A 57,671-nucleotide genomic window follows, 5' to 3' on the forward strand; every position below is an offset into this window, starting at 1 on the left:
GCCCACTATCGCTACGACCCATTTGGGCGGCGCATCAGCAAAACCGTGGATGACACGACCACGGAGTTTTTCTGGCAAGGCGACAAGCTGATTGCCGAACATCATGCGGAGCGCCATCGCAGCTACCTATACGAACCCGACAGCTTCCGCCCATTGGTTTTACTGGAAGGCTTTGGGCCGAAAGAAACAAAACCCTACCACTACCAACTCGACCACCTCGGTACGCCGCAGGAACTGACCGATAATGAAGGCGAAATCGTCTGGTCCGCGCACTACCGCGCCTACGGCGAAATCGCCCGCCTTGATGCCTGCAAAATCGACAATCCGTTGCGTTTTCAAGGCCAGTACTGTGACGCGGAAAGCGGGCTGCACTACAACCGTCATCGCTACTACAATCCGGATATTGGTCGGTACCTGACGCCGGATCCGGTGAAGCTGGCGGGTGGGATCAATGCGTACCAGTATGTGCCGAATCCTACGGGGTGGGTGGATCCGCTCGGGTTGAGCACGTGTCCTGGTGGGGATGGGTGCAAATCGGCCACCAAAGCTAAAGACCCAAGCACAAAGACAAAGATCAGTGATGAGCCATCCAGTCCTTCGATTTCAAACACTCCGCCTGCAATGGGGTATCACAAGGAAACTTATGCCCATGAATCAATTAAACCGGAGGAGGCAACCCGGAAGTGGGAGGAGTTTTTAGGGCCAGAGCCTCATACGAACACAAATCCACGCACCGGTAAGCCTGATCGAGACAGGATAGTTTCCAATGACGCTAAGAGAAGTATTCGTTATGGATCTCATGAGATGAACAGCAAATCAAGCAAACACCACTATCATGAAGAGACATGGACGTTGGAGCTTAAGTCCAACACTATGAATGTGGATAACACTGTTGTAAGAGTTCCACTACCGAAGAAGTGAAATGAAGATACGAGTCAGCGAAGTAATTTCTGATGCGAACACTATACGTGTGTCCTTCCACTCGCCTGTAGGAAGTGGCACCGCTTTATGGATGGGTATCTCACCAGCTATCGGCGAGGAGCAGGATGTCGAACTCGATTTGGATGAGGTTTTTACTTGGGGGAAAAACATCATCCCCTCCTCACGTAAGACCCCAAAAATCAATATTATAAACGGCCTTACCCAAATAACGGCTCAAATCATCCAGAACCCAGATGGCGAATGGACAGCACTAAAGCTCGGAGACTCAATAGTCCTTATTGAGCTTGATGAGTTACCCACTCAGAAGTCCGGGTTTGTCGAGCTAAAAGCGACCAAAATCCACCTATATCCAACAAGCATTTAATTACTTCCTCGTCACAAAACTAGAAATAGGCGAATTTATTTAGGCTCACCAAAATGAGAACCTACATAGGTTCGAAGTTAAGCAAAACAAACCTGTGCGGAGCAACCTCCCCCGTCACAGGCTTGCGCAGTCCCCTTAGATCCCCGCCAACGCCAGGTCCATCGCAAAATACGTAAAAATCAAATCCGCCCCGGCACGCTTGATCGACCCCAGCGTCTCCCGCACCACTCGCGCCTCATCGATCGCTCCGGCTTGTGCGCCGAACTTGATCATCGCGTACTCGCCACTTACCTGGTAAGCCGCCACCGGCAGGCGTGAGGCTTCGCGGATGTCGCGGATGATGTCGAGGTAAGCGCCGGCTGGCTTGACCATCAGGGCGTCCGCGCCTTCCTGTTCGTCCAGCAGGGATTCGCGTACCGCTTCGCGGCGGTTCATCGGGTTCATCTGGTAGCTTTTACGATCGCCCTTGAGCGCGCTGCCGCCCGCTTCGCGGAACGGGCCGTAAAGGGCCGAGGCGAATTTGGTGGAGTAGGCCATGATCGGGATGTGAGTGAAGCCTGCGTCATCCAGGGCACGGCGGATGGCCTGGACCTGGCCGTCCATCGCCGCCGACGGTGCGATGACGTCGGCACCGGCACGGGCGGCGGCCACGGCTTGCTTGCCGAGGTTGGCCAGGGTGGCGTCGTTGTCGACGTGGGCACCGTGCATCACGCCGCAGTGGCCGTGGTCGGTGTATTCACAGAAGCAGGTGTCGGACATCACGATCATTTCCGGTACGGCGTCCTTGATGATCGAGGACATGCGCGAAACCAGGCCACGCTCCTTCCAGGTATCGCTGCCATCGGCATCCAAATGATGAGACACGCCGAAGGTCATCACCGACTTGATCCCGGCACGCGCAAAGCGCTCGATTTCACCGGCCAGTTTCTTCTCGGGGATCCGCATGACACCCGGCATGCTGGTGATCGGCACGAACTCGTCGATTTCTTCTTCGACGAAAATGGGCAATACCAAGTCGTTAAGGGTGAATTCGGTTTCCTGGAACAATCCGCGTAACTGCTCAGAGCGGCGCAGGCGGCGTGGACGGGCTTGTGGGAACTGGCTGGTCATGGTTTTCCTGGCTGAAGGCTAAAAACAGTAGAAGCAAAATCTTTGGGGCCAAAGCTTATGCCCCGAGGCCGCGGCAGCACAAACGCCAAGGGGCCAACAGTGTATTGCGTGGCGCGTAACAATTTATTGATCTAGAGCTGTACGCGTCCGTCGATACAGCCTGTCACCGCGCCACCGATCCAGATTTCAGCGCCTTGGCGCTCAACGTAAATGCGCCCCGCTCGCCCGATAGCCGTGCCTTGGCTGACCACGTAGCGCTCGGGCGCCAGGCCCTCACCCAATAACCACTGAGCCACACCGGCATTCAAACTGCCGGTGGCAGGGTCTTCCGGAGCGCCGTCACCGGCGATGAAAGCGCGCACTTCAAATTGCGTGTCTACCGGATCACGTTCAGGGTCACAGGGAGCAATCACACCCACGGCCAGACCCTGCAGTTGCGCATAGTCCGGTTGCAAGGCCAGTACCTGGTCACGCTCAGCCAGCATCACTGCCATCCATCCCGCCCCATTGTCGACCCACTGACTGCGCACAATCGCCTCCGGGGTCAAACCGAGCCCCAAGCGCACGCGCTCCAACAGAGCGGCTTCAACCAAACCGGAACGCAACAATGGCGGCGCGATAAACGCCAACTCATTGCCTCGACGTCGGATCCGCACCAGGCCGATTTCGCACTCCTGGATGATCTCTTCGCCCTTCGGAAGCCCCCCCGCTTGCAGCCATGCATGGCAGCTCCCCAGTGTGGGATGCCCGGCAAACGGCAGCTCAGTGAGGGTGGTGAAAATTCGCACCCGGTAATCGGCCCGCGCATCACGCGGCTCCAGCAAAAAGGTGGTTTCGCTGAGGTTGGTCCAGTTGGCAAAGTCAGCCATCTGCCGATCGGTAAGGCTGTCGGCGCCCAGCACTACCGCCAGTGGGTTACCTTTGAGCGGCACGCCGCTGAATACATCCAATTGCTTGAAATCGAAAGTCCGCATATTCAACTCTTCAGGGCTCAGCCAGGAATGCTCAGGCCACGGATCACCGCCGGACGCGCCACAAACCCGTCCAGTACACGCAATACGTTGGGGAAATCGGCGATTCCCACCAGATCACCCGCCTCGTAGAACCCAATCAGGTTACGAATCCACGGGAAGGTGGCGATGTCGGCAATGCTGTAGTCATCGCCCATGATCCAGGTGCGGCCCAGCAGGCGTTTTTCCAGTACCTCCAGCAACCGCCGAGACTCCGCGACGTAACGGTCACGCGGGCGCTTGTCTTCATAAGCCTGGCCGGCAAACTTGTTGAAAAAGCCCACCTGGCCGAACATCGGGCCGATACCGGCCATCTGGAACATCAGCCATTGGATCGTTTCATAGCGCGTGGCCGGGTCCTCAGACAGCAGTTGGCTGGTCTTTTCCGCAAGGTAGATCAGGATCGCGCCGGACTCGAACAACGCCAACGGCTGACCGCTCGGACCATTAGGGTCGATGATCGCAGGAATCTTGTTGTTGGGGTTCAAGGACAGGAACTCGGGGGATAGTTGGTCCTGCGTCTCGAAGCTGACCTTGTGCGCTTCATACGGCAAAGCCAGCTCTTCCAGCATGATCGACACTTTGACGCCGTTGGGCGTCGGCAACGAATACAGCTGCAGGCGCTCCGGATGCTGGGCGGGCCATTTGCTGTTGATCGGGAAAGCGGCAAGTGCATTCATCGGAAAATTCCCAGGCTGAAAACCCCCATCATAGTCATCCGGGCCTCGCCCTGCATGGGTCATCATTACGCAACATAGCCAAGCTAGGCTGCCGCGCAGGCGAACCAACGCGCCAAAATGCACTCTTACGTGCGCCAAAACGTTGAAAAGCAGACTCGAACTGACAATGACCATTTCACCTTTGCGCCTTGCGCAACGATTCAAACGCTACACCTACCTACTGCCATCACTGCTGTTACTCGGCGGAGCAATCGGCTTGGTCCTCGAATCCCCGCTCATCAATGCCGGGCCGGTGGATGGCGTGCAAACGTTGGTGTTCCTGCGCCATGGTGAAAAGCCTGCCGGCGGCCTGGGCCAGCTCAACTGCCAGGGCCTCAACCGCGCGATGAACCTGGCCAGCGTGTTGCCGGAAAAATTCGGCAAGGCCAACTATGTGTTTGCCTCCAACCCGACGCGAAATGTCGAGGAAGGTGAGCATGACAATTCCTACAGCTACATTCGTCCATTGATGACCATCGGCCCCAGCGCCATCAAGCTCGGCCTGCCGGTGAATATCAAGTTCTCCGCCAACGACACCAGCGCCCTCGCCGACGAACTGGTGGAAGACAAGTACCACAACTCGATCATCTACACCGCCTGGTCCCATGGCTACCTGCCGGAACTGATCAACAAGGTCGCCAGCGAAGCGGTGGGCTCGAAGTACACCATCGCCCACGACTGGTCCGGCAACGACTACGACACGTTGTATGTGCTGACGCTGACCTGGCACAACGGCAAAGCGTCGTTGCTGAGCCGCAACTACCAACAGGGCTTGAACAACGGCCAGCAGACCTGCCCGGATGCAACCCAGGTGAGCGCTGACATCTGAGGGCGTATGATGCACCGCTATTGACTCAGCTTCGGATCATCAGCATGCCCAACCTCACGTCTACCCAGCCCGCCCGGGGCTGGTCTTTCTGGTGGAAACCCGCCTTGTTTCTCCTGGTTGCCTGCGTCGGCCTGTACTACGTGAAGTGGTCGCCCTACTACTTCAAGGCATTCGTGGCAGCGGATAACCACAGCATTGGTGCGTCAATCCTCAACGATCAACAAACCGCGCCGCTGATGGCCGCGCTGGCGTATGCGCAGGTGTATTTCCTGGCCATCTGGAAAGCGGCGGTGCTGGCGGTCATTCTCGGCTCGCTGCTGCAAGTGTTGATTCCCCGCGACTGGCTGCTGCGCCTGTTTGGCAAGGCCGGGCTGGGTTCGACCGTGCGCGGCGGGCTGTTCGCACTGCCGGGGATGATGTGCAGTTGCTGCGCGGCGCCGGTGGCGGCAGGCATGCGCCGTCAGCAAGTATCGGTGGGGGCGGCGTTGGCGTTCTGGATTGCCAACCCGGTGTTGAACCCGGCCACCCTGGTATTCATGGGCTTTGTGTTGGGCTGGGGTTTTACGGCGTTGCGCCTGGTGGCGGGGATTGTGCTGGTGGTGGGCGTGTCGCTGGTAGCCCAGCGCATTGCGCGACCGGAGCAGGTGCCGGACGCCGCATTGGAGGCAGTTTCAGAGGTCAGCGTCGTCGAATCGCAGCCGTTCCTGAGTCGCTGGCTGCGCACCCTGTGGCAATTGTTCTGGAGCACCATCCCGGTCTATATCCTGGCCGTACTGATCCTGGGCGCAGCGCGAGTGTGGTTGTTTCCCCATGTGGATGGCGCCATGGCCAACAGCCTGCTCTGGCTGGTGCCATTGGCGATTGTCGGCACTTTGTTCGTGATTCCGACCGCCGCCGAGATCCCTATCGTACAAACCATGATGACCCTCGGCATGGGCACCGGCCCGGCAGTGGCCTTGCTGATGACCTTGCCGAGCGTGAGCCTGCCGTCACTGCTGATGCTGCGCAAAGACTTCGATGCACGGGTGCTGGTGACGGTGGCCGGGTTGACCATGTTGGTGGGTGTGGTGTGTGGGTTGATCGGGGCCGTCATTCTCTAGTGACTCTCAGAGGCTGGTGGCACTGCGACAACCGGGGTATCTGTGCCAGGTTGAAACCTGTGGCGAGGGAGCTTGCTCCCGTGGCGGTTTGTCAGCCGACCTGGATGTTAGGTAGATCGCGTACATATCCATTGCTGCGGTAACGGCGGCTTATGGTTCCGCTCTTACAGCGGGTCACTTTTGGAAGGACCCAAAAGTAACCAAAAGGTCCTTGCCCCACCACTCGGCACCTCGCTCAAGCTCGGTGTGCCCGAACACAGGCTTGAATCCGTGGGCCGCCGTCATGGGCCATCCCTGGCCCAGGACGGCTAACCCGGCGTCCTGCCGGGTTATCCACGGATTCAAGCCTGCGTTCGGCCAGCGTGGTTTGACGGGGCGCCTAAGATCAAGATCAAGATCAAGATCAAAAGCAAGATCAGGAGTGCGGCAAGCAGCGAATCTCAGCCGTCATGCGGGCAAGACCGGATAGATTTGATCAGATGCGGATTGTCTGTATCGGCTCAGAAAGATCGACCCAGCCTTTCACGCAGATACTCCACCACTGCGCCCTGCTCTCCCGAAAACTCGATCCGGGCGCCTTTGCTTTGCTTTTGAAAGGCGTACATCGGGTCGTAGTACTCGCGCAGCAACCCTTCGATCCACTCCCGGTGCAGGTCGACTGCACCACTGCGGGCCTGTTCCGCCAAGGCGTCCTGCAGGATCGCCTGTAGCCGTTGGAAGCGTTCACCGCCCAGGCGCTTGTGAATGTTGGCCAGGCTCTGGGTCAGGCGCTCGGCAAAGCGGGCCTGGCCGGTTTCGCCATGCACCTCGATGAATTCTGCGCAGAGTTCGACCACGTAATCACGCAGGATTCGCTCAACACGCCCCTCCACGCTGTCTTCGAGCCAGACCATCGGAAACGTCTGCATGCCTTTATGCAACGGCAGGGGAAGCGCGCAACTGCCGATCATGCGGCTCTCGTCCTCGACCACAAACTGTTCGATACCGACCGCGCGTTTTTTCAGCAGGTCCACCGCCAGGCGATTTTCGAAATCGATGTTGGATGGCTGCGCCGTAGCGCGCTTGCCGAAGCTGGAACCGCGGTGGTTGGCGTGCCCCTCCAGGTCCAGGGCATTGCGCAACTGACCGAGCACTTCGGTTTTGCCGGTGCCCGTCATGCCGCCCAGCAATACAAAATCACATGCGTTCGTTGCCTGTTCCAGGGTGTCCAGCAGGAAGGTGCGCATGGCCTTGTAGCCACCGCCGACGCGTGGATATTCAATACCCGCCTCGGTCTTCAACCACTGCTGCACAATCTGCGAACGCAGCCCACCACGAAAGCAGTACAAGTACCCGTCGGGGTTGGCCTTGGCGAACTGTGCCCACTGCTCGATGCGCTCTGCCTTGATCGCCCCGGACACCAGTTCATGCCCCAGCACAATGGCAGCCTGCTGGCCTTGCTGCTTGTAACAGGTGCCGACCCGTTGACGTTCGTCATCGGTCATCAGCGGCAGGTTGATCACCCCGGGGAACGCGCCCTTAGTGAACTCGATCGGCGCACGGGTATCCATCATTGGCCGGTCATTGAGGAAGATGTCGCGGTAGTCGGTGAAATCGGTCGCCATCAAAACACCTCTACCGCGTGGGTCTGTCGCTCACCCAACGCGCCAATCGGCTCAAGGCTCAAGCCCATTTCAGCGGCCATTGCATGAAATTCGGCGTCACCCTCCGGCGTCACGGCAATCAACAGGCCACCACTGGTCTGCGGGTCACACAACACACGCTTGTGCAATTCTTGAAGACGCCCCAGCTTGCTTGCATAACTGTCGAAGTTGCGCAACGTGCCACCGGGCATGCAGCCTTGATCCAGGTAATGCTCGACGCCCGGCAGCAGCGGCACTTTGGCGTATTCGATGCGCGCCGTCAGGCCACTGCCGTCGGCCATTTCTACCAAGTGGCCGAGCAGGCCGAATCCGGTGACGTCCGTCATGGCCGTCACGCCGGCCAACTTGCCGAAACGGCTGCCCGGCTTGTTCAGGGTGCACATCCAGTCGCGGGCCACACCCACATCGACCTCGCGCAATTTGCTCTTCTTTTCCGCAGTCGTCAGAACGCCGATGCCCAGCGGCTTGGTCAGATACAACTTGCACCCGGCCGTGGCGGTGTCGTTGCGCTTCATATGGCGCTTTTGCACGATCCCGGTCACGGCCAGGCCAAAGATCGGTTCCGGCGCGTCGATGGAGTGGCCACCGGCCAGCGGGATCCCCGCCGCGTCACATACCGAACGGCCACCGCGGATGACCTCCCGGGCAATCTCCGGTGCCAATACGTTCACCGGCCAGCCGAGAATGGCAATGGCCATCAGCGGGTCGCCGCCCATGGCGTAGATGTCGCTGATGGCATTGGTCGCGGCAATGCGGCCGAAGTCGAAGGGGTCATCGACAATCGGCATGAAGAAATCAGTGGTGGAGACCACGCCCCGCTCGTCGTCGATGGCGTAGACCGCCGCGTCATCGCGCGAAGCATTCCCCACCCACAGGTTGGGGTCGAGATTCTGCGCGCCACTGCCGGCCAGGATCACTTCCAGTACCTGGGGCGAAATCTTGCAGCCGCAACCCGCGCCGTGGCTGTATTGGGTGAGGCGAATAGGCTCGTTCATGGAGGACCTCAAGCTATCAAGTGGGTGGAGTCTACCAGACAGCAAAAGGCCAACTGGGCTCACGGAGCGCAGTTGGCCTTTGCCTATCGAGCCTTACTGCTTGGCAGCCAGCAGGCGTTTGTGGCGATTGCGTCGCGCCATGTTCAGCAACTCGATCACCGCCGAGAACGCCATGGCCGCGTATACATAGCCTTTTGGCACATGGGCGCCGAAGCCTTCGGCGATCAAGGTCATGCCGATCATGATGAGGAAGCCCAGGGCCAGCATCACCACCGTCGGGTTGTCGTTGATGAACTTGGCCAACGGCTCTGCCGCCACCAGCATCACGATCACCGAGACCACCACGGCAATGATCATGATCGGCAGGTGCTCGGTCATGCCCACGGCGGTGATGATGCTGTCGATGGAAAAGACCAGGTCGAGCATCAGGATCTGGCCAATGGCCGCCGCAAAGCCGATGGACACGCCGTTACCGGCGCTGACCTTCTCTTCCGGCTCCGGGTCCATGCTGTGGTGGATTTCAGTGGTCGCCTTCCACACCAGGAACAAGCCACCAGCGATCAGGATCATGTCTTTCCACGAAAAGGCCTGGCCGAAGATTTCGATCACCGGCGCCGTCAACTGCACGATGAACGCGATGGTGCTCAACAGGCCCAGGCGCAGGATCAACGCCATGCTGATGCCGATACGACGTGCTTTCGCCCGGTGTTTCTCCGGCAATTTGTTGGTGAGGATCGAGATAAAGATCAGGTTATCGATGCCCAGCACGATTTCCATCACGATCAAGGTAGCCAAGGCCACCCAGGCGGTAGGGCTTGCAGCCAGTTGTAAAAGGTAATCCATAGGTCAGTCCTGACGTGGTGAGGCTCGGGAATTAGGTTTCTTTGCTATCGGACTCGGAAGCCTTTTCAGCGTCCTTGTCTTTCTTCTCAGGGCTGATCAAGCCGTGGGTTGCCTCACTCAGGGCCTGCTCGGCGGCCTTGTGAGTTTCATCAATGGCTTGCTTGGCCGACTCGGTAGCCTTGCCCATCACTTGCTGCGCACTCTTTTCCACTTGATCACAGCCAACCATTACCAATGAAAGCGCAAGCAACGAGGCCGCGCCCAGATAATTGAGTTTCATGATGTATTCCTCTCTTAGAACCAGAGGGACCAAATAGTGGCCCTGCGATAGCGAGGCATTCTATGCAGGCGAACAGTTCAGTAAAATTCGTATTTTTATGACATATACTTCGGATTTAACGAACTGTAGCCCCCTATGCTCAATTACCGGCAATTGCATTATTTCTGGGTAGTGGCCAAGACCGGCAGCATTGTGCGCGCCTGTGAGCAGTTGAACCTCACACCCCAGACCATCAGCGGGCAAATCAGCCTGCTCGAGCAAACATTCGGTGTAGCGCTGTTTCAGCGCGTCGGGCGCCAGTTGGAGTTGACCGAAGCCGGGCGCCGGGCACTGCCGTACGCCGAACAGATGTTCCAGACCGGCAATGAACTGGAGGCGATGTTGCGCGCCCAACCGAATGAGCAGCAGATCCTGTTTCGTGTGGGCGTCGCGGATGTGGTGCCCAAATCGATCGTCTATCGGCTGATCGCGCCGACCATGGAGTTGAGCGAGCCGATTCGGATCACCTGCCGCGAGGATAAACTCGAACGCTTATTGGCTGACCTTGCGATCCAGCGCCTCGACCTGGTGATTTCCGACAGCCCGATGCCTACGCACCTGGATATCAAAGGCTACAGCCAGAAGTTGGGCGAGTGCGGCATCAGTTTTTTCGCCACCCAGGCATTAGCTGACGAATACGGTGGCGACTTCCCACAGTGCTTGCAGGGCGCACCGCTGTTGATTCCGGGAGCAGAAACCGTGGTGCGCAGCCGGTTGCAGCGCTGGTTTGCCGAGCAGCAGATCCAACCGAAGATCATCGGCGAGTTCGACGACAGCGCCTTGATGCAGGCGTTTGGCCAATCCGGCAGCGGGGTCTTCATCGCGCCAAGCGTGATCGCCGACGAGGTGGTGCGCCAGTACGGCGTGGCGCTGATCGGCCAGACCGTCGCGGTGACCGAGTCGTTTTACGCGATCTCGGTAGAACGCAAGGTCAAGCACCCCGGCATCGTGGCCATTACCGAAGGTGCTCGAAGGGAACTGTTTACTGCCCTGCCCTGAGGCGTCAGGCGCTGGCCGCGTGCGTTTGTCGGGCGCTCATCAGCCACAACGCCAGCAGGATCGACACCAGAATGAACCCGGACGCCGCAAAGCCCAGGCTGCCCAGGCCCAGGGTGTCGATCACATGCCCGCCGACCATCGCTCCCAGGCCGATCCCCAGGTTGGCCCCGGCGATATTCAACGACGCGGCAAACGCGGGAGCTTGGGGCGCGGCCTTCATCAAGCGCACATGGCTGACCAGGAACATCGCCGCCTGGGTCACGCCCCACACCGCCATCGCCGCCGCCAGGCCGATCGTGGAGTGAATCGCCGGCACCAGCGCCACCATGCCCGCAATCATGAAACCGCAGAACACCATGGACGCAATCAACGGGTGCCGATCCACCGCACGCCCACCCAAGGAATTGCCGATCAAGCCGACCGCACCAAAGCCCATCAGGCACCAGCCCACCAGTGTGCCGTCAAACCCGGCCAAGCGCTCAAGGATGTCCGCCAGATAGGTGTAGGCCGTGAACATGCCGCTGAACACCAGGATCGACAACAGGATATGGCCCTGCATCAGCGGGTTGCGCAGGATCTTGAACTGCGAGCGCAGCGTCACTTGATCGTTCTTCGGCGCGGTCACCGGCAAATAGAGAAACAGCAGCAGCGCCTTGGCCAACGCTACCACCGCCAGGATGGCAAACGCAGTGCGCCAGCCGAACATGTCCGAAATCAGCGTCCCCACGGGGATACCGAATACCGTGGCGCAGACGATACCGAAGCCGATTTTCTCGATCGCGCGTCCGGCGTATTCCGGGCCGACGATATCGACCGCGGTCTCACTGGCCAAGGCCCAGAACACCGGCAAACCCAGGGCCGGGATCAAGCGTGCCAGCGCCATCATCCAGATATTCGGCGCAAGGGCCGCCAAGGTGTTGGCTACGCCGAACATGACCAGGATAGTGATAAACAGGCGCTTGCGTGGGAAGCGGGCGAAGTACGCCGTCAGAAACGGGCCAAAGGCTGCCACGGTGAAAGCGAACAGCGTCACCAGCAGGCCAGCCTGGGACACGCTGACGTTCAGGTCGCGGGCAATGGACGGCAACAAACCGACGATGACGAATTCTGTGGTCAGCACGGTAAAACCGGCAGCCGACAGCAGCAGGATGGGAAACAACATGAAAACTCCAGAAACAACGACATCAACGACAGCCCGAAGGGCTCGCTGACGGAGAGGAAAGATGAGAGGCAAGAATCTTAACAGAGTGTGTCCAGGTTTGGCGAAAGCCCTGAAGCGTGGGCGACGCGATGTCGCAGCGTCCGGGGTACCGATGACGACATGCTAGACTTCGCGCCCTCGCGTCCTACAGCCTTTTCTGCGTGCGCCGCTGTACCTTCAAAAAATTAGAGACAAGTGTTTATGACTGCTGCCCCTTCCCTTCTGCAACGACTAGCCCGCGTCAGCCTGGTCACGCAAATCCTCCTCGGCCTGATAGCCGGCATCCTCCTGGCACTCGTTGCGCCTGAGGCGGCCAAGGCCACCGGTTTTATCGGCAAGGTATTTGTCGCCGCGCTCAAAGGCGTAGCGCCGATCCTGGTGTTTGTATTGGTGATGGCGTCGATAGCCAATCATAAACAGGGCCAGCAAACCCATATCAAGCCGATCCTGTTCCTGTACCTGCTCGGCACCTTTGCCGCCGCCGTGGTGGCGGTGATCGGCAGCACGCTGTTCCCCTCGACGCTCGTACTGGCCACTCACGACACCACGGTCAGCGCTCCGGGCGGAATCGGCGAAGTGCTGCAAAGCCTGCTGCTCAGCGTGGTGGATAACCCGATCAATGCCCTGGCGAACGCCAACTTTATCGGCATCCTGGCCTGGGCCATCGGCCTGGGGGTCGCCATTCGCCATGCCGGTGAGACGACCCGCACGGTGATCGACGATCTGTCCAACGGCGTGACATTGATGGTGCGCGTGGTGATTCGCTTCGCGCCTCTGGGCATCTTCGGTCTCGTGGCATCGACGCTGGCCACCTCGGGCTTCGGCGCCCTGCTCGGCTACGCCCATCTGCTAGGCGTACTGATCGGCTGCATGCTGTTCGTGGCATTGGTGATGAACCCGGCCATCGTGTACTGGAAACTGCGCCGTAATCCTTACCCGCTTGTGTTGATGTGCCTGCGCGAAAGTGGCATCACCGCCTTCTTCACCCGCAGCTCGGCAGCGAACATTCCGGTGAACCTGGCGTTGAGCAAGCGCCTGGGCCTGCATGAAGACACCTACTCGGTGTCGATTCCGCTGGGCGCCACCATCAATATGGCCGGTGCCGCGATTACCATCACGGTGTTGACCCTGGCAGCCGTACACACCCTCGGGATTTCGGTCGACCTGCCTACCGCCGTACTGCTCAGCGTAGTGGCAGCCGTTTGCGCCTGCGGAGCCTCGGGTGTGGCCGGTGGTTCGCTGTTGCTGATTCCCCTGGCGTGCAGCCTGTTCGGCATCCCCAGCGAGATCGCCATGCAGGTGGTTGCCGTCGGGTTCATCATCGGCGTCCTTCAGGACTCGGCGGAAACCGCGCTGAACTCGTCCACCGATGTACTGTTTACCGCTGCCGCTTGCTTGGGCAAGGAAGAGCAATCGGCCTGACCCCCTCCAGGCCGGCTCACTCAGGAACCGGCCTGGCGTTTTCATGCGGCTATCGACGTATCGACGGCAGGTTCAAGGTGATCAGGACGAAACGCTGTCAGCGGTTGCCCGTACATCCGCAGGTTTTTCACATCGTATCGGTACCAATTCCCAGTGGTTTCATCCAGCAGCGCCTGGACCTTCGTGGTTTCGGCCCCGGCGTGAGTGCCTTCCACCACTCCTTTGGGTTTATGTTGGAACACCCGGTCCACACTGCGGTTGGCCGAAACGGCCTTCCAGAAAAGCAACCCTCGACCGAGGGCTGACTTATGAAGTGGTAATCCTTTGCTCACCAGCGCTTTCCCTCCAGCAAACGGATTGGCCGCACTGACCAGTGCGCGAGTGAAGGTACCGGCCTTGCTCAACACGCTGCCGCCAGACTTCAAGACCTTCGTCGCGGCCCCGGCCCCACCTAACGCAAAACCAAAGATATCGACGGCCAGGAACGCCAGGCCTTCACCAACCCTGCCCTCTTTGAAGCTGTGCACGGCCGCCGCGACCGGTATCAGCGCACGCGTGACCGCCTGGATTTTCTCGAACTCGGTGACTTCCGTGTCAAAGGTGGTGGCGCCCCTGGCGGCTGCGAACAGCTCGTCACGCTGGGCTGACTTGAAGTAATAACGCGTAGCGGTTTCGGCAATGAACTGTGACCTTGGCGAGGTGAAGGTTTGAACAGGCGAATCGGACTGTGCTCGTGCTGTTCGTTGAGCGTCATAACCCGAGACCTCAGTCAGCTGGGTGTTGGTTTTCACCCAGGGTATTGATCCTTCTCCCGCGACGCGCTGCCATTGGCCCTGCAGCCCACCCTTGAGCCCCTCCGCCAAGTCCTTTCGATGACGCAATACACCGTTTGTGGGGTCAACTTCGTAAACGCGCTTTTTGCCGTTGTACGTGGACTCTACGAACAACGGGCCATCCTTGGGCTTGTCGAACTTTTCGAAATCCTTGTTGAACAGATAGGAGGGCAGTTCATACGGGCCTGGCGAATGGAGTGGTCGGGTGACTGTCTGCTCGGTGAAAAATTTCAATTCACCCCATTCCAAAGCATCCTTATCTGCCTGTGGCAGCAGTGAAATCTGGTGTTTGACTGTCACTTCTGAGGCCGCTTTGAGAGCGTCGTAATAAGCGCGGATTTGCTCTTCGAACGCCGCGTTGATTTCGTCGGGAAGAAAACGGATATAGCGTGCTACATCGCTGGGGATGGCCGGGTCGGTAGAGTCCCAACTGACAGGTGTATTCGTGAGCGCGATATCGAGTAGTGAATACGGCCCCTTGTAATCCCGCCACTTCTCGGACGGTTCCAGGACCTTTTTTTCGAGATCCACATCCGCGTATTTTTCGGGCAGCCGCTCTTTCATCAACTTGAGCGCAACCGATCGACGGGTCGGTACGGGTGCACGGAAGGCCTCTGAAGCCTGGGCCAAGGTTTCCAGGCGCTCGCTGGCCATTGCGCCGGCGCGCTCGACTTCGGCTGGCGAATAATTGTTATCGTCCCGCTTGGCAATCGCACCATCTGCCACGGCCCAATGAATCACCCCTTCCCAGCCGGCCAACGCCTCTACCGTTTTTTCATCGGCGCTGATCGGACTGAGATCCTCCTTGATCAATTGCTCATAGGTTTTAGTCGCTGCCAGCCCCGGCGCACGCATATCAGCCTTGGCGACGATGGCCTTCAAGCTGACCCAGGCGGGCGAGCCATAAGTCAGTTTGTCGGGAACCCCCTTGACCAGCATTTCAGGGGCGTGGTGGGACAGCAGCACGTACGCAGCGATCGCAGCGTTGCGCCCAAAGGAACGACTCAGATGGCGGGTCAACCCTTCAACCACAAAAGAGAGCGGCATCCCCCAGTTTTCCCGCCGCGATAAATCGTACCCTCCCACCCGGTTCTTCTTATCCGGGTATAACAGCGCATCCCAGTCAAGACCTATCTGCAAAGCCGAAAGCGTCCACTCTTCAGCCGTACCTGCGCCTTTGAACTTGTCACGCAACGCAATTCCCAGCGCCTGCGCGGAGGGGCTCTGCAACAGCTTTAGCAGCGTTTCACGCGGCTTTTCCAGCTCGGCGGCTGTCCAATCGACCGTTTGTGTCAAGAAACCAAAGGCGTTCTGGCTCAGCTTCAGCTTATGGAACTCGGGCAACTCCAATGCATTGAACGTCACAGCATCGTAGATAGCCTGACGCTGCTCCTGATCCAATGCCGTGGGCCATGACAGTCCGCCCCCCAGGTCGCCATGGGGCGGTGAATGCTCCACTGGACGACTCAACTCTTTGATCATATTCAACAGTTCACTTTCATTGACTGGCTGGTCCCAACCCTTGCCAGCCATGAATTGCAGCAGATTGACGGTCTGTCCCGCCTTTGCCTCATGATTCAGATGGAAATTGGAATACGGGTCCAACTTGATCTGCTGGCTACCCAAGTACTGAGTAAAAGCCTCTTCACGGTTAAACCGCGCAGGGTGGCCGGTAGGCGATGTACGCCATCGTTCCTGCTGCTGCAAATGTGAAGTTACCCGTACATAAGCATTGACCAACGCGTCGCGAAAATTCGCCAAGTCATTGCTGTTGGCCGTCTGCCGAGTAGGCGAAGTACCGGGGGCGGCCGCGCCCTGCACAGGCTTGGTCGTCGGCGGAGCACTGATGAGGGTCTCAGCGCCAAGTTCAAAGGAAGCACTCACCCCGGTCGGGGAGTTGTGGGTGGTTACGATCATTAGGGAGCCTCAAGGTCTCGTTACGCCTGATTGACGTCCTTGAGTAGCCTCTTGGCTAAGTTCGGTTGCATGGAGATATGTAACAAGCTGGAGCATGAAAAAGCCCGGCGTGGCGCATAAATGAACCACCCGGGCTTCAGGCTGCGTCACGCGTTTAGAAAGCGCCCATGTAGTCACGCTTGCCCACTTCCACACCGTTGTGGCGCAGCAAGGCGTAAGCGGTAGTGACGTGGAAGAAGAACTGCGGCAGGCCGTAGGTCAACAGGTAGGACTGGCCGCTGAAGCGCTTCTCTTTCGGCGTGCCTGGACGGGTGATGATCTCGATGCCTTCCTTGCCGTCGATCTGCTCGGGCTTGAGGGTGTCGAGGAAGGCCAGCACTTTGGCGATCAGCGCTTGCAGGTCGGCGAAGGTGGTTTCTTGATCTTCATATTTGGGCACTTCGATCTCGGCCAGGCGGGCGGATACGCCTTTGGCGAAGTCGACGGCGATCTGTACCTGGCGCACCAGCTGGAACATGTCAGGGAACAGACGCGCTTGCAGCAAGGCATTGGGTTCGATGTTCTTGGCGGTAGCGTGGGCTTCGGCTTTGTTCAGCACATCGCTCAGGGCGTTGAGCATTTGCTTGAAGACAGGGACGGAAGCGGCGTACAGGGAAATAGTCATGACAGTCTCACGGTGATGGCAGGGTTTGGAACCAGCAGCGATTATAGACCTGCCCGCCGCTTGTCTTTTATTTTTTCCGGCATAGGCTAGTGGGCTCACTGCATAGGGAAACGCGCGATGACCGCTGAGCATGACACCCAAAACCCTGAGCCGCGCCTCAATAGCACGGAAATCCGCATCCTGGGCTGCCTGATCGAAAAACAGGCGACCAACCCGGAAACCTACCCCCTGACCCTCAACGCCCTGGTACTGGCCTGCAACCAGAAGACCAGCCGGGAGCCGGTGACCAACCTCAGCCAAGGCCAGGTCGGCCAGAGCCTGCGTGCACTGGAAGGCCAAGGTTATACCCGGCTGGTCATGGGCAGCCGCGCCGATCGCTGGGAACACCGGGTAGACAAGGCACTGGAGCTGGTGCCGGCCCAGGTGATCCTGATCGGGCTGCTGTTTTTGCGCGGGCCACAGACGGTCAATGAACTGCTGACCCGCAGCGGGCGCATGCACGATTTCGAAGATGCCGAGCAGGTCGTGCACCAGCTGGAACGTCTGATCGCGCGCGGGCTGGCAGTGCTGGTGCCGCGCCAGGCGGGACAGCGGGAAGATCGGTACACCCATGCGCTGGGCGATCCGGCGGATATCGAGGCGATTATCGCAGCCCGAGGCAATCCGGTGGAGCGTGGCGCCGGGGTTAGCGTGGAGCGGATTGAAGAGCTGGAGGCGCGGATCGCAGCGCTGGAAGAACGACTGGCGCAGTTGGAACAGGCGTAACACCATTAAAATGTGGGAGCGGGCTTGCTCGCGAATGCAGTGTGCCAGTCACAGTTGAGTTAACTGAACCCACCGCATTCGCGAGCAAGCCCGCTCCCACATTGGATTTTCGTGGGTTTCAGCCTCGGGCAAAGGCCACTGCCGCCTCAAATTGCGCCTGAGTCGGCCGCACGCCGGTATACAGCACGAACTGCTCCAGCGCCTGGATCGCGATCACTTCCAGCCCGGTGATCACCCGCTTGCCCTTGGCGCGTCCACGCACGATCAGCGGCGTTTCGGCGGGGATCGCTACCACATCGAACACAGTTTCCGCAGCATCCACGGCGTCAGTCGCAAAGGCCAACTGATCGGCCTCGGCGCCACCGGTCATACCGATCGGCGTCACATTGACCAGCATCTGCGGGCGCAAGTCACCCAGCTCGGCCTGCCACCCATACCCGAGGTTTTGCGCCAGCGCGCGGCCTGCCGCTTCGTTGCGCGCAACAATCACGCCATTGGCATAGCCACCGTCACGCAGGGCACTGGCTACGGCCTTGGCCATGCCGCCGCTGCCGCGTAAAGCAAAGGTCGAGTCCTTGGGCACGGCATGCTTTTTCAGCAGTTGTTCGATGGCGATATAGTCGGTGTTGTAGGCTTTGAGACGGCCGTCGGTGTTGACGATGGTGTTCAGGGAGTCGATGGCCTGCACCGAATCGTCCAGCTCATCCACCAGGGCGATCGCGGCCTCCTTGAACGGCATGGAAACACCGCAACCGCGAATGCCCAGCGCCCGGATACCACCTATCGCGCCGGGCAAATCCTGGCTGCTGAACGCTTTATAGTAGAAATTCAACCCCAACTGTTCATACAGGTGGTTGTGGAACCGCAGGCCAAAATTCCCGGGACGCGCCGACAATGACATACACAGTTGGGTGTCTTTGTTGGGGTGCATCTGCATGGATAACTCCTTTGAGTAAGCAAATCGGTACAGACCTTACACAACCTTTACCTATCGGCCGTGCTGTTTTTCAGAAATACGTTGTCTTAAAAGTATCCCCGCGACAATCCTTGAGTCTATTGATTGCAGACCACAAGCGCAGGGGCTAACCGAGGAATGACCATGATTCGTAAAATCCCCAAAATCGCCTTGCTTGTCGGCGCACTCGCTATGGCAGGCCAAGCCTCCGCCCACGGTGGTGGTTGGGGTGGCCCGGCCGTTCTGGGTGCTTTGGTCGGCGCCGCTGTAGTGGGTTCGGTGGTTGCCAGCCAATCCCAGCCGGTCTACGTGCAGCAGCCGGTTTATGTCCAGCCGCAACCGGTGTATGCCGCTCCGCCGCCGGTCTACTACGCACCGCCACCACCGGTGTATGTGCAAGAACGGGTTTACTACCGCCCGGCGCCGGTCTACTACGGCCCTCCACGTGGCTACTACGGCCCGCCTCACGGTTATTACGGCCGCGGCTGGTAACTTGAACAGGTTCGTCTAAACAGGCCTCGCCCACACGCGGGGCCTTTTTTTGCCTTTGAAGTCTGGATTTATCTTGCCAAGGTCGCAGTGAGGACAATGCTCGGGGGCTCAATCCCACATCATGAGGGTTGAATGTCTTCTTGCTCGATCAAGGTCCGCCCTGTCATGTTTACGTCACGAAACGGACTCACTATCGACCTGTCCAGCCAAGAACAATTAAGGACGACTGACCATGCCCACACAAAACCCGCACCATACCGCCGGCCTCTGCACCTCCAGCAAGGTCTACAGCGCACTGACCGAACTCAAGCACCTGGAAGGCCACCGCACGGCCAAATTCCTGGCGTTGCTGGCGGAAAACCTGGTGCGCAAGGGCCTGCTCAATGAGCAGGAAGTGGTGCTCATGCTGGACCATGTGGTGGATTGACGCCTGGCGTTGATGTCGACTATCGAGCCAGGTGATTTTTGCTGAGCACCCAGCCATCGTAAGGTGACCTCCATAGCGATTGGAGGTACTTATGCCCACTGTTCAAATCATGTCCGTCATTGGTAGCGCCGTTCCCACCCCACTCCGGGAGCTGGGCCTGCTCGCCTGCTGGTACGTAGTCAGCGATGGCGAGCCCATCAGCGGCCCGCTCATGTCGTTATCCGATGCGCAAAAACAGCTGCAATGCGCATCCAATTTCAGGCTCAACGCCTGAAACCTACGGCAACGGCAGCTTGACCCGAGGTTTGGTTTCTACAAACAGTGCCCAACTGGACATGAACAACGCCGCCACCAACGGGCCGATCACAAACCCGTTCAGGCCGAATACCGACAGGCCGCCCAGGGTCGAGATCAGGATCAGGTAGTCAGGCATTTTCGTGTCCTTGCCCACCAGCACCGGGCGCAGCACGTTGTCCACCATGCCGATGACCAGAACGCCGAACGCAGTCAGCACCACGCCCTGCCAGATCGAACCGCTCAACAGAAAGTAAGCGGCCACCGGGCCCCATACAATCCCCGCGCCCACCGCCGGTAGCAGGGAAAGAAACGCCATCAAGACCGCCCACAGCAACGCGCTGGGAATGTCCAGGAACCAGAAGATCAAACCGCCCAGTGCGCCTTGGGTCACGGCTACCAGTACGTTGCCCTTGACGGTGGCGCGCACCACCCGATTGAACTTGAGTTGCAGGCGACGCTTCTGGGGCTCCGCCAGGGGCACTGCCGTGCGGACTTTACGCACCAGTTCCGGGCCGTCGCGCAGCAGGAAAAACAGCAGATACAGCATGATGAAAAAGCTCACCAGGAAATCAAATGTCCCCTGACCAAAACTGAACGCCTGGGAGGCAAAAAACTGGCTGCCCTGCATCGCGCTCTTGACGATTTTCTCGCGCAAGCCTTCCAGGTTGCCCATGCCGAACCGGTCCAGCAGGTGCTGGAAATACGGCGGCAGTACGTTCTTGAACTGCTCGATATACCCGGCGACGTCCAGCTTGCCGCTTTCGACGTTTTTGTAGAGCGTCGCCCCTTCCTGCACCAGCAATACGCTGGTGATGATGACCGGCAAAATGGCGATCACCAGGCACACCGCCAAGGTGGTCAGGGAGGTCAGGTTGCGGTTCCAGCCAAAGCGTTGCTGCAGGCGGCGCTGCATCGGGGCGAAGATGATGCCGAGGATGACCGCCCAGAACACCGCGCCGTAAAACGGCAGCAATATCCAGATAAAGGCGACGGTCACCAGGGCCAGCAACAACAACAGGGTTTTGAATTGCAGGTTGGTTGAGTTCATGTCCGGTCCATGTCAAAAAAGCAGTAGGCCTTCATCGGCCCTTTTGCTTAGTCCGCAGGCGAACCCGGGAGTGCCATCCCGTCACTCGATAGCCTTGGCCTCACGCAAAAGCGCCTGGATCACTTGTTCCTGGGCCTCATAATCACCTTCGCCAAAGTGGCTATAGCGCACCTTCCCCTTGGCATCGATCAGGTAATGGGCCGGCCAGAACTGGTTATCGAAACTGCGCCAGATTGCATAGTTGTTATCCAAGGCTACCGGGTAGGTGATGCCCAGCTTGCGCACCTGGTCCCTGACGTTGCCGCTGACCTGTTCATAGGCATATTCCGGAGTGTGTACGCCAACGACCACCAAGCCATCGGGTTCGTAGCGTTTCGCCCACTCTTTTACGTACGGCAGCGCGCGCCGGCAGTTGATGCAGTCGTAAGTCCAGAAATCCACCAGCACGACTTTGCCCTTGAGCGCCTGCAGATCGAGCGGTGGGGAGTTGAGCCATTCGGCCGCCCCCGCCAGCGATGGCATGGCGCCCGGTGGGTCAGCGGGAGTTTCACGGCTGGCCATCACGCTGGAAATCAGCGCAAGCGTCAGCAGCAGGCCGGCGAGCAGAAAGGTGATAGGTCGCATGATCATTACCTGTTGGGTATTCAGAGCCTCCATTGGAACGCCCTGGAGTATCGCGCCTGTGTCGAACCCCCACTGCCGATACACAGCGATACAAAATCAGCAAAGGGCGACCTGGATCAATAAACCCCGGCCCCGGATCCTTTACCTTCGCGACCTTTTGCGACTTGAGCCCATGCCCCCTGTGATCGCCCCCGAACTGCTCGCCCCCGCCGGCACCCTGAAAAACATGCGTTATGCCTTCGCCTACGGTGCCGATGCGGTCTACGCCGGCCAGCCGCGCTACAGCCTGCGGGTGCGCAACAACGAGTTCGACCACGCCAACCTGGCGCTGGGCATTCAGGAAGCGCATGTGCTGGGCAAACGCTTCTACGTCGTGGTCAACATCGCGCCCCACAACGCCAAGCTGAAAACCTTCCTCAAAGACCTCGCACCAGTGATCGCCATGGGCCCGGATGCGCTGATCATGTCCGACCCAGGCTTGATCATGCTGGTGCGCCGCCATTTCCCGTCGATGCCGATTCATCTGTCGGTGCAGGCCAATACGGTGAACTGGGCCAGCGTCGAATTCTGGCAACAACAAGGCATCTGCCGCGTGATTCTGTCGCGGGAGTTGTCTCTGGAAGAGATCGGCGAGATCCGCCAGCAAGTGCCGGCCATGGAGCTGGAAGTGTTTGTGCACGGCGCCTTGTGCATGGCCTATTCCGGGCGCTGCCTGCTCTCGGGCTACATGAACAAGCGCGATGCCAACCAGGGCACCTGCACCAACGCCTGCCGCTGGAAGTACCAGGCCACCCCGGCGATGGAAAACGCCACGGGCGAGATCGTCCAGCAGTATCAGCCGGAGCCGACCCTGGGGATTGGCGCGCCGACCGACCAGGTCTTCCTGCTGCAAGAGGCCAACCGCCCCGATGAGCAGATGCCCGCCTTCGAGGACGAGCACGGCACGTACATCATGAACGCCAAGGACCTGCGCGCCGTGCAGCATGTGGAGCGCCTGACGCAGATGGGCGTGCACTCGCTGAAGATCGAAGGCCGCACCAAGTCCCACTTCTACTGCGCACGCACCACCCAGGTGTATCGCCAGGCCATCGATGATGCGGTGGCCGGGCGCGCCTTCGACCGCAACCTGATGACCGACCTCGAATCCTTGGCCCAGCGCGGTTACACCGAAGGCTTCCTGCGCCGCCATGTGCATGACGAATACCAGAACTACCAGAACGGCAGTTCAGTATCCGAACGCCAGCAGTTTGTCGGCGAACTGACCGGCGAGCGCCGTAGCGGCTGGGCCGAGGTCAAGGTCAAGAATCGCTTTGCCGTGGGCGATCACCTGGAGTTGATGACCCCCGCCGGCAACTTCCACTTTGACCTGAGCACTTTGCACAATGCCAAAGGCGAAGCCCTTGAGGTGGCGCCGGGCGACGGGCACACGGTGTATGTGCCACTGCCGGCCGACATGGACGTGCGCTTTGGCTTGTTGATGCGCGATCTCTAGATCCTGAACTGCCCCACCAATTGCCCCAGGCGTTGCCCCAGGTCCGCCAGACTGCGCGAAGTCTGGGCGCCCTGCTGGGTTTCATCGGCCACAGTGTCCACCGCCACGGCAATCTGATGCACGCTGCGGTTGATTTCCTCGGCCACGGCGGTCTGCTCCTCGGCGGCGCTGGCGATCTGGGCGTTCATCGAATTGATGGTGCCGATCAGTTGCGCCATGGTGTCCAGTGAGGCTCCGGCTTCGTTGGCCTGGGCCGAGGTGCCGTCACCCGCGTCGCTGGACCGGCGCATGGCGTCCACGGCGGCGACGGTGCCTTTTTGCAGGCGGTCGATCATGCCCTGGATTTCCTGAGTGCTGGTCTGGGTGCGGCTGGCCAGGGCACGCACTTCGTCGGCCACCACCGCAAACCCTCGCCCGGCCTCCCCGGCCCGCGCGGCTTCGATCGCCGCGTTGAGGGCCAGCAGGTTGGTTTGTTCGGCAATCGAGCGGATCACACTCAGCACACTGACAATCGACGACACATCCTGCTGCAGGCTGTCGAGGGACACGCCACTGCTGCGGATATCGTTCACCAGCGCGTGGATCTGCGCGATGCTGCCGTCGACCACACGCTTGGCCGCGTGCCCTTCGGCATCGGTCTGTTGCGCAGCGACGGCAGCCCCCTGGGCACTGCGCGCAACTTCCTGGGCCGCAGAGGACATCTGGTTAATGGCAGTGGCGACCTGATCGGTCTCGTGGCGTTGGCGCTCCATGGCCTGTTCGGAGCGCTGGGCTTGATCGGACACCTGGCTGACCAGGCCGGTCAGTTGGCTGGTCATCTCGGTGATCTGGCGCACCAGGCTGTGGATTTTGTCGACAAAACGATTGAACGCGACGGCAAGATCGCCCAACTCATCCTGGCTGGTGATCGCCAGGCGGCGGGTCAAATCGCCTTCGCCGGCGGCGATGTCGTCCAGGTTGGCTTTCATCAGGCCCAGCGGACGCAGGATGGTATTGGCCACTATCATGCCCACGGCGGCAATCACCAGCAGCACCACCACGGCCACACCGAGGATGCTCAGCAACACGCCCTCCATGCGTTTCTCGACCTTGGCCTCGACCACTGCCACTTGGGCTTCAATGCCATCGAGGTTGACCGAGGTACCAATCACCATGTCCCACTTCGGCAAGTACTCGGTATAGCCGAGCTTAGGCACCAACTCGGTCTGGCCGGGCTGGGTCGAGCTGTATTGCAGGTAGTGGGTGCCGTCCTTGCCGACCTTGACCAGGTCGCGGTTGACGTAGACGCCGTTGGGGTCGCGGTTGTCCTTGAAGCTCTTGCCTACGCCATCGGGGCTGTTGCCCTTGAACAGGCGGATGGTCTCGGAGTCGTAGCCGAAGAAGTAGCCATCCTTGCCGTAGCTGGTACTGGACAGCAGCTTGACCACCTCGGCCCGCGCCGCCGTGTCGCCGGGGGCGGCCGCGTCGTAGAGCGGCTTGATGGTGGTCATGGCCACTTCCACGTAACTGCGCAGCGTCGTCTTGGCGTCGTTGAGCAGGCGCTGGCGGGTTTCGTCCACCTCGTTGCGCGCCTGCCCCTGCAGGATCCACACCGTGGTCAGGCTGATGACCACGGCAAACAGCAATACCGGCACGACGGCCAGGGCCAGGACTTTGGCCTTTAAACTCAGACGCATGGCTTTTCTCTCTTATTCGTGGCGACTTGAGAAGTTAACGGCCAATTGTCCGATTTCTGTAGGACAACCCTGTCAGAGGGTCATCGCGGCAATCCAGCCAAACGCCAACAATGGAATATTGTAGTGCAGGAACGTGGGCACCACGGTGTCCCAGATATGGTGATGCTGGCCGTCAATGTTCAGGCCGGAGGTCGGGCCGAGGGTGGAGTCCGACGCCGGCGACCCGGCATCGCCCAAGGCCCCCGCCGTACCGACGATGCACACGATAGCCAACGGGCTGAAGCCCAGTTGCACGCACAGCGGCACGAAAATCGCGGCGAGGATCGGCACCGTGGAGAACGACGAACCGATCCCCATGGTCACCAGCAGGCCCACCAGCAACATCAGCAACGCGCCCACACCCCGGCTATGGCCGATGAACGCCGCCGACGCTTCCACCAGCGAGCGCACGTCGCCGGTGGCCTTGAGCACTTCGGCAAAACCCGACGAAGCGATCATGATGAAGCCAATCATCGCCATCATCTTCATGCCTTCGGTGAACAGGTCGTCGGTCTCGCGCCAGCGCACGATGCCGGACACCGAGAAGATCAGGAACCCGGCCAGGGCGCCGATGATCATCGAGTCCAGCCACAATTGGATGATGAATGCCGCAGCGATCGCCAGCCCGGCCACCAGCAGGGTCAACGGGTTGTATTGCACCGCCACTTGCTCGACCCGCTCGATTTTCTCCAGGTCATACACACGCTTTTTGCGGTAGCTGATGAACACCGCCACCAACAGGCCGACCACCATGCCCAGCGCCGGCAAGCCCATGGCGTGGGTAACGTTGACCTGACTGATGTCTACGCCGCTCTTGGCGACGTTGGCCAGCAGGATCTGGTTGAGGAAGATGTTGCCGAAGCCTACCGGCAGGAACATGTAGGGCGTGATCAGGCCGAAAGTCATCACGCAGGCGATCAGGCGGCGGTCCAGTTGCAATTTGGTCAGTACGTACAACAGCGGCGGGACCAACAGCGGGATAAAGGCAATATGAATGGGCAGGATATTCTGCGAGGCAATCGCGACGCTCCACAGCAGGCCGATCAACAACCATTTGACGTGATTGCCGCCCGTCGCTTCCTGGCGATCCACCAGCAGCAACGCTTTGTCCGCCAGGGCGTGGGCCAGACCAGATTTGGCAATCGCCACAGCGAAAGCGCCGAGTAAAGCGTAAGACAAAGCCACGGTTGCACCACCGCCCAAACCACCGTTAAACGCTTTGAGCGTGGCTTCGATACCCAGGCCACCGGTCAAGCCGCCCACCAGCGCACCGACAATAATGGCGATGACCACATGCACGCGGGACAGGCTGAGCACCAGCATGGTGCCGACCGCGGCGATTACTGCGTTAATCATGGTTACCTCAAGACAGAAAACAAAAGAACAGGCATACGTCGCCCAGGCGGCCATGGAACAGGGTGGCCGGCGTGCAGGCTGAGGAGGTCTTATTAGAGGGCGGGCACTTTGCAGCAGGTGGGCGGGCATGTCAAAAAACCCGGGCAAGTCCTAATGCCAGTCAGTTAAAAGAACCTGCCGCGACCAAACGCTGTGTTCTACATCCACCATTTAACTGACTGGCGTTACGGCAAGCCTGGGCCCCGCAAATAAAGAAATCAGGCGTGCCGCCGATAACGGGTCTCTATGTGTTTTCAGGTAAGGATGTCCCGATGTCGCTCAGACAGCTCTCCATTCAATGGAAAATCACCCTGCTCGCCGGCCTTTGCCTGCTGGGGATCGTGACCCTTCTGGTGGGTTTGTCGCTGTATCGCATGGCGCAGAGTTCCGAGCAGGTCAAAGCGTCCAGCATGCAGATGCTTGATGCAGCCGCCCAGACGCGCATCGAAGCGCAGGGTGAAGGGCAGGCATTGGGCATTCGCCAGCAGTTCATGGACGCCTACCAGTACGGCCATGGCTTTTCCCGCCAAGTGCTGTTTCTGCGCGAACAGGCTGAAAAGCGCTTTCTCGATGCCTTCGACACTCGCGAAGACCTGACTCGCCAGGTCAAGGCCGCGTTGCAGGCCAACCCGGACCTGCTCGGTTTGTCCCTGGTGTTCGAAGCGAATGCGCTCGACGGCAAGGACGAGTTGTTCGCCAATCAGAAAGAACTGGGCAGTAACGAAAAAGGCCGCTTTGCCCTGTACTGGTCGCAACCCACGCCGGGCAAACTGACCTCGATGGCACTGCCCGAAAGCGACATGGCCGATACCAGCGTCGGCCCCAGCGGCGAAAAAGCCAACGCCTGGTTCACCTGCCCACGCACAACCCTCAAACCCTGCGTGATCGAACCGTATTTTTATGTGATCGACGGGCAGAACGTGCTGATGACCAGTATCGTGTTCCCTTTGATCGTCAACGGCAAAGTCATCGCCTCGCTGTCGGTGGACATCAACCTCAACAGCTTGCAGGCCGTCAGCCAACAGGCGAGCCAGAAGCTGTATGACGGCCAGACCCAGGTCAGCATCCTCAGCCCGACCGGCTTGCTCGCCGGCTACAGCCCGGACGCGAGCAAACTCAGCCAGCGCCTGGACCAGGTCGACACTGCCAGCGGCGCGCAGTTGATCAGCGCCCTCGCCGGCAGCACGCAAACCCGCAGCCTGCGCACCGGCCAGCAACTCAAGGTATTGGCGCCGTTTACACCGATCCCGGGGGGCAAGCCTTGGGGCGTGTTGCTCGACGTGCCGGAGAAAGTCTTGGTCGCGCCTGCCGAAGCCCTGAAAGCGCAACTGGATGCCGACAATGCCAAGGGCACCCTGCTGGAACTGAGCCTGGGCCTGTTGGCTGCGGTGGTGGGCCTGGCGCTGGTGTGGCTGATGGCGCGCAGCGTGACCCGTCCGATTCTCGGCGTGGCGCACATGCTCGAAGACATCGCCAGTGGCGAAGGCGACCTGACCCGCCGCCTGGCCTACGACAAAAAAGATGAGCTGGGCCAACTGGCCGGCTGGTTCAACCGCTTCCTCGACAAGCTGCAGCCGATCATTGCCGAAGTGAAACGCTCAGTGCAGGACGCCCGTGGCACCGCCGACCAATCCGCCGCGATCGCCACTGAAACCAGCGCCGGCATGGAACAGCAATACCGCCAGGTCGATCAGGTCGCCACCGCCTCCCATGAAATGAGCGCCACCGCCCAGGATGTCGCCCGCAGCGCGGCCCAAGCTGCCCAGGCCGCACGCGATGCCGACCAGGCCACACGTGAAGGCTTGACGGTGATCGACCGTACCACCAGCAACATCGGTGCGCTGGCCGCCGACATGAGCACCGCCATGGCCCAAGTCGAGGGCCTGGCAGCCAACAGCGAACAAATCGGTTCGGTGCTGGAAGTGATCCGTGGCATCGCCGAGCAGACCAACCTGCTGGCACTCAACGCCGCCATCGAAGCGGCCCGGGCCGGTGAAGCTGGGCGTGGGTTTGCCGTGGTTGCCGACGAGGTGCGTAACCTGGCGCGACGTACCCAGGAGTCGGTGGAAGAAACCCGCCTGGTGATCGAGCAATTGCAAAGCGGCACCACCGAGGTGGTCGGCGCCATGGGCAACAGCCATCGCCAGGCTCAGGGCAGTGTCGAACAGGTCGGCCAGGCGGTGACGGCCTTGCGCCAGATTGGCGAGGCGGTCACCGTGATCAGCGACATGAACCTGCAAATCGCCAGCGCTGCCGAGGAACAAAGCGCGGTGGCTGAAGAGATCAACAGTAATGTGGCGACGATTCGGGATGTGACCGAGTCGTTGTCGGAACAGGCCAATGAGTCGGCGCGGGTCAGCCAGGCGTTGAACAGCCTGGCGAATCAACAGCAGGGGCTGATGGATCAATTCAGGGTCTGAACACCGCAGAAGATTCAATATGGAGGGCGCTGTGTCAGCTCTGGCGTTTGGGGAGTTCGACCAGCACCTTCAGGCCTCCCAGCCGGCTCTCCTGCAACTGCAAGACCCCGCCCCACACCTCGACGATATCGCGCACGATCCCCAACCCAAGGCCATGGCCGTCGATCTGCTCATCCAGACGCGTGCCGCGGCTGAGCACCTTGTCGCGGTCGGTCTCGGGAATACCGGGGCCGTCGTCTTCCACGGCCAACCGATAGGTCTGCGCCGTTTCGCCGATGCTCAGGCAGACTTCGGCGTCTGCCCATTTGCAGGCGTTATCCAGCAGGTTGCCGAGCAGTTCCAGCAGGTCTTCGCGGTCCCAGGGTAATTGCAGCCCGGGCGACACCTGATAGCTCAAGTCCAGGTGTTCACCGTGGATCATGTTGAGCGTGGCCAACAGGCTGGGCAGTTCTTTTTCACAGTCAAACAAGGCGCCGGGCAGGGTTTCACCGGCCAGGCGTGCGCGGTTGAGTTCACGATTGAGGCGTTGCTGCACTTGCTCAAGCTGCTCACGCAACAACTTGCTCAGTTGCGGATGGTCCTTGAGCGGCTCGCTGGACGCTGCGCTCAATAACACGGCCAGCGGGGTCTTCAAGGCATGACCGAGGTTGCCCAGGGCGTTGCGTGAACGCTTGAGGCTGTCTTCAGTGTGGGCCAGCAGGTGGTTGATCTGCGCCACCAGCGGCTCCAGCTCCAGCGGCACCTGGGTATCGAGCTGCGAGCGTTGGCCTTGTTGTAACTGGGCGATCTGTTCGCGGGCGGTCTCCAACGGGCGCAATGCACGACGTACGGTCACCCGTTGCAGGATCAACACCAGCAACAACGCCGCCAACCCCAGCACCAGACCGATTTGCCGCATCAGGCGAAAGCTTTCCCGCACAGGTGTGTAGTCCTGGGCCACGCTGATGGAAATCGACTGCCCAAAACGTTTGTAGTCCGAACGCAATACCAGCAGTTGCTGGCCCTCCGGCCCCAATTGCAGGTTGCCTTTGAGACCGGTCTGCGGCAGGCGCGGCAGCTCCTGGTCCCACAGCGAGCGGGAACGCCAGTGAACATCGGCAAAATCAATCCGAAAGTAATGCCCGGAAAACGGTCGCTGATAAGCCGGTGACAAACGGTGCTCATCGAGTTGCACGCCATCGGCCCCCCGCACCAACGCAACCAGCAGGTTCTCGCTATCGTTGCGCAGCCCCGCCTCCAGGTAGCGTTGCAACCCGGCTTCGAACAACCACAGGCTGGTCTGCGCCAGCACCACGCCGACGACCACCATCACACTGACCAGGCCCAGGCTCAGGCGCCGCTGAATGGACTTCATGCAGGGCTGGCGCCAAACCGGTAACCCTGGCCGCGCCGGGTTTCGATCACACTGCGGCCCAACTTGCGGCGCAGATGGTTGACGTGGACTTCCAGCACATTGGAATCGCGCTCGCTCTCGCCGTCGTATAAATGTTCAGCCAAGTGGCTTTTCGACAGGATCTGCTGGGGGTGCAGCATGAAGTAGCGCAGCAGGCGAAACTCGGCGGCGGTCAGCTGGATCTCGTCACCATCGCGCAGCACACACTGGCGCCCCTCATCCAGGTGCAGTCCGGCGGCCTGCAAGGTCGGCTGGTTGGCCTGGCCGTGGGAACGGCGCAACAGTGACTGAATGCGCAAGAACAACTCTTCAGGATGAAAGGGTTTGGCGAGGTAATCATCCGCGCCGGCCTTGAGCCCTTCGATACGCTCGGCCCAGGAATCGCGGGCGGTCAGAATCAGCACCGGCGTGACCAGTGACGCCGCACGCCATTGCGCCAGGACTTCAAGCCCGGGCAGGCCGGGTAAGCCAAGATCCAGAATGATCAGGTCATAGGGCTCGCTGCTGCCCTGATAGGCTGCATCACGGCCATCGGCCAGCCAGTCGACGGCGTAGCCCTGGCGTTGCAGGCCGGCCAGCAGCTCATCGGCGAGGGGAACGTTGTCTTCCACCAGAAGCAGGCGCATCAGTCGTCTTCCTTATCTTTGAGCAGCGCGCCGGTGCTCGCGTCGAGCTCGATTTCGCGCACGACTCCCTCCACCGTCAACAACTCGATTTCGTAGATATAGGGCACCGGGCGGTCCTTGTGCTCCTCAAGCTCGGCATCGAGCAACTTGGCACCGGGGTAGCGTTCCAGCGCCGGGCCCAGCAAGTGCTCCAGAGGGGCGATGACGCCCTTCTGACGCAGACGCAAGGCTTCGTCCGGACCGAGGTCGTGGGCCGTCAGGTGGGAGCTGGTCAATAGCAACACCAATGCCATTGAACCGCCCCCCCGTAGATTTACCTTCATTGCGTATCCTGCTGTTCCTTGAGGTCACCACGTTAACCGTCGCAACTTAACTGAAACTGAATTGCCACCATGGCAATTTTCATCGATCAGCGGCCCCATCGCCAGGCCAGATTTCCTATACTGCCGGCTCGCTTCAAAAGAGACCGGTATGACAGCCATCCACATCAAGTTTCCCGCCTTGACCCTCAAGGCCGGCCAGCGCGCCCTGACGCGTATTCGCGAACAGGGCCTCAAGCCCGCCGATGTCGGCATCCTACCCGGTGCGGCCGGTGGCCCCAAGGCCTTGGGGATTCAGGGCCTGGACCTGGCGCTGTTCGGCGACTGGCTGCCTCGCGCTCCCCGTGAGCGCGCGCTGATCGGCGCCTCCATCGGTTCCTGGCGATTTGCCAGTGCCTGCCTGCCCGACCCGGTACAAGGTTTGCTCGACCTCGGTCGCCTGTACAACGAACAGAGCTTCGCTAAAGGCGTGACCATGGCCGAGGTCACCCAAAGCTGCCGGCGCATGCTCGATGACTTGCTGGCCGGCCGTGATGCACAGGTGCTGGCCACTCCCCACTATCGCCTGAACATCATGGTGGTCAAGAGCCATGGCCTGCTCGCCGATGACCATCGCGGGCGCCTGGGCCTGGGCCTGACTTCGGTGATTGCCGATAACTTGCGCGGTCGTGCACGGTTATCGCGGCATTTTGAACGGTTGATCATCCACGACCCACGCCAGGCGCCACCGTTGCATCCGTTGACGGATTTCCCATCGCGTTTCCTGCAACTGGAACTGGGCAACCTGCGCCAGGCCTTGCTGGCCTCAGGCTCCATTCCCATGGTGATGCAAGGCATACGCGACCTGCCCGGCGCCGGCCACGGCACCTACCGCGACGGCGGCTTGCTGGACTACCACCTCGACCTGCCCTACCACGGCGACGACATCGTGCTGTATCCGCACTTTACCGACCGGGTCATCCCTGGCTGGTTTGACAAGGGCCTGCCGTGGCGGCGCAGCAATCAGCAGGGTTTGCAGGATGTGTTGCTGCTGGCACCGTCCAAGGACTACCTGGCCCGCCTGCCCCACGGCAAGCTGCCGGACCGCAGCGACTTCAAGCGCTTCATGGGCGATGACCCGAGCCGCAACAAGTACTGGCAAACGGCAATGAGCGAAAGCCGGCGGTTGGGCGATGAGTTCCTGGAACTGGTCGATAAGGGCGGCCTGGGCGAACGCTTGCAGGCGCTTTGACCGAGCGGTATGCGCGGCGAGGGATCAAACTGTTAAACTCGCCGCCTGCCAGATACCTGACCGAGCTGAAAACACTGTGGAAATCTTCAAAGAGTTTACTTTCGAATCCGCCCACCGCCTGCCCCACGTACCGGAAGGCCATAAATGCGGGCGCCTGCATGGGCATTCGTTCAAGGTGGCCATCCACCTGAGCGGCGACCTCGACCCTCATACCGGCTGGATTCGCGACTTTTCGGAGATCAAGGCGATTTTCAAGCCGCTCTACGAACGTCTCGATCATAACTACCTCAATGACATTCCCGGCCTGGAAAACCCCACCAGTGAAGTGCTGGCCAAGTGGATCTGGAACGAGTTGAAACCGCTGTTGCCGGAACTCAGCGCGATCCGCATTCACGAGACGTGCACCAGCGGCTGCATCTATCGCGGCGAATAGACCGGCGATGTAAAGAAACCACCCTTGCGGTGGTTTTTTTATACCCCGCGTAGCACCCTTCCACCGGCAAGCCCTGTGCAGAACAAAGGAGACCCCATGGAAAACACTTGGCTGGCCCAGGCCAAACGCTTGCAAGCGTTGGCGTCCACCGGGCTGCATTTTTGCACCGACGACTTCGAGCGTGAGCGCCTGGAGGAAATCGCCGAGATTGCCCACAGCATGCTCGCGCAATTGGGCAGTGTGCCGCTGGAACGCATCACTGGGCTGGTGCCGGACTTTGCGAAGCGCTACTCCACGCCGATGATCGATGTGCGGGGTGCGGTGATCGAGGGCGAACGGATTCTGCTGGTGAAAGAGCTGACCGATGGCTGTTGGGCGCTGCCTGGGGGTTATGCCGATATCGGCTTGTCGGCGGCCGAGAATATCGTCAAGGAAATTCGCGAAGAGGCCGGTCTGAGCGTCACCGCACGGGCCCTGTACAGCGTCACCCACAAGGCCAAGGGTTTGTATCGACCGGATGTGCGGGACTTCTACAAGCTGTATTTCCTTTGCGAACGGGTGGATCAGCTCGCGCCCGCGGCGGGGTTCGAAACCACGGACGTGGGCTTTTTCAGCCTGGATGACCTGCCGCCCCTGTCCCGTGGGCGCACCATCGAAAGTGATCTTGAGGCGGCTTTTGCGTTTCATCGTGGCGAGACCACACACACGCTGTTCGACTGATCCAATTTGTATCATCGCTGCACTGCTTTCGTGCCCGACAAGGCACCGCACGCCCCTCCCAGTGTTTTGCGGCTATTTGACGACACAGACCGTTTGCGGTCGTGCGCCGGTCACCACTACTGATTTGGCACGCACGGTGCAACAGACCTGCGTCATTCATTCAGGGAGCAAGGCACATGACGCAGCAAGAACCGGGCAACGATTACCCCCTCAGCGAAGTCCCCTTGCATGCGCGCAAGGGCCTGGCTTCCACCGCCATGGTGCTGCTGGGCTTTACCTTTTTTACTGCAACCATGTTCGCCGGCGGCAAGCTGGGCGTGGCGTTCAGCTTTATCGACATGCTCGGCGTCGTGGCATTGGGTAACTTGCTGTTGGGCATTTACGCTGCGGGGCTGGGTTACATCGCCTTCAAGAGTGGCCTGAATTCGGTACTGATGGGGCGCTTCTGCTTCGGCGAAGTGGGCAGCAAACTCAGCGACCTGATCCTCGGTTTTACCCAGATCGGCTGGTACGCCTGGGGAACAGCCACCGCCGCCGTGGTGCTGGGTAAATATCTCGAGTTGAGCCAAGGCAGCGTATTGGCCTTGATGGTGTTGTTCGGCCTGGTATTTTGCGCCACCGCCTATGTGGGTTATCGCGGGTTGGAGATTCTGTCCTACATCGCGGTGCCGGCCATGGGCATTCTATTGTTTCTATCCATGTGGGTCGCCACCGTGAAAGTGGGTGGCTTGAATGGCCTGTTGGCGGTGGTGCCGACCGCTCAACTGGACCTGTCCACGGCCGTCACCCTGGTGTTCGGCACCTTTGTCAGCGGCGCAACCCAGGCCACCAACTGGACCCGGTTCTCGCGTTCGGCCAAGGTTGCAGTGCTGGCCAGCCTGATCGGATTTTTTATCGGGAATGGCTTGATGGTGTTGATCGGCGCTTACGGCGCCATCGTTTATCAACAACCCGATGTGGTGGAAGTGTTGCTGCTGCAAGGTTTCGCCATGGCCGCGATGGCAATGTTGCTGCTCAACATCTGGAGCACCCAGGACAACACCATCTACAACTTTGCCGTGGCCGGTTGCAACTTGCTGCGCACCCGGCGTCGCAAGACCGTCACCCTTGCAGGCGCGGTGATCGGCACCCTGCTGGCGTTGCTCGGCATGTACGACAGGCTGGTGCCTTACCTGATCCTGCTGGGCACGGTGATACCGCCGATTGGCGGGGTGATCATGGCGGACTTCTTTTACCGTTATCGCGGGCAATACCCGCGCCTGGCCGAGGTGCAGCTGCCGGCTTTCAACTGGCCGGGCTTGATCGCCTATGCCGTCGGTACCGTGCTGGCATTCAACTCCCCCTGGGTCGCGCCACTGGTGGGCATCGTCGCGGCATCGCTGACTTACATCGCGCTCACTGCCGCACTGCGCGCGCGGGCACCCTTGGCAGACGCCCCGGCATGAATCCGGCCGGGAATGCTAACCTTGGAGCCGTCCAGCGCTGTCTGCCTGATTGTTTTTAGCCAAGAGGAACTTGCCCATGCATATCATCAATGCCCGCCTGCGCAACCGTGAAGGCCTGCACGATCTGCACCTGGAACACGGCCGGATCGCCAGCATCAGCGCGCAAACGGCGGCGCCGATTTTATCGCCCGGCGACTTGGATGCCGCCGGTAACCTGGTGACCCCCCCATTCGTCGAACCACACATTCATCTGGACGCAACCCTTACCGCCGGTGAGCCGCGCTGGAACATGAGCGGTACCTTGTTCGAAGGTATCGAGTGCTGGGGCGAACGCAAAGCCACCATCACTTATGAAGACACCAAGGCCCGCGCCACAAAAACCATCGAGGCCCTCGCGGCCCATGGCATTCAGCATGTGCGCACGCACGTCGATGTCACCGACCCCGACCTCACCGCGTTGAAAGCCATGCTGGAGGTGCGCGAAGCAACCACGCACCTGATTGATCTGCAGATCGTCGCGTTTCCCCAGGAAGGCATCGAGTCGTTCCGCAATGGCCGGGCCTTGATGGAGGAAGCTATTCGCCTGGGCGCCGATGTCATCGGTGGCATCCCCCACTTTGAATACACTCGCGACCAAGGCGTCAGTTCGGTGAAGTTCCTCATGGACCTGGCCGAACGCACCGGTTGCCTGGTGGACGTACACTGCGACGAAACCGACGACCCGCATTCACGCTTCCTCGAAGTACTCGCCGAAGAAGCCCGCAGCCGCGACATGGGCGCCCGCGTCACCGCCAGCCACACCACGGCCATGGGCTCCTACGACAACGCTTACTGCGCCAAACTGTTTCGCCTGCTGGGACACTCCGGTATCAGCTTTGTGTCGTGCCCGACCGAAAGTATCCACCTGCAGGGCCGCTTCGACAGTTTTCCGAAACGGCGCGGCGTCACTCGCGTCAACGAATTGCTCGAAGCCGGTATGAACGTCTGTTTTGGCCAAGACTCCATCGTCGACCCCTGGTACCCATTGGGTAATGGCAACATCCTGCGTGTACTCGAAGCCGGTTTGCACATCTGCCATATGCTCGGTTACCGCAACCTGCAATCGGCCCTCGACCTGGTGACCGACAACAGCGCCAAGGCCATGGCCCTCGGGGACCGCTACGGGCTGGAGCCCGGTCGACCGGCGAATCTGTTGATCCTCTCGGCCAACAGTGACTATGAGGTGATCCGCAGTCAGGGCCTGCCGTTGTACTCGATCCGCAACGGTAAAGTGCTGATGAAGCGGCAACCGGCACAGGTGGAGTTTGCGCACACGCCAGGCTAGACGATCGAGTCGATGTCCAGTATTTGCGCCCTCACCCGATCATTGAGCGTCGGTGGCGGAATACTGGCGAGCTGGGCCACTTCCTGGTTTTCCCGATGGGTGAACCAGCGCTTGAGACTGGGTTGCAGGTTAGCGCCATACGCCTGGCTGCCGTAGACATCACGCGCCTCAAGGCGGCGCCAGCGCAGGGTTGCCAGGCGCTCGCGGCTGGTATGCAAACGGTCGATCTCGGCATTCAAGGCATCGTTGCGTTCATAGTCGCGATCATTGGCGGGGCGCCGTCGGGCAAGCTCGCGTCGCTTGGCGCGCAGTTGCTCGCGCATGTCTTCGAAGGCGCGATCCAACAGCTCGAACTCCCTCTGCGTAACCAGAGGGCCCTGGCTATCCAGTGTCTGCTGCCAGCGCCGCAAGGTGGCCCATGCCGCCGGGATGTAGCTGGCGGTCATGAAGTGCTGATGCGCCTGGAACAGCTGCTTGAGCAGGTTGTCGCGCTGCGGCATGTCGCCATGCAATTGCAACGCACGATTGCAGCCTGCTTCCTGGAGCGACTCACAACCTGGCTTCCATAGCACCGAGGAATGCCTGCCGTCCGGGAGTTTGATCGGCATGAAGTGTTGCTGTTCGCCGTGATGCCGGTAAGGGTTGCCCCCCACCCGCACCAGCCCGGCAGCGAAGAGCAGGCCCCCATGCGCAGGCGCGCTGAACAAGGTTATGGCGCCCGGAATCCAGAGTTTGGCGGTGGTGTTCATCCAGGTGGCCGGAACACTGGGAACGGGGTCGTTGTGGTTGACGATACGGTGGTGGACCAAGGCTGAAGCGCCGTCGACGAACTCGCTGTCGGCCGCTCGGGGGGCGCCGTAGGTGTAGAGGAGGATGTTGTAGCTGGGATTAGGTACACGACGCAGCCCCTCTGCCAACAACAAGGCAATCGCGCCGCCCAGGCTGTGTCCGCAAATGACTATTCGTTGGCCTTCATAAAACTGGCTGAGGTAGCGCAGCACGAAGTTTCGCATGGCCCGGTAAGCCTCATAAAAACCCAGATGCACCTTGCCGCCCCCTTCGGCGAAGGCCACCTGATGGGCGTTCGCGTCGCGCAGGGCATCGGCGGCGCTGACGGTACCGCGCACAGAGATCAGGACGACTTCATCGTGATGGCAGATAAACGCCTGAGTGTCGGTACCAAATTTTTCATCGTCGAAAAAGTGCAGGTTCGAGGGATGCTCCTGCTCCTCTTCGCGAGCCGGATGATTTTGCGGATACAGCTCGGGATCGAAGGGCAGGATCTCGAAACGCCGGGAGTAAGGAACATCTTCATATACGGGGAAAAAGCGTTGCGTTTGCTCGAGATCCACTCGCCAGGCTTCGTGGTACCCCGATAACGTTTCGGCAAACAGATTGCCAACGGTAGGGTTGAACGGGAACGTCACTTTGTCGATAGGTTTCTTCGGCGGTTGCTGACCAAAATCGCAGTAGCTCAAGGCGGACATCAGCGCCAATTGGTACAAGTTCAAGGCACAGAAATGATCTGCGGTGGAAAGCATCGGCCGTAGCGCACGCAAGGGCCGTACTTCCAACACACTGAACTGATTGGGAAACAAGACCACTCCCGAGGACAGAGGCGGGCCGAATCCAAGGTCGTTCACCATTTTCAACGCATGCCGATGAGGGCTGAACATCGCAGGAGCGATCGACGGCAAGTGCGCGACATGGTTGACCAGATCGCTGACTTCAACATGATAAAACCGGTCTGCCCGCTGCATGGCGGGATTCCCCTGAATACGCTGCCCCTTTGCATCAGAAAACCGTGTTTGTTCGGCGCGGACTTGAATCTCGGTAATCGGCAGCTTGTACGTCAGGCGCGCACTCAATCGGTAATACGGCTCTTGTGCCCCGGCATACGGGTCATCGAACTTGAGAACGACAGGACCGCGGTAAACCCCCTGTATATTTGCGAACCCCTCTCCATTCAATTTACCGTTGTACTCGCACCCCATACTGTCGTGAACCGTATAGGCAAGCCCTCCGTACGCCGTCCCACTCCCCGTTTCATCCACCAGGCAAAAGCTCACCCAGTGCCCTTTCATTGCACATGCCGGCATCTTGCCGCTGAAAAACGCCTGCTTCCATGCATCCTGTTTCATCAATTCGCTCCTTGTTGATTGCATGTCGGGTAGACGTCACAGATACGCCCATCCGGCATCTTTACAGGCTTGAACTCCGAGTCATTGCCGGTGCAATACGCGGCCATATCCTCAAAGCTTTTACCTCGGCAGCGCTTCCACCCGCCCGGTACAGCTATCCATCTGTGATCAAAAGCAGGTAACTCTTCATCAAGAACCTTCAATACCATTCTTAACTTTTTCCCTCGCAACTGATCTCGTTGGGCAACGCCGCCAGCCTGCATCTTTTGCGGCTGACCGGCTGCGTCCAACGAATGGCATTGCAGAATCTTGATGATCGCGTGCATAGGTCCTATCGTGCGGAAATACCAACGGCATTGCCCTTTCAACTCCTGAACACCGTCCTCGGGCATTCCAGGTAGATCACCCGCCAAACGGTCTCGGATGCCAATACCGGCAAGATCCCCTCCCACATCCCAATCCTGCTTTCCCCATTTCGCATAAACATCAAATTGCACACTGCTTATTACCGACGGACACCCCTCAATGGTTTCGCTGAGTGGCAATTCATAGCTCACCCGATTGGCCACGGGATTGAACTCGGTAAAAAACACCTTGCGCTCTGGCCTTTTGCCTCGGCGGATCGGCAGGGAACAGGCTGCGCCGGTGGCGGGACGATAATTGGCAGCCGTCTTGAGTTCAAAATCCGCCGGCAGATCCACCTCCAGCGTAAAGCTGTCTGCGCTTTTCCCCGCGCACCCCGATAACGCCACCACCCCCAGCACAATCACCACGTTTTTCATCCAGCTAGACATGCTCCGCCCCTTCCCTTCGCCACTGTTCCACCAACCGTTCGTAATGTTCCGCCGGGGCCTCGCCTTGCATCGGCTGCCACCGGATCACACTGCCTCGTGTGGCCTCCTCCAGCCGTCGCACCACCAGGAATTCCAGCTGTTGCGGGCCGCACCATTGCCAGGCATGGGCCTGCTCCAACACTTGGCTCAGCCAGATCCTCGGGTCTTGAAACTCCACCAGCGTCACCAGGTCCTCACTGTGCTCCGCCAGCAGGTAGCGCAGGATATTGGCGTGCAGGATGGCCGCAGCCTGGGGGTTGGGGACCTGCGACCAGGGTGTGGGATCCGGTACCGAGTATTCACCCGGTGCCGGGTTGTCGCAGCAGCACCATCGCTCGTCATGCCAGTAGCACACGCTGGCCAGTGGCCCCAGGTACACCGGCCACTGTTCGGCAGTCAGGTAAGCCAAGGCGCGTGCCAGGGTGCGGTTGTCTTGAAACCGGTAGAGGGCCTGACGCCCCGGTGCGCCGACCAGCATCCGCTCGCGCCAATGCCGGGTCACGTCGGTCAGATCGTTGTTGAGCAAGCTGCCCAGCCACCCCCAGTTCGTTTCGGGCTGTTGCAGCAAGCGGGTCAAGGCCGGTTCTCCCACCTGCTCCAGCAACAGGATCACCGGGCCGGTATGCGCCAACTCCGCTAACACTGTCTGGCTATAGAGGGTGCAATATCGCGAGGCGTCGCGAGCCGCCGACAGTGCCAGACATGCTTCTGCGCCCCCGTCGACAATCAAGCACAAATGGCGTCCCGCCTGTTGCTGTAGGGCCATCCATGGATAAGGCATGCCTTGCATCACGCGGCCCTCCCGCTGAGATCGCACAGGCCTTCACCACAGCGCTCGCAGACGGGGCAATAGTCCGCGCCCAGTTGCCGGGCCATGTCCATGAGGGTGCCTTGAACGGCAGACAGGCTCGGACGATCATCCGAAGGTAAAGTGCCGGCCACCGCCGCCCCTGCGACAGTGATGGGCCGGCTGCTGAAAATGCCGCCCGCTTGAATCACGAGGTGTTCACCCCCGGCCTTGAAACTCAACTGCGTCCCCCCGTCGATCACCAGGCTGGCACCCGCCGTCAGGTGAACCTGTTGCCCGGCTCCGATCACCAGGGTCTGACCGACCTGCATGTAACTGTCGCCTTGTACCTCCAGGCGGCTGTCATGCCCCACTTGCTGCTCCAGGTCACGCTGGGCGCGCAGATAGACAAGTTCTGCACCCTGGCGGTCTTCGAGGTGCAATTCATTGCTGCCCGTGCCTCCCAGGGTGCTGCGGCTGCGCAATACGCTGCGTGTCTTGTGCTGCGGCAAGGGGTAGGACGGCAGGAGCGAGGCATTGGGCAGGCAACCATTGATCAACGGCCGGTCCGGGTCGCCCTCCAAAAAGCTCACCAGCACCTCCATACCGACTCTGGGAATCATCGTTGTGCCGAACCCGTCACCGGCCCAACCGGACGCCACGCGCACCCAGCAGCTGCTTGTGTCATCCGTCGGGTCCCGACGGTCCCAATGAAAACGTACCTTCACTCGGCCGTAGGCATCGCAATGCACATCCTCCCCGGCCGGCCCGGTGACAGTGGCCGTCTGACTGCCATTGATGGTTGGCTTGGGGTGTTTCAGCGGTGGCCTGTGCACCGCACGCCAAGGTGTTGCGGTGAAACGGTTGCGATAACCCTGGAAGGTATTCGCCTCACCCGCCGCCTCCTCCAGCACCTGTGGCTGGTAGCCTTCATGACGCGCTGAGGTGATCAACCACAGGTCGTTACAGGCGGGATCGGGATGTTCCTGCAGTTCGAGAAAATGGCCGCTGCGCAGCAGCGGTTGGTCGCTCGTGCCCGAGGCCCGACAGCGATCGGCCAGATGACGCTCAAGACCGCGACAGGCCAACTGCCTGCCGCGTACAGGACCGGAAAAACCCCCAGGGTAGTTGTAGTCTTCAAGAGGAGACGGTGTCGCAGAGCCGGCCACACCTTGCAACAGCAAGGACGGATGCTCGAAATCGTGATCACGGCACACCGTTTTTCGGCTACGGGTTTCCAGACGCACATCGAAACGCTGGATACCCGCCGCATCCGCCAGCGGATCGTTGGCCGAGTGATATCGCTGCACGGGCAAGCGCTGGAACACCGTCTGGTCATCACCAAACACCAGCAGATGATTGTTCGCGCTGTGGCGGAAGTGGTAGTGAATCCCCTCCTCTTCGCACAACCGCTGGATGAAGTGCAGGTCGGTCTCCGCGTACTGCACACAAAAAACGCGCGGCGGATAAACCACGGGGCCCAGTTCGAACACGTACGCATCGGCCAGAATGCCGTGTTGCTCAAGCACGGCCGCGATGATCTGCGGCACGCTGCGCTGCTGGAAAACCCGCTGATCACGGCGGTGGGCGAGACTCGCCAGGCGCGGCGCCAGCGTCAGGTGATAACGGGTGAGCCGGGCACCGGGGTCGCCACGCCCTACCGCGTAGACTTGACCGTGCAGACCTTGATCCACTTCCCCCAGATGCAGGTACGCCGGTTGGTGGAGCAGTGCCTCCAGATCCGCACAGGGGTTTTCGCTGACCAACTGCACATGAATGAAATACGGTTGGTCAATAAACTCGCGGCCATTGAAGGCAAGTACCTGAAAGTCGGAATTCACTTCCGGAATAATCAATTTGAAACGTGACGAAACAAACGCGTCAACCATCCGTTGTTACCCGTCGCTGATAAACCCACTCGCTGATTTAAAGCTCTCCCCGGCAAGTACTGATTGCGAGCCGAGAAAAAGCGCCTGAACGCCTTGAAGCTTAGCGATTTCAGGGAAAATTCGGCTCTTCAGAAATAAAAAAGAAGTTTCGTACGTCAGAAATGGAAATGACTTTTACAAAACAATTAATACAACTAATAAGCACGCCTTCTAAAACAAGAAAGTTCTTACATCTAAACTTACCAATACAACTAATCAATTACGAAACAGCAGACAACACTCCAAGCTATCCACTGTTGCTCCCTGCTTACCGCTGCAGGTGTGCGGCCCCGAACAGACTGACGCTCACCAGTGTTTGCACCTCTGCGTGCAAACGGACAGGCGCTGTGCCACCCGGCATCACCACGGCCACTTCAGCGGCGTCAATCCAACCTGCGCGCCACGCTGCGCAGGCCACCGCGCTGGCGCTGGTCCCCGAAGACGCCGTTGGCCCCTCGCCCCGCTCGAACACCCGTGCGATCACCCGGTTGCCCGAGGCTCGCGCAGCCCATTGCAGGTTGACGCCAGCCACGCAGGGTTGGCCCTTGCCAACGGGCGGCGCGAAGGCTATCGCCTGCAAGCGTTCAAACAGGGCGGGTTGATGCATCGCGAGGTTTTCCGGCAACGCCGAGACCTGCTCCACCAAGGTAACGCAATGGGGGTTGCCCACTCGCACAAACTGGCTGCATGCCCATTGCGGGTTGATGGTGGCCAAGGCCTCTACGCGACTGAACTCGCGATGCCCCACCGAGACGGCTTGAATGTCGTTGGCGCCGACCGCCGCAGGTCCGAACGCAGGCTGCCCCAGCGCCAGCCAAAAGCCCTCGACCTGTTCGTAGATCGCTGGCTCGACAGCAGTGGTCACGGGGGACGCGGCGGCCGGCTGATCGTGATGCACCCGCAGTTCACACGCTTGAGCCATCAGGCCCTGGTCGGTCAGCGCCTGGGCAAAAATGGTCAGCCCATTGCCACTGCGCTCTGCCAGTGTGCCGTCAGTGTTGACGATCAACAGGTCAAACGGTGGCGCAGCCTGAAACGGTCCGACCAGCAACCCATCGCAGCGATGCGCTTTGGCACCCGCCGGACGCGGCGTCGTCCCCCAGCCACATTCAGACGCGATGGCCGATGCGGCCCATGCCAGCCGTGTGCTCGCCGCCAACTCGGCGCTGCCTGGCACGTCGATGCCCTGGCTGCGCAAGTCAGCCGGGCTGACCACCCCATAGATATTGCCGCGTGCGTCGTAGAACTGAGTCATGAGGCGAGCTGCCTGGAAGTTTTCATCGGTTCGTCCATACGGTTACCTACTGATTGGGTAGCAGCGTATTACAGAACACACCAGGTGTGGGAAGTGGCCTGGAAGGTGGTAACCCGCTGCAAGAAGCCTGGGGTTCATCAGTCCTCACAGGGATTACACACCTTCCAGGCCACCTCCTACACACTGGATAGCCTGTATGTGGTCGCCATCGTCCAAGGCGTTCCATCGTTGTAAAAATATCCCATGGGCTAATGCGAACGAGCCCGGCTCGCTCGACAGGGCTTGATGTGCAAGGATGTGTCGCCGGACATCGTTCATTGAACGTAAAACCAAGGATTTCTTCATGACTGCCATCCCCACCCCAGCGCCCGTGGTTCCCGGGCGGCTGGAGCAAATGTCGACCCGTATCGCTTTTTTCATTGCCGGCTTCGGCATCGCCGCCTGGGCGCCACTGGTGCCGTACGCCAAGGAACGTGCGCAACTCAATGAAGGCACGCTTGGCCTGCTGTTGTTGTGCCTGGGGGTGGGTTCGATTCTCGCCATGCCAGTGGCGGGCGTACTGGCGTCACGCTTTGGCTGCCGTCGCGTGCTCAGCGCCGGCACGCTCATGATCTGCCTGGCCCTGCCGATGCTGGCCACGGTCAGTTCGATTCCGTTGCTGATGGCCGGGCTGTTTCTGTTTGGCGCAGGCTTGGGCACCGTGGACTCAACCGTCAACCTTCAAGCGGTCATCGTAGAGCGCGCCAGCGGCAAAACCATGATGTCGGGCTTCCATGGCTTGTTCAGCCTGGGCGGTATCGTTGGCGCAGCGGGGGTTTCCGGCCTGCTGGGGTTGGGCTTGTCGCCGCTGCAAGCAACCCTGGTGGTGATCGTCATCATGGGGCTGGCCTTGCTCAAGGCCGGGCCGCATTTGCTGCCTTATGGCAGTGAAAGCTCGGGGCCGGCGTTTGCCGTTCCCCATGGGGTGGTGCTGTTCATTGGCGGTTTGTGCTTTATCGTTTTTCTCGCCGAAGGCGCCGTACTCGACTGGAGCGCCGTGTTTCTCAGTGCCGAGCGTGGCCTGGACGAAGCCTACGCGGGCCTTGGCTATGCGGCATTTGCCCTGACGATGACGGCCGGGCGCCTGACCGGTGACGCGATCGTGCGTCGTTTGGGCCCCACCCGGGTGATCGTGATCGGTGGCTCGCTGGCTGCCGCCGGCGTGTTCCTCGCAACACTGTCCCCGGCGTGGGAAATGGCCCTGTTGGGTTATGCACTGGTGGGCGCCGGCTGCTCGAATATCGTACCGGTGCTCTATACCGCCGTCGGCAAGCAAAACGTCATGCCCGAACACATTGCCGTGCCCGCGATTACCACGCTGGGTTACGCGGGGATTTTGGCAGGGCCCGCCGTGATCGGCTTCATTGCCCATGGCAGCAGCCTGGCGACCGCCTTTCTGTTGATCGGTGGGTTGCTGGCGGCGGTGGCGGTCAGCGGCAAAATACTGCGGGTATAACGCGAAAACCGGCAGGAATGGGGGGACGTTGAAGGCGCTGATCAGCGCCCTTCAGTTGCCCTTCTCCTTCCTGTCATTTTCCAGCCACCGATCGATGCTGTAGTTCTTCAGCCATCCCTCAGTGTTGTGGCTACCAAAAAAACGCGTGCCGTTGGCCTTGCTGCTCTCCAGCGACGCCAGCAAGCCCGAGCGCTCAACCAGATTCCTGGCCAGGTACACCTGCTGCTCGCTGTATCTTTTTTTGGGAAACCCGGTGGCCGCATCCCGCACAACGTCACCCTTTTTATCGGTTTCGTCAGGGTCCTGGCTCATCTCGAGCAGCTTGTCGGTCTTCACATATCGGTGTTTCTCAAAAAAGAAACTGTAGTCCTCGGCTGTGTCGCGCAGCTCATCGAACATTACCCTGAATGCCCTGACGACCTCTGCGTCGGTCTTGGAATGAAAGGGGTCTGCGCTATGCCTGTCCGGGTGGGTGTTACCGACCCTTGAATCGGCTGCCTTGGAAAGGCTGTCTGTGGTGATAAAACCGCCATTGGCGACAATCGCCTCGTTCAGCCTGGGGCGGTTGAGTATCTCTCGGGCCAACAGGATGATGCGCTCGGCTACTGCGCTCTGGTTCGGCGCTTCACCCGCAATCTGCTGCAATGCACGTTGGCTCAGCTTTCCGTCCTTCTTGAACGTGTCCAACATGGAAAATTCGTTTTTCAGGGCCGTTGCCAACATATGATCGTCGGAGCTGGCGTAGGGGTTTGCAGCAGGGCTCATACGCCCAAAGGCAGATGGGCCGTCAACCTGCGGATCGGCCCCGCTCATCCCGCCGATGAAAAAATGATTGGAGGACAGACCTGGCGCAGAAGATTGTCCCAGCGCCGGGGCACCCGCGCCCGTAGCGGGCGCACTCCATGAAAAAGGCAGCCGGCGGCCTGGATTATTGATCCCGTCAGTCATGCTTCATACCCACCCTATTTAGATTCCGTAACCTGAGCCCGAGTGCTTGACCGTCTCAAACGCCTTGAGAGCCAGCGCTGCATAAGCCTGGGTTGTGTGGTTGCCGAAAAATAATGGTTCCGGAAAATCGCCGCTCCCGGTGAGGAATATCCCTGGTAAAACTTGAGCATTTGTAACCGCCCAAGCCGTCCAGGGCTCACTCTCGATAACATCTGCGCATCAAAAACAACTAGCGCTCATGGCGTAACAATTTGCTCCAGAACATCGCAAAGATTGACCCCGCGGGACGGGATACCGGCTCATCTGCAAACGGCCTGGCCCCTCTGTCGAAGTCTTCGGCGGTGGGCGCCCTGAAGCTGCTCTTTGGCGAGGAACTGAGATTGACCGCAAGCGCTTTCAAGTTCTGTTGAGCGGTGGCCTCCTGGGCTGACGCGGGCAGTGTCGAAACACTGTGCTGGGAATGGCGAGGTTCAAGTGATGTCGAGTTCATGTGCCAGGGCCTGACTCAATAGATGAGGACATCCACCGATGACCAACCACCGTTGGATGTACTTTTCGTGGTAAATCTGGGTGAAGGGTTCCTGTGTAATTGAACGTGTGTCCTGCGCAGGTCTAGTCAGACACCTTCAGCCACTGCTTCAACTCTTCACGGGAGATCTTGCGATCACGCTGCCACTGGAAAGCGTGATCCATCGAAGCCTTGAGTTCCGGACGCACCATGAGCTCTTTCGCCAAATGGATGAGCTTGTCCTGGGCGGGTATGCCCGTCAGTGGTTGCTTCGCCAGACGATCAAGCTCGCGGAGCTTGATCGAAGGGGGAAAATAGCCGGTGGCTAACTTACTGAATTGAGCGAGCAGTTCCTGGACAAGTTGCTTGTCACTGTGAAGCTTCAGGGGATTATCGGAGCTGATAAAGCTCGCGATATTGGCTTCAGTTAAATGACCATCCTCAATGCCGGTCTCGCCATCTCGATCAAGAGCCTCCAATAGGCCAGGATGGCGCAACAAGTCTTGCGCCAGGCGGATGTTCGCGTCTTTGACCGGATCACCGGTCAGTCCTTTATTGGCCATTGCTCGCACACTGTCGGCGGTTACGCGCTGCAACGGAGGCATTTTGAACGCGCAATAATTATCCAACAGTTGTTGCGCAAGGGCTGAGGAGTGAGCCGGATTGGGACGCGGCGGTGGCCCCGGGTTTGGTTGTACGCCCACAGGCAGCGGGCGCTGAGGTGGACCTGGCTCTGGTTGCGGTCGCTGGGGCGGGCATGAAGAGTGGCAATGACCAGGGAAAGGTCGTTGCACAGGCGTATCGAATACCGGCCCGTGATGCTTGCCCGTTTGCGCATAGTTCATGCCACCTGGGCGGCGCGCACTGGATGGCGTGCCGGAACCGGCAGTTTCGTGGTTAGCCTGGCCGGGTGAGCGAGCGACTGTCTGATTGAATGCGGATATCGACATAGGATTCTCCAGTGCTGTGTATTGGGCGTCTTGCCTCACTGCAATCGTCAATCGCAAGCAGGCCAATCTTGTGTGGCAAGCGTGCAGATATCGGTTCCTCACAGCGTTGAAGAATTCCAGGCAGCAGTAGGAAGAACCTCTCAGTAAATAAGGAGCAAAACGCAAATCGCCGCCGTCCCAGGGCGGGGCGGCGGCGATTTCCCACTCAATGCAGGTCTAGAACCCGACGCTGGCCTGTACGAAGAAGGTACGAGGTTCACCCAGGTACAGCCCGGCATTGTTGTCGCTGGAGCGCGTGTAGTGCTGCTGGTCGAAGACGTTTTTCACGCCGACGCCAAGCTTGAGGTTGGACAATTGCTCACCGAAGTCATACCCGCTGCGCAGGTTGACCGAGACATAACCCGGGATATCGCCGTATTGGCCATCGGCCGTGCCCTGGGTGATGTAAGTGGTGCCAGTACCGGGTGCACGTTGGCCGGATTGCGCGTAGACATCCAGGTTATGGGTCCAGTGATTGATGTCGTAGCGCAGGCCCAGGGTAGCCACTTCACGGGAGTACAGCGGCAAATCACGCCCCTTGAAGGGCACGTCGCCTTCGGAGGTGGCCTTGGTGTAAGTGAAGCCGGCATTGGCGGTCAGGCCGTCCAGGCGCGAGTCGAGGTTGGACAGATCGTAGTGGGCCGACGCTTCGATGCCGGTGTGCTTGGTGGCGCCGAGGTTGGTCCAGCCTACGTCATTGCTGACGTACTGCAACTCATCCGAGAAGTCGATGTAGAACAACGTCACTTCGCCGCCCCACGCGCTGTCGTTGTAGCGCGTGCCGACCTCGTAGGTCTTGGCTTTTTCCGGGTTCAGGCCGTTGGCGGTCTGGTTGCCGGTGCCACCCTGGCCCAGTTGAAAGTACTGCAGGCTGCCAAAAGAGGTTTCGTAGTTGGCGAACAGTTTCCAGGCATCGGAAAGGTGGTACATCACGCTCAGGGCCGGCAACGGTTCGTTGTTATGCACCTCGCGGCGTTTTTCCTCGGTACGCTTGCCGTTGAGGGCGACAACCGGACGGTCGTGCCATTCGGTGCGGATGTCTTCGAAGCGGATGCCCGGAGTGATGGTCCACTTGCCGATATCGATTTTGTTATCGATATAAAACGCATTGGCCTCGGTGCCGCCCGTGCGGTCCTGATAGACATGACCATCACTTTGACCGCCTGGCGTGGGCACATTGTTGACCAGGTTGAGACTGGTCGCCTGCTCGTGCATGCCTTCCTTGAGGTAGCGATAACCCAGGCTGACTTCCTGGGTGCTCGGGCCTACGTCGAAAACATGCGACACCCGGGGTTCGATGCCGAACGTGTAGTAAGTGCGCGGATAAGAGCCGAGTGTCTTCAGGTCGCGGTTGGCAATGTTGCTGCCACGGAAACTGTCGGAATAGTAGGTCAACACTTCCGCCTGGGTACGGTCATCGATCTGACGGATGTATTTGAAGGAAACATCCTTGCGGCGCCCGCTGAAATTGTCCCAGTCACGTACCGATTGATAGGGGTTGGCGTCGAACTGCTTTTGGGTCAGGCCGCCGGGCATATCGGCGCTGGCGTCGTAATAATGGAAGTTCAGCGAGAAGTCGTCTTGGTCGGTCGGCGCCCAGTGGGTCTTGAAGATCACGTCGTCGATATCGTTGGAGTTGTTACTGCTGCGATAGCCGTTGCCTTTGACGCCGGAGTACAACAATGCCGCGCCGATGCCGTTGTCTGCGGTGCCGCCGACGAAGGCATTCTCGATGTGTTTCCAGCCACCATGCGCCGAGGTTTCCAGGGTGGTGCCGACGTCACCGGAGAACTTCTCGGGAATGGCGCGAGTCACGAAGTTGATCACACCGCCGACGTTCTGCGGCCCATAACGCACGGAGCCGGCGCCGCGCACCACGTCGATGCTATCAAGGTTACCCGAGGAAATCGGGGCCATCGACAACTGTGGCTGACCGTATGGGGCGAAAGCCGCCGGTACGCCATCGATCAGTACGGTGGAGCGTGGCGACAGGCGTGACGTGAGTCCGCGCACGCCAACGTTGAGGGAAATATCGCTACCGCCCGTGCCGTTGGCTTCCTGCACCTGCACGCCGGGAATGCGGCGCAGCACGTCACCGACGTTCATGGCGCCCTGCTCCACCATGGCTTCGCGACGCACGACCGTGCGCGCGCCTGGATGGTTCTGCACCACTTCGGCATTGGCATCACCCAGCCAGTCGCCGACCACCTTGATATCAGTAATACCCAGTTCAACCGGTGAGCCGGCTTCCCCCGTGCCGCTGCTCACTGGGCGCAAGGTCACGGAACCGGCGTCGATCTGGTAATCCAGGCCGCTGCCTTGCAGCAATTGGCGCAGGGCCTGTTCCGGTGAAAGGTTGCCGTCAACGGCGGGTGCTTGTTTGCCCGCGACCATGTCAGGGCTGAAGAACACTTGCAGGGAAGTCTGCTGGCCCAGTTGACTCAGCGCCGCGCCCAGCGATTGGGCGCGGATGTGGATACCATCGCCAGCGTAGGCTGCCGGCAACGCGGCGCTGACTGCCAGCGCCAGGGCGAGAGGCGCCCAGCAGGAAATTTTATTGTTGTTCACGGCAAGTTTTTTCACGTCGAACCTAGTCCTGTGATCGCAAGAGTGCGCATCCGTTAATGCAAACCAGTTGCAGTTGCAGGAGAAGACGAAGAACTCGAAAAAAACCTGAATGTCAGCGTGAAATAATTTCCTGGCTGCCGTCCGGCAAAGCGCGCACCGCTACCGGCAATATGTGCGGCAAGGCTTTGAGCAAGGCATCGGTATCGCTGGACTTGAACACGCTGGTCAAGCGCAGGTTACCCACCGCAGTCGAGCTGACCCGCAATGGCCGCTCGCGGTATCGCGATACCTCGCGCGCCACATCGCCCAGTGTGGTGTTGTTGAACACCAGCTTCCCGCTGCGCCAGGCCGTCAGTTCATCGGCATTCACAGCGTAGGCAGTGGCGACTTGCCCTTGGGCATCGACATGAGTGGCGCGGCCCGCCGTCAGCGTCACGAGCTGATCCGACGCACGCCCTGTGACGTTGACCGTACCGGCCTCGACCACCACGCGGGTTTGGTCATCATCTCGGCGCACATCGAAACGCGTACCGGTGACTGTCACCTGCCCTGCCCCGGCGGCCACCACAAACGGACGGCTGGTGTCATGCTCCACGCTGAACATCGCTTCGCCCTGCTTCAACTCCACTGCGCGGCGGCCCTTTTCATAATGCACCGCAACCACGCTGCGGCTGTTCAGGTCCATTATCGAACCATCGGGCAAGGCGACCTGGCGATGCTCTCCTACACGCGTGCTGAACTCGGCGCTGTAAGGCTTTGGATGATCGAGCCCGCTGAACAGGCCCAGCCCCAAGGCGACCGCCACCACACTCGCGGCCACCGCATAACGCCAGGCAGCGCGCCCTTTGGGCCGCGTCACCGGGGCGTCGCACAGCGCCTGCAAGCGCGCCTTGGGTAACAGGTCCGCAGCGCTCCACACCCCTTGCAACACATCTAATTCGTATTGGTGCTCGGGCCGCTGTGCTCGCCATGCATCGAAACGTTGACGCTCTTCGTGGCTCAGCTCGGTGTCCTGCAAGCGTACAAACCATTGCGCGGCCTCGTCGCGAGCACGGCTATCCATCGTTGAAGGTCCTGTTTCAAAACGAGTCATGGGGCCAACGCATCCAGGCGATCACGCAGATGCCGCAGGGTGCGGATCATATACTTTTCCACCATGTTTTTAGACAAACCCAGGCGATCGGCAATTTCCTGCTGGGTCAGGCCTTCGATTTTCTGCCAGATGAAAATCTTGCGACAGTTGAGCGGCAGCTCGGCCAAGGCCCGCTCGACGGACTCCGCCAGCTGGATGGCATGCATGTAATGCTCCGGATCGCCCTGATGAGGCGAAGGCTGGTCAAAGGCATCCAGGACCATAGCCTCCCGGCGGTCTTCCCGGCGATAGGCGTCCACCGCGATATTGCGCGCCGTTTGATGCAGATAGGCACGCGGCTGCTCAACCTCGGCGGAACTTGACTCGAGCACGCGCACAAAGGTGTCGTGGGCCAGGTCTTCGGCATGCTGACGGTTTCTCAGGCGACGTGTCCAAGTGCCGACCAATTCTTCGTAGTGCTCGAAAAAGCCTGTTCTGCGGGGCGGCTGGGGAATCATCGCGTGAGCACTGGGAAGACGGGGGTGTAAATAGTAATGTTTCCCATTAAACAGGGCAAATGGCTTGCTTCGGCCAGTGGTAGGCTTTCAGAAAAAACGACAAAAATGGCATGTTCGTCCTTTTCTGTAATCTCTTGGGTCTAATTTTTCGAAAGAAACCGCACATTCAATAGGTCCACTATGCACATCCCCGTCAGCATCATCGGCGCAGGCCTGGGCGGTCTCACTTTGGCCCGTGTCCTGCACATCCACGGCATTACCGCCACCGTCTATGAAGCTGAGCCATCGGCAAACGCTCGCGCGCAAGGCGGGATGCTCGACATCCACGACTACAACGGCCAACTGGCCTTGCAGGCTGCGGGTTTGGCTGACGATTTCCGCGCCTTGATTCTGGAGGGGCACGAGGCGACTCGCGTACTTGATTACACAGGCACAATTCTGTTCGACCAACCCGACGACGGCAGCGGCGGTCGCCCAGAGGTCATGCGCGGCGAGCTGCGCAAGATGCTTCTGCGCTCACTTCCGGTCGATACCGTGCGTTGGGGCCACAAGGTCAATAGCGTGCGCCCCCTCGGCGAAGGCCAGCATGAGGTGACATTCGCCGACGGCTCTCACATTGTCACCAACCTGCTGATAGGTGCGGACGGTGCCTGGTCAAAGGTCAGGCCGCTGCTCAGCAACGCTATCCCCGAGTACATGGGCCGCTCGCTCATTGAAACCTACCTCTATGACTGCGACGCCCGGCATCCCGCCACAGCCAACGCGGTCGGTGCCGGTGCGCTGTTCGCACTTCAACCAGGAAAAGGGATCCAGGCACACCGTGAGCCTGACGCCACGCTTCACACCTACATAATGCTCACCAAACCGCAAAGCTGGTTTGCCGCCATCGACTTCACCGACCGAGCAGGCGCGGCCGCGCGGATCGCACAGGAGTTTGCAGGCTGGTGCCCTGCCCTCACTGCACTGATCACAGAAAGCGATACCGAATGGGTATGGCGCCCGCTTTTTAGTCTGCCGGTTGAACACCGTTGGAATCGAGTGCCTGGAGTCACACTGATCGGCGATGCCGCACACCTTGCGGCCCCGAATGGCGAAGGCGCCAACCTGGCCTTATACGACGGGGCCGAACTCGGCAAAGCTATTGCTTCACACCCTGATGACGTCGAAACAGCCCTGCACGAATACGAACAGGCCATGTTCCAGCGCAGCGCACGAGTGGCGGCTGAAAGCAATGAACTGCACGAGTTGATCTTTGGTCACGAAACACCGCATAGCCTGGTCAGCCTGTTTGAATCACCCCGGGCTTCGTAGACGCTGCGAGCGCTTTCTTCTCCTGGAAGCTGAACTTGTACGCCGCAGAGCCTGTCCTCAAAAAGGACTCTCTTCGAACGTGGGTGCGCAATGCAGATTTCCTTGCAGCAACAAGTGGCGCTGGTCACCGGCGCCAGTTCCGGCATCGGCGCCGGTGCGGCCAAGGCGCTGGCCGAGGCCGGCGCGGCGGTGGTGCTCAACTACAACTCCCAGGCCGCGCCCGCTGAGGCCCTGGCGGCGCAGATCAACGCCAGCGGCGGCCGAGCGATGGCCATCGCTGGCGACGTGTCCAAGGAGGCCGACGTTGAACGCCTGTTCGCCCAGACCCTCGACGCCTTCGGCCACCTCGACATTCTGGTGGCGAACTCCGGCCTGCAAAAAGACGCCAACCTGGTGGACATGAGCCTCGACGACTGGAACACCGTGATCGGCGTCAACCTCACCGGCCAGTTCCTCTGCGCGCGTGCGGCCGTGCGTATTTTCAATCGCCAGGGTGTACGTGAGGGCGTGTCGCGAGCCGCCGGTAAAATCATCCACATGAGCTCGGTGCATCAGGTCATTCCGTGGGCCGGCCATGTGAATTACGCGGCGTCCAAGGGCGGCGTGGAAATGCTGATGCGCACCCTCGCCCAGGAAGTCAGTGAGCAACGCATCCGCATCAATGGAATCGCGCCGGGGGCGATTCGTACGGCGATCAATCGTGCGGCCACCGAAGGCGCGGCCGAGAAAGAATTGCTCAAGCTGATTCCCTACGGTCGGGTCGGCGACGTGGAAGATGTAGCCAACGCGGTGGTCTGGCTGGCCAGTGATGCGTCGGACTATGTGGTCGGCAGTACCCTGTTCATCGATGGCGGCATGAGCCTTTATCCGGAGTTCCGTGGCAATGGTTGATTTCCAGAACGAACCTCAAAGTGCGATCGATGCCCACGGCATCATTGGCGATATGCGCAGCGCGGCCTTGGTCAACGACCAAGGCAGCATCGATTTTTTCTGCTGGCCGGAGTTCGACAGCCCGTCGATCTTCTGCGCGCTGCTGGGTACGCCTGAAGCGGGTGTTTTCCAGCTCACCCCCGACTTGCCCAACGCCCGCCGCGAACAGATCTACCTGCCCGACACCAATGTGCTGCAAACCCGTTGGCTGAGCGACGAAGCCGTGGTGGAAATCACCGATCTGTTGACCGTCAGTGAAGAGGTCGACGACTTGCCGCTGCTGATTCGCCGGGTGCGGGTGGTCAGCGGCACGGCGACGATTCACCTGCGCTGCGCCGTGCGCCATGACTATGCCCGGGCGCCGACACGCGCCCGCGCCGAAGCGGGCGGCGTGCTGTTCGCTGCCGACGGCCAGCCCGACCTGCGCCTGGTCGGCAGCCACCCGTTGACTCTCGAAGAGGATTCGGCGGTCGCCCGCTTCAGCCTCAGTCAGGAACAAGGCGCCGAGTTCGTGCTGGGCGGCGCTGACGATCCACGCGTGACCAACGGCTGTACCGACCTGTACCTGGAACGCACCTTGAAGTTCTGGCGCGGTTGGATTGCCCAATCCAACTACCGCGGGCGCTGGCGCGAAATGGTCAATCGCTCGGCCCTGGCGTTGAAACTGCTGACCTCGCGTAAACACGGCGCAATCATCGCCGCCGCCACCTTCGGCCTGCCGGAAACCCCGGGCGGCGAACGTAACTGGGATTATCGCTACACCTGGATCCGAGATGCCTCGTTCACCGTCTACGCCTTTATGCGCCTGGGCTTCGTCGAGGAAGCCAACGCCTACATGCGCTGGCTCAAGGGCCGGGTCAGTGATTGCTGCAGCCAACCGACCAAAATCAATATCCTCTATGGCATTGACGGGCGCCAGGAGTTGCCCGAGGTCGAACTGGACCACCTCAGTGGCCATGGCGGCGCCAGGCCGGTACGGGTCGGCAACGAAGCGTTCGATCAGATCCAGCTGGATATCTACGGCGAGTTGATGGATGCGGTATACCTGGTCAACAAATACGGTGAAGCCATTTCCCACGAAGGTTGGAAACACACGGTGGAAGTCGTCGATCAGGTCTGTGAGATCTGGAACCAGAAGGATGTCGGCATCTGGGAGATGCGCGGTGAGCAACATCACTTTCTGCATTCACGGCTGATGTGCTGGGTTGCCCTGGACCGCGCGATCCGCCTGGCCTCCAAACGCTCGCTGCCCGCCCCCTTCGCACGCTGGGACCAGACCCGCCAGGCGATCTACGCCGATATCTGGAGTAACTTCTGGAACGAAGAACGCGGGCATTTTGTGCAGCACATCGGCAGCACGGCGCTGGACGGTTCGATGCTGTTGATGCCGCTGGTGCGCTTTGTCGCCGCCACCGACCCGCGTTGGTTGTCGACCCTGGAAGCGATCCAGAAAAGCCTGGTCCGCGACGGCATGGTGTACCGCTATCGCAACGACGACAGCCAGATCGACGGCCTGCAAGGGACCGAAGGCGCGTTTGTGGCGTGCTCGTTCTGGTATGTCGAATGTTTGGCTCGCGCAGGGCAAGTGGAAAAGGCCCATCTGGAGTTCGAACAATTGCTGCGCTACGCCAACCCGTTGGGCTTGTATGCCGAAGAGTTCGACGGCCAGGCCCGGCATTTGGGTAACACGCCGCAGGCATTGAGCCATTTGGCGCTGATCAGTGCGGCGACGTTTCTGGATCGTAAGCTCAGCGGGGTGAAAACTGTCTGGCAGCCCTGATGTTTCGTCTAGAGTCTGAAAACCTTCGGCCCACTCATCGGAGCCCCCCATGACCTCGACCGCTGCGCTGTTCTATGTCCGTACGTCCATGCTCGATGTGGCCTATGAAGCCCAGGGCCCGCTTGATGGCGAGCCCGTGATCCTGCTGCATGGCTTCCCCTATGACCCTCGCGGCTACGATGAGATTGCACCGGTACTCGCCGAGCGCGGCTATCGGGTGCTGGTGCCCTACCTGCGCGGTTATGGTCCGACGCGGTTTATCCACGATCAGGTGATGCGCTCCGGGCAGCAGGCGGCGCTGGCCAAGGATCTGCTGGACTTCATGGACGCGTTGTCTATCCCGCAAGCGACACTGGCCGGTTACGACTGGGGCGGGCGGGCGGCGTGTATTGTCGCGGCGCTGTGGCCCGAACGCGTGCGCGGGCTGGTGACGGGGGATGGCTACAACATCCAGGACATCGCCCGCTCGCTTACGCCGCGTGCACCGCAGACGGAGCATCGGTTGTGGTACCAGTACTATTTTCACACCCCGCGTGGCGTGGAGGGGCTGACGGCCAATCGCCGTGAGCTGTGCGAACTGCTGTGGCGGCTGTGGTCACCGACCTGGGCCGAGGGTCCGGGCCTCTACGGCCAGACCGCGCCATCGTTTGATAACCCGGACTTTGTCGAGGTGGTGATTCATTCCTACCGCCACCGTTTCATGTACGCACCCGGCGATCCGGCGCTGGAAACCATCGAGCAGGCGCTGGCGCTGCAACCACCGATTTCGGTGCCGAGTATTTCGCTGTGCGGTGCCGATGATGGTGTGGGGCCTCCTGCGGTGGAGGATGACGATGTGGCGCACTTCAGCGGTTTTTACCGGCGTGAAGTCTTGCCCGGCGTGGGCCACAACATCCCACAGGAAGCGCCGCAGGCGACCCTGGCGGCGTTGCTGGAATTGCTCGCTTACGACACCGGTGAAAAGCGTTCACGGTAAGCCTGGGGCGTCACCGCCAGCGCCCGTAAAAAGCTGCGACGCAGGGTTTCTTCACTACCGAACCCGCATTGCACGGCGATGCGTTTGATCGGCAGCGTGCTGTCGGCCAACTGCCGGCGAGCGGCTTCCACACGGATCAGTTCGACCGCTCGCGCCGGGGTCTGGCCGGTTTCAGCACGGTAGTGGCGGACAAAACTGCGTTCACTCATGCACGCCTTGGCGGCCAGGGTTGAGAGGTTGAGGTCCAGGTTCAGGTTGTCCGCGATCCAGGCGTGCAACTCGGCAAAACGGCTATCGCCTTTTTGCAGGGACAGCGCCACGCTGAACTGCGATTGCCCACCCGGACGCTTGAGGAAAACCACCAGATGCCGCGCGACCTCCATGGCAACGGCGCGCCCCAGGTCCTCCTCCACCAGCGCCAGGCACAGGTCGATACCGGCGGTCACACCGGCAGAGGTCCATACCGAGCCCTGCTGGATGAAAATCGGATTGGACTCCACCGTCAGCGCAGGAAACTTGCGCGCCAGTTCTTCGCAGCGGGTCCAGTGGGTGGCCACGCGGCGGCCGTCGAGCACGCCACTGGCGGCCAGCAGGAAAGCCCCGGTACACACCGAGGCCATGCGTCGGGTGTGTCGGGCTTTTTCGCGTACCCAGTCGACCAGCACCGGATCCTCGGCAGCCCCGTAAACGCCCCAGCCACCGGCGATCACCAGGGTATCGACGGGCTTATCGGCCGGTGGCAGCGGTTCGGCCACCAGCGCCAGGCCGGCGGAGGTCGTGACCGGCGCGGCCTGGGCAGCGATCACCGACACCGCGTAGGGCAACGGTAGCCCGCGCTGCCGGGCAAGATCGTTGGTCGAGGCGAACACCTGCAACGGCCCGGTGACATCGAGCACCTGTGCATTTTCGAAAGCGAGGACGTGGATGATTTTGGGCATGATTGGCGTGATCTGTGGGCTCAATGGCGTATGCGCCAAAGCCTAGGCCTCTAGAGTGAAGCTGTCCACCCCTCTTCTGGAGCTTTATCCATGACTTTGCAGATCGGCTTTCTGTTGTTCCCCGGCGTCCAGCAACTAGACCTGACCGGCCCCTACGACGTGTTGGGCGCACTGCCGGATGTGCAACTGCACCTTGTGTGGAAAGACCTGGCGCCGGTCACCTCCAGCACCGGCATGGTCTTCACACCGACCATGAGCTATGCCGATTGTCCGCGCCTGGATGTGGTTTGCGTGCCCGGTGGCACCGGCGTTGGCGCATTGATGGAAGACCCACAGACCCTGGATTTTCTCAAGGAGCAGGCCCATACGGCGCGCTATGTGACGTCGGTGTGCACCGGCTCCCTGGTGCTCGGTGCGGCGGGTCTGCTGCGCGGTCGCAAGGCCACCACCCATTGGGCCTATCACCACCTGCTTGCGCCGCTGGGGGCAATCCCGGTGCAGGCACGTGTAGTGCGTGACGGCAACTTGTTCACCGGAGGCGGCATCACTGCCGGGATCGACTTTGCCTTGACCCTGGCTGCGGAGTTGTACGACGAGGACGTCGCCCAGTTGGTCCAGCTGCAGATTGAATACGCGCCAGCGCCGCCGTTCGACGCCGGCAA

At 60.2% G+C, this 57,671-nt stretch carries 51 protein-coding genes and 2 pseudogenes (1 of these 53 running past the window's edge); 23 read left to right on the forward strand and 30 right to left on the reverse strand.

Going from position 1 to position 57,671, the window contains the following annotated elements:
• On the forward strand, positions 1-921 hold a 921-nt coding region (locus tag C9383_RS28535; protein ID WP_146164714.1), incomplete at its 5' end, for an RHS repeat domain-containing protein.
• Between the two features lies 1 nt (position 922).
• Complete coding sequence (locus C9383_RS15110) at positions 923-1,306, forward strand: hypothetical protein (RefSeq protein WP_090372089.1); 384 nt, start codon at positions 923-925, stop codon at positions 1,304-1,306.
• Positions 1,307-1,441: 135 nt separating this feature from the next.
• Here the strand turns inward: C9383_RS15110 and hemB are convergent, their stop codons facing one another.
• The 3 genes from hemB to C9383_RS15125 form a co-directional block, all read right to left on the reverse strand.
• On the reverse strand, positions 1,442-2,416 hold the full coding sequence (hemB, locus tag C9383_RS15115) for a porphobilinogen synthase (protein ID WP_060752444.1): 975 nt from the start codon (positions 2,414-2,416) through the stop codon (positions 1,442-1,444).
• Positions 2,417-2,547: 131 nt separating this feature from the next.
• The gene (locus C9383_RS15120; RefSeq protein WP_090372091.1) at positions 2,548-3,390 is read right to left on the reverse strand and encodes a PhzF family phenazine biosynthesis protein; all 843 of its coding nucleotides are present in this window, start codon (positions 3,388-3,390) and stop codon (positions 2,548-2,550) included.
• Between the two features lie 17 nt (positions 3,391-3,407).
• On the reverse strand, positions 3,408-4,106 hold the full coding sequence (locus tag C9383_RS15125; protein ID WP_060752442.1) for a glutathione S-transferase N-terminal domain-containing protein: 699 nt from the start codon (positions 4,104-4,106) through the stop codon (positions 3,408-3,410).
• Positions 4,107-4,272: 166 nt separating this feature from the next.
• Here C9383_RS15125 and C9383_RS15130 point away from each other — a divergent pair, with 166 nt between their 5' ends.
• Complete coding sequence (locus tag C9383_RS15130; protein WP_090372093.1) at positions 4,273-4,974, forward strand: histidine phosphatase family protein; 702 nt, start codon at positions 4,273-4,275, stop codon at positions 4,972-4,974.
• 44 nt (positions 4,975-5,018) lie between these two features.
• Positions 5,019-6,074, forward strand: coding sequence for a permease (locus C9383_RS15135; RefSeq protein ID WP_090372095.1), 1,056 nt, complete (start codon positions 5,019-5,021; stop codon positions 6,072-6,074).
• Between the two features lie 500 nt (positions 6,075-6,574).
• Here the strand turns inward: C9383_RS15135 and mnmH are convergent, their stop codons facing one another.
• From mnmH to C9383_RS15160, 4 genes are all read right to left on the reverse strand, one after another.
• Positions 6,575-7,678 carry a tRNA 2-selenouridine(34) synthase MnmH gene (gene mnmH, locus C9383_RS15145; RefSeq protein WP_060752439.1) on the reverse strand — a complete coding sequence of 368 codons (1,104 nt, stop codon included), beginning with the start codon at positions 7,676-7,678 and terminating at the stop codon, positions 6,575-6,577.
• On the reverse strand, positions 7,678-8,712 hold the full coding sequence (gene selD, locus C9383_RS15150; protein WP_090372097.1) for a selenide, water dikinase SelD: 1,035 nt from the start codon (positions 8,710-8,712) through the stop codon (positions 7,678-7,680). Before selD ends, mnmH begins: the two co-directional genes overlap by 1 nt.
• Positions 8,713-8,805: 93 nt before the next feature.
• Positions 8,806-9,555: a TerC family protein gene (locus tag C9383_RS15155; RefSeq protein ID WP_090372100.1), complete on the reverse strand. Its 750-nt coding sequence runs from the start codon at positions 9,553-9,555 to the stop codon at positions 8,806-8,808.
• Positions 9,556-9,586: 31 nt separating this feature from the next.
• Positions 9,587-9,835, reverse strand: a complete 249-nt coding sequence (locus C9383_RS15160; RefSeq protein ID WP_090372102.1) for a hypothetical protein — start codon at positions 9,833-9,835, stop codon at positions 9,587-9,589.
• Between the two features lie 135 nt (positions 9,836-9,970).
• Between C9383_RS15160 and nhaR the strand changes: the two genes are divergently transcribed.
• Positions 9,971-10,873: a transcriptional activator NhaR gene (nhaR, locus tag C9383_RS15165; RefSeq protein WP_060752435.1), complete on the forward strand. Its 903-nt coding sequence runs from the start codon at positions 9,971-9,973 to the stop codon at positions 10,871-10,873.
• Between the two features lie 4 nt (positions 10,874-10,877).
• Here nhaR and C9383_RS15170 read toward each other — a convergent pair whose 3' ends face one another.
• Positions 10,878-12,035, reverse strand: a complete 1,158-nt coding sequence (locus C9383_RS15170) for an MFS transporter (RefSeq protein ID WP_090372104.1) — start codon at positions 12,033-12,035, stop codon at positions 10,878-10,880.
• Positions 12,036-12,275: 240 nt separating this feature from the next.
• On the opposite strand from C9383_RS15170, the gene sstT reads away from it, so the two are divergent.
• On the forward strand, positions 12,276-13,496 hold the full coding sequence (gene sstT / locus C9383_RS15175) for a serine/threonine transporter SstT (RefSeq protein WP_090372106.1): 1,221 nt from the start codon (positions 12,276-12,278) through the stop codon (positions 13,494-13,496).
• Positions 13,497-13,537: 41 nt separating this feature from the next.
• On the opposite strand, the gene C9383_RS15180 is transcribed toward sstT, so the two are convergent.
• Both C9383_RS15180 and C9383_RS15185 read right to left on the reverse strand, forming a co-directional pair.
• Positions 13,538-16,246, reverse strand: coding sequence for a hypothetical protein (locus tag C9383_RS15180; RefSeq protein ID WP_090372108.1), 2,709 nt, complete (start codon positions 16,244-16,246; stop codon positions 13,538-13,540).
• A gap of 154 nt (positions 16,247-16,400) precedes the next feature.
• Positions 16,401-16,910, reverse strand: coding sequence for a DUF1993 domain-containing protein (locus C9383_RS15185; RefSeq protein ID WP_090372110.1), 510 nt, complete (start codon positions 16,908-16,910; stop codon positions 16,401-16,403).
• A 117-nt stretch (positions 16,911-17,027) separates the two neighbouring features.
• Here C9383_RS15185 and C9383_RS15190 point away from each other — a divergent pair, with 117 nt between their 5' ends.
• Positions 17,028-17,675, forward strand: a complete 648-nt coding sequence (locus tag C9383_RS15190; RefSeq protein ID WP_090372113.1) for a YceH family protein — start codon at positions 17,028-17,030, stop codon at positions 17,673-17,675.
• A gap of 118 nt (positions 17,676-17,793) precedes the next feature.
• On the opposite strand, the gene C9383_RS15195 is transcribed toward C9383_RS15190, so the two are convergent.
• Positions 17,794-18,612, reverse strand: a complete 819-nt coding sequence (locus C9383_RS15195) for a shikimate 5-dehydrogenase (RefSeq protein WP_090372115.1) — start codon at positions 18,610-18,612, stop codon at positions 17,794-17,796.
• A gap of 156 nt (positions 18,613-18,768) precedes the next feature.
• On the opposite strand from C9383_RS15195, the gene C9383_RS15200 reads away from it, so the two are divergent.
• The 3 genes from C9383_RS15200 (at position 18,769) to C9383_RS15210 (ending at position 19,823) form a co-directional block, all read left to right on the forward strand.
• Positions 18,769-19,122: a hypothetical protein gene (locus C9383_RS15200; protein ID WP_060752428.1), complete on the forward strand. Its 354-nt coding sequence runs from the start codon at positions 18,769-18,771 to the stop codon at positions 19,120-19,122.
• Positions 19,123-19,354: 232 nt separating this feature from the next.
• A complete protein-coding gene (locus tag C9383_RS15205) occupies positions 19,355-19,549 on the forward strand; it encodes a hypothetical protein (RefSeq protein ID WP_060752427.1) in 195 nt (64 codons plus the stop codon).
• 91 nt (positions 19,550-19,640) lie between these two features.
• A complete protein-coding gene (locus C9383_RS15210) occupies positions 19,641-19,823 on the forward strand; it encodes a hypothetical protein (RefSeq protein WP_090372117.1) in 183 nt (60 codons plus the stop codon).
• Positions 19,824-19,826: 3 nt separating this feature from the next.
• On the opposite strand, the gene C9383_RS15215 is transcribed toward C9383_RS15210, so the two are convergent.
• Together C9383_RS15215 and C9383_RS15220 are read right to left on the reverse strand one after the other, a co-directional pair.
• A complete protein-coding gene (locus C9383_RS15215) occupies positions 19,827-20,894 on the reverse strand; it encodes an AI-2E family transporter (protein WP_090372119.1) in 1,068 nt (355 codons plus the stop codon).
• A gap of 81 nt (positions 20,895-20,975) precedes the next feature.
• Positions 20,976-21,425, reverse strand: a pseudogene (locus C9383_RS15220) (thioredoxin family protein); the annotation flags it as partial.
• A gap of 265 nt (positions 21,426-21,690) precedes the next feature.
• Here C9383_RS15220 and trhP point away from each other — a divergent pair.
• Complete coding sequence (trhP, locus tag C9383_RS15225) at positions 21,691-23,010, forward strand: prephenate-dependent tRNA uridine(34) hydroxylase TrhP (RefSeq protein WP_090372122.1); 1,320 nt, start codon at positions 21,691-21,693, stop codon at positions 23,008-23,010.
• Here trhP and C9383_RS28675 read toward each other — a convergent pair.
• The 3 genes and pseudogenes from C9383_RS28675 to C9383_RS15235 all read right to left on the reverse strand — a co-directional run bounded on the left by C9383_RS28675 (position 23,007) and on the right by C9383_RS15235 (position 26,078).
• Complete coding sequence (locus tag C9383_RS28675) at positions 23,007-23,828, reverse strand: methyl-accepting chemotaxis protein (protein ID WP_372241728.1); 822 nt, start codon at positions 23,826-23,828, stop codon at positions 23,007-23,009. The two genes, trhP and C9383_RS28675, sit on opposite strands and share 4 nt — an antisense overlap.
• A gap of 36 nt (positions 23,829-23,864) precedes the next feature.
• Positions 23,865-24,686: pseudogene (locus C9383_RS28680) on the reverse strand (cache domain-containing protein); the annotation flags it as partial.
• A 72-nt stretch (positions 24,687-24,758) separates the two neighbouring features.
• Complete coding sequence (locus tag C9383_RS15235) at positions 24,759-26,078, reverse strand: Na+/H+ antiporter family protein (protein ID WP_162492698.1); 1,320 nt, start codon at positions 26,076-26,078, stop codon at positions 24,759-24,761.
• 314 nt (positions 26,079-26,392) lie between these two features.
• Between C9383_RS15235 and C9383_RS15240 the strand changes: the two genes are divergently transcribed.
• Entirely contained in the window at positions 26,393-28,540 is a 2,148-nt protein-coding gene (locus C9383_RS15240) for a methyl-accepting chemotaxis protein (protein WP_090372124.1), read from the forward strand.
• Positions 28,541-28,574: 34 nt separating this feature from the next.
• On the opposite strand, the gene C9383_RS15245 is transcribed toward C9383_RS15240, so the two are convergent.
• The 3 genes from C9383_RS15245 to C9383_RS15255 are packed head-to-tail and all read right to left on the reverse strand — an operon-like array spanning position 28,575 to position 30,882.
• Positions 28,575-29,894: a sensor histidine kinase gene (locus tag C9383_RS15245; protein WP_090372126.1), complete on the reverse strand. Its 1,320-nt coding sequence runs from the start codon at positions 29,892-29,894 to the stop codon at positions 28,575-28,577.
• A complete protein-coding gene (locus tag C9383_RS15250) occupies positions 29,891-30,559 on the reverse strand; it encodes a response regulator transcription factor (RefSeq protein ID WP_060752419.1) in 669 nt (222 codons plus the stop codon). Before C9383_RS15250 ends, C9383_RS15245 begins: the two co-directional genes overlap by 4 nt.
• The gene (locus tag C9383_RS15255; RefSeq protein ID WP_090372128.1) at positions 30,559-30,882 is read right to left on the reverse strand and encodes a PepSY domain-containing protein; all 324 of its coding nucleotides are present in this window, start codon (positions 30,880-30,882) and stop codon (positions 30,559-30,561) included. Before C9383_RS15255 ends, C9383_RS15250 begins: the two co-directional genes overlap by 1 nt.
• A gap of 148 nt (positions 30,883-31,030) precedes the next feature.
• Here C9383_RS15255 and C9383_RS15260 point away from each other — a divergent pair, with 148 nt between their 5' ends.
• The 5 genes from C9383_RS15260 to codA all read left to right on the forward strand — a co-directional run bounded on the left by C9383_RS15260 (position 31,031) and on the right by codA (position 36,032).
• On the forward strand, positions 31,031-32,110 hold the full coding sequence (locus C9383_RS15260; protein ID WP_090372129.1) for a patatin-like phospholipase domain-containing protein: 1,080 nt from the start codon (positions 31,031-31,033) through the stop codon (positions 32,108-32,110).
• 76 nt (positions 32,111-32,186) lie between these two features.
• A complete protein-coding gene (gene queD / locus C9383_RS15265) occupies positions 32,187-32,543 on the forward strand; it encodes a 6-carboxytetrahydropterin synthase QueD (protein ID WP_003190259.1) in 357 nt (118 codons plus the stop codon).
• Between the two features lie 96 nt (positions 32,544-32,639).
• The gene (locus tag C9383_RS15270) at positions 32,640-33,263 is read left to right on the forward strand and encodes an NUDIX hydrolase (protein WP_060752416.1); all 624 of its coding nucleotides are present in this window, start codon (positions 32,640-32,642) and stop codon (positions 33,261-33,263) included.
• Positions 33,264-33,439: 176 nt separating this feature from the next.
• The gene (codB, locus tag C9383_RS15275) at positions 33,440-34,708 is read left to right on the forward strand and encodes a cytosine permease (RefSeq protein ID WP_090372131.1); all 1,269 of its coding nucleotides are present in this window, start codon (positions 33,440-33,442) and stop codon (positions 34,706-34,708) included.
• 76 nt (positions 34,709-34,784) lie between these two features.
• Positions 34,785-36,032 carry a cytosine deaminase gene (codA, locus tag C9383_RS15280; protein ID WP_090372133.1) on the forward strand — a complete coding sequence of 416 codons (1,248 nt, stop codon included), beginning with the start codon at positions 34,785-34,787 and terminating at the stop codon, positions 36,030-36,032.
• Here codA and C9383_RS15285 read toward each other — a convergent pair.
• The 5 genes from C9383_RS15285 to C9383_RS15305 all read right to left on the reverse strand — a co-directional run bounded on the left by C9383_RS15285 (position 36,029) and on the right by C9383_RS15305 (position 42,976).
• Complete coding sequence (locus C9383_RS15285; RefSeq protein WP_090372134.1) at positions 36,029-38,173, reverse strand: lipase family protein; 2,145 nt, start codon at positions 38,171-38,173, stop codon at positions 36,029-36,031. The genes codA and C9383_RS15285 overlap by 4 nt on opposite strands.
• On the reverse strand, positions 38,173-38,967 hold the full coding sequence (locus C9383_RS15290) for a hypothetical protein (RefSeq protein WP_090372136.1): 795 nt from the start codon (positions 38,965-38,967) through the stop codon (positions 38,173-38,175). The genes C9383_RS15285 and C9383_RS15290 overlap by 1 nt, the downstream gene beginning before the upstream one ends.
• Positions 38,960-39,796, reverse strand: a complete 837-nt coding sequence (locus C9383_RS15295; RefSeq protein ID WP_090372139.1) for a DUF4123 domain-containing protein — start codon at positions 39,794-39,796, stop codon at positions 38,960-38,962. Before C9383_RS15295 ends, C9383_RS15290 begins: the two co-directional genes overlap by 8 nt.
• Positions 39,796-41,682, reverse strand: coding sequence for a type VI secretion system tip protein TssI/VgrG (gene tssI, locus C9383_RS15300; RefSeq protein WP_090372141.1), 1,887 nt, complete (start codon positions 41,680-41,682; stop codon positions 39,796-39,798). Before tssI ends, C9383_RS15295 begins: the two co-directional genes overlap by 1 nt.
• A 307-nt stretch (positions 41,683-41,989) precedes the next feature.
• On the reverse strand, positions 41,990-42,976 hold the full coding sequence (locus C9383_RS15305) for a diaminopimelate epimerase (RefSeq protein ID WP_090372144.1): 987 nt from the start codon (positions 42,974-42,976) through the stop codon (positions 41,990-41,992).
• Between the two features lie 343 nt (positions 42,977-43,319).
• On the opposite strand from C9383_RS15305, the gene C9383_RS15310 reads away from it, so the two are divergent.
• Entirely contained in the window at positions 43,320-44,471 is a 1,152-nt protein-coding gene (locus C9383_RS15310; protein ID WP_090372146.1) for an MFS transporter, read from the forward strand.
• A gap of 51 nt (positions 44,472-44,522) precedes the next feature.
• Here the strand turns inward: C9383_RS15310 and C9383_RS15315 are convergent, their stop codons facing one another.
• From C9383_RS15315 to C9383_RS15340, 5 genes are all read right to left on the reverse strand, one after another.
• Positions 44,523-45,419 carry a hypothetical protein gene (locus tag C9383_RS15315; protein WP_162843540.1) on the reverse strand — a complete coding sequence of 299 codons (897 nt, stop codon included), beginning with the start codon at positions 45,417-45,419 and terminating at the stop codon, positions 44,523-44,525.
• Between the two features lie 612 nt (positions 45,420-46,031).
• Positions 46,032-46,490, reverse strand: a complete 459-nt coding sequence (locus C9383_RS15325; protein WP_090372467.1) for a hypothetical protein — start codon at positions 46,488-46,490, stop codon at positions 46,032-46,034.
• 603 nt (positions 46,491-47,093) lie between these two features.
• Positions 47,094-49,499, reverse strand: a complete 2,406-nt coding sequence (locus tag C9383_RS15330; protein ID WP_090372153.1) for a TonB-dependent siderophore receptor — start codon at positions 49,497-49,499, stop codon at positions 47,094-47,096.
• Positions 49,500-49,596: 97 nt separating this feature from the next.
• Complete coding sequence (locus C9383_RS15335) at positions 49,597-50,547, reverse strand: FecR family protein (RefSeq protein WP_090372155.1); 951 nt, start codon at positions 50,545-50,547, stop codon at positions 49,597-49,599.
• Between the two features lie 26 nt (positions 50,548-50,573).
• Positions 50,574-51,074: a sigma-70 family RNA polymerase sigma factor gene (locus C9383_RS15340; protein WP_090372158.1), complete on the reverse strand. Its 501-nt coding sequence runs from the start codon at positions 51,072-51,074 to the stop codon at positions 50,574-50,576.
• 180 nt (positions 51,075-51,254) lie between these two features.
• On the opposite strand from C9383_RS15340, the gene C9383_RS15345 reads away from it, so the two are divergent.
• From C9383_RS15345 to C9383_RS15360, 4 genes are all read left to right on the forward strand, one after another.
• The gene (locus tag C9383_RS15345) at positions 51,255-52,385 is read left to right on the forward strand and encodes an FAD-dependent oxidoreductase (protein WP_090372160.1); all 1,131 of its coding nucleotides are present in this window, start codon (positions 51,255-51,257) and stop codon (positions 52,383-52,385) included.
• Between the two features lie 90 nt (positions 52,386-52,475).
• Entirely contained in the window at positions 52,476-53,276 is an 801-nt protein-coding gene (locus C9383_RS15350) for a glucose 1-dehydrogenase (RefSeq protein ID WP_090372162.1), read from the forward strand.
• Positions 53,269-55,095, forward strand: a complete 1,827-nt coding sequence (locus tag C9383_RS15355) for a glycoside hydrolase family 15 protein (protein ID WP_090372164.1) — start codon at positions 53,269-53,271, stop codon at positions 55,093-55,095. Before C9383_RS15350 ends, C9383_RS15355 begins: the two co-directional genes overlap by 8 nt.
• A gap of 49 nt (positions 55,096-55,144) precedes the next feature.
• Positions 55,145-56,071, forward strand: coding sequence for an alpha/beta fold hydrolase (locus tag C9383_RS15360; protein WP_090372166.1), 927 nt, complete (start codon positions 55,145-55,147; stop codon positions 56,069-56,071).
• Here C9383_RS15360 and C9383_RS15365 read toward each other — a convergent pair.
• Entirely contained in the window at positions 56,041-57,009 is a 969-nt protein-coding gene (locus tag C9383_RS15365; protein WP_090372168.1) for a GlxA family transcriptional regulator, read from the reverse strand. The genes C9383_RS15360 and C9383_RS15365 overlap by 31 nt on opposite strands.
• Before the next feature lie 90 nt (positions 57,010-57,099).
• On the opposite strand from C9383_RS15365, the gene inhA reads away from it, so the two are divergent.
• A protein-coding gene (inhA, locus tag C9383_RS15370; RefSeq protein ID WP_090372170.1) for an isonitrile hydratase crosses the window boundary here: on the forward strand, positions 57,100-57,671 show its 5' portion. 109 nt of this gene lie beyond the right edge of the window; 572 of the gene's 681 nt are visible here — the first part of the coding sequence; the start codon lies at positions 57,100-57,102; the stop codon falls past the right edge of the window.

The sequence above is a fragment of the Pseudomonas palleroniana genome, assembly GCF_003031675.1.
GTDB classification, from domain to species: Bacteria; Pseudomonadota; Gammaproteobacteria; order Pseudomonadales; family Pseudomonadaceae; genus Aquipseudomonas; species Aquipseudomonas palleroniana.

Bases quoted from the DNA above. Each gene is read 5' to 3' on its own strand.
- C9383_RS15350 (WP_090372162.1), top strand. From the start codon at position 52,476: ATGCAGATTTCCTTGCAGCAACAAGTGGCGCTGGTCACCGGCGCCAGT.
- C9383_RS15305 (WP_090372144.1), bottom strand. From the start codon at position 42,976: ATGACTCAGTTCTACGACGCACGCGGCAATATCTATGGGGTGGTCAGC.
- codB (WP_090372131.1), top strand. From the start codon at position 33,440: ATGACGCAGCAAGAACCGGGCAACGATTACCCCCTCAGCGAAGTCCCC.
- C9383_RS15120 (WP_090372091.1), bottom strand. From the start codon at position 3,390: ATGCGGACTTTCGATTTCAAGCAATTGGATGTATTCAGCGGCGTGCCG.
- C9383_RS15270 (WP_060752416.1), top strand. From the start codon at position 32,640: ATGGAAAACACTTGGCTGGCCCAGGCCAAACGCTTGCAAGCGTTGGCG.
- C9383_RS15125 (WP_060752442.1), bottom strand. From the start codon at position 4,106: ATGAATGCACTTGCCGCTTTCCCGATCAACAGCAAATGGCCCGCCCAG.
- C9383_RS15255 (WP_090372128.1), bottom strand. From the start codon at position 30,882: ATGAAGGTAAATCTACGGGGGGGCGGTTCAATGGCATTGGTGTTGCTA.
- C9383_RS15365 (WP_090372168.1), bottom strand. From the start codon at position 57,009: ATGCCCAAAATCATCCACGTCCTCGCTTTCGAAAATGCACAGGTGCTC.
- trhP (WP_090372122.1), top strand. From the start codon at position 21,691: ATGCCCCCTGTGATCGCCCCCGAACTGCTCGCCCCCGCCGGCACCCTG.
- nhaR (WP_060752435.1), top strand. From the start codon at position 9,971: ATGCTCAATTACCGGCAATTGCATTATTTCTGGGTAGTGGCCAAGACC.
- sstT (WP_090372106.1), top strand. From the start codon at position 12,276: ATGACTGCTGCCCCTTCCCTTCTGCAACGACTAGCCCGCGTCAGCCTG.
- C9383_RS15180 (WP_090372108.1), bottom strand. From the start codon at position 16,246: ATGATCGTAACCACCCACAACTCCCCGACCGGGGTGAGTGCTTCCTTT.
- C9383_RS15110 (WP_090372089.1), top strand. From the start codon at position 923: ATGAAGATACGAGTCAGCGAAGTAATTTCTGATGCGAACACTATACGT.
- C9383_RS15260 (WP_090372129.1), top strand. From the start codon at position 31,031: ATGACAGCCATCCACATCAAGTTTCCCGCCTTGACCCTCAAGGCCGGC.
- mnmH (WP_060752439.1), bottom strand. From the start codon at position 7,678: ATGGCGACCGATTTCACCGACTACCGCGACATCTTCCTCAATGACCGG.
- C9383_RS15360 (WP_090372166.1), top strand. From the start codon at position 55,145: ATGACCTCGACCGCTGCGCTGTTCTATGTCCGTACGTCCATGCTCGAT.
- C9383_RS15205 (WP_060752427.1), top strand. From the start codon at position 19,355: ATGCCCACACAAAACCCGCACCATACCGCCGGCCTCTGCACCTCCAGC.
- C9383_RS15195 (WP_090372115.1), bottom strand. From the start codon at position 18,612: ATGCAGATGCACCCCAACAAAGACACCCAACTGTGTATGTCATTGTCG.
- C9383_RS15240 (WP_090372124.1), top strand. From the start codon at position 26,393: ATGTCGCTCAGACAGCTCTCCATTCAATGGAAAATCACCCTGCTCGCC.
- C9383_RS15185 (WP_090372110.1), bottom strand. From the start codon at position 16,910: ATGACTATTTCCCTGTACGCCGCTTCCGTCCCTGTCTTCAAGCAAATG.
- C9383_RS15310 (WP_090372146.1), top strand. From the start codon at position 43,320: ATGACTGCCATCCCCACCCCAGCGCCCGTGGTTCCCGGGCGGCTGGAG.
- C9383_RS15210 (WP_090372117.1), top strand. From the start codon at position 19,641: ATGCCCACTGTTCAAATCATGTCCGTCATTGGTAGCGCCGTTCCCACC.
- C9383_RS15250 (WP_060752419.1), bottom strand. From the start codon at position 30,559: ATGCGCCTGCTTCTGGTGGAAGACAACGTTCCCCTCGCCGATGAGCTG.
- C9383_RS15200 (WP_060752428.1), top strand. From the start codon at position 18,769: ATGACCATGATTCGTAAAATCCCCAAAATCGCCTTGCTTGTCGGCGCA.
- C9383_RS15155 (WP_090372100.1), bottom strand. From the start codon at position 9,555: ATGGATTACCTTTTACAACTGGCTGCAAGCCCTACCGCCTGGGTGGCC.
- C9383_RS15170 (WP_090372104.1), bottom strand. From the start codon at position 12,035: ATGTTGTTTCCCATCCTGCTGCTGTCGGCTGCCGGTTTTACCGTGCTG.
- C9383_RS15285 (WP_090372134.1), bottom strand. From the start codon at position 38,173: ATGAAACAGGATGCATGGAAGCAGGCGTTTTTCAGCGGCAAGATGCCG.
- tssI (WP_090372141.1), bottom strand. From the start codon at position 41,682: ATGGTTGACGCGTTTGTTTCGTCACGTTTCAAATTGATTATTCCGGAA.
- C9383_RS15315 (WP_162843540.1), bottom strand. From the start codon at position 45,419: ATGACTGACGGGATCAATAATCCAGGCCGCCGGCTGCCTTTTTCATGG.
- C9383_RS15345 (WP_090372160.1), top strand. From the start codon at position 51,255: ATGCACATCCCCGTCAGCATCATCGGCGCAGGCCTGGGCGGTCTCACT.
- C9383_RS15160 (WP_090372102.1), bottom strand. From the start codon at position 9,835: ATGAAACTCAATTATCTGGGCGCGGCCTCGTTGCTTGCGCTTTCATTG.
- C9383_RS15355 (WP_090372164.1), top strand. From the start codon at position 53,269: ATGGTTGATTTCCAGAACGAACCTCAAAGTGCGATCGATGCCCACGGC.
- C9383_RS15130 (WP_090372093.1), top strand. From the start codon at position 4,273: ATGACCATTTCACCTTTGCGCCTTGCGCAACGATTCAAACGCTACACC.
- C9383_RS28675 (WP_372241728.1), bottom strand. From the start codon at position 23,828: ATGACCAGCCAACTGACCGGCCTGGTCAGCCAGGTGTCCGATCAAGCC.
- codA (WP_090372133.1), top strand. From the start codon at position 34,785: ATGCATATCATCAATGCCCGCCTGCGCAACCGTGAAGGCCTGCACGAT.
- C9383_RS15215 (WP_090372119.1), bottom strand. From the start codon at position 20,894: ATGAACTCAACCAACCTGCAATTCAAAACCCTGTTGTTGTTGCTGGCC.
- C9383_RS15335 (WP_090372155.1), bottom strand. From the start codon at position 50,547: ATGGATAGCCGTGCTCGCGACGAGGCCGCGCAATGGTTTGTACGCTTG.
- C9383_RS15245 (WP_090372126.1), bottom strand. From the start codon at position 29,894: ATGAAGTCCATTCAGCGGCGCCTGAGCCTGGGCCTGGTCAGTGTGATG.
- C9383_RS15190 (WP_090372113.1), top strand. From the start codon at position 17,028: ATGACCGCTGAGCATGACACCCAAAACCCTGAGCCGCGCCTCAATAGC.
- C9383_RS15340 (WP_090372158.1), bottom strand. From the start codon at position 51,074: ATGATTCCCCAGCCGCCCCGCAGAACAGGCTTTTTCGAGCACTACGAA.
- C9383_RS15290 (WP_090372136.1), bottom strand. From the start codon at position 38,967: ATGTCTAGCTGGATGAAAAACGTGGTGATTGTGCTGGGGGTGGTGGCG.
- C9383_RS15325 (WP_090372467.1), bottom strand. From the start codon at position 46,490: ATGGCCAATAAAGGACTGACCGGTGATCCGGTCAAAGACGCGAACATC.
- C9383_RS15135 (WP_090372095.1), top strand. From the start codon at position 5,019: ATGCCCAACCTCACGTCTACCCAGCCCGCCCGGGGCTGGTCTTTCTGG.
- hemB (WP_060752444.1), bottom strand. From the start codon at position 2,416: ATGACCAGCCAGTTCCCACAAGCCCGTCCACGCCGCCTGCGCCGCTCT.
- C9383_RS15295 (WP_090372139.1), bottom strand. From the start codon at position 39,796: ATGCAAGGCATGCCTTATCCATGGATGGCCCTACAGCAACAGGCGGGA.
- selD (WP_090372097.1), bottom strand. From the start codon at position 8,712: ATGAACGAGCCTATTCGCCTCACCCAATACAGCCACGGCGCGGGTTGC.